Source organism: Phascolarctobacterium succinatutens (genome assembly GCF_958453765.1).
Lineage (GTDB): Bacteria > Bacillota > Negativicutes > Acidaminococcales > Acidaminococcaceae > Phascolarctobacterium_A > Phascolarctobacterium_A succinatutens_B.
Genome location: NZ_CAUDZA010000020.1, coordinates 1 through 41,995, shown reverse-complemented (window position 1 = coordinate 41,995; position 41,995 = coordinate 1). Strand labels below are relative to the sequence as shown.

Annotated in this window: 44 protein-coding genes and 5 tRNA genes; 31 read left to right on the top strand and 18 right to left on the bottom strand. The window is 46.5% G+C overall.

Translation table 11 applies throughout. The features are described 5' to 3' along the window. Window positions 1-134: 134 nt before the first annotated feature. The 6 genes from Q7Q81_RS08260 to Q7Q81_RS08235 all read left to right on the top strand — a co-directional run bounded on the left by Q7Q81_RS08260 (window position 135) and on the right by Q7Q81_RS08235 (window position 5,130). A complete protein-coding gene (locus Q7Q81_RS08260) occupies window positions 135-839 on the top strand; it encodes a hypothetical protein (protein ID WP_298880547.1) in 705 nt (234 codons plus the stop codon). Between the two features lie 41 nt (window positions 840-880). Then, window positions 881-1,366: a PepSY domain-containing protein gene (locus tag Q7Q81_RS08255; protein WP_304222168.1), complete on the top strand. Its 486-nt coding sequence runs from the start codon at window positions 881-883 to the stop codon at window positions 1,364-1,366. A 164-nt stretch (window positions 1,367-1,530) separates the two neighbouring features. Further along, on the top strand, window positions 1,531-2,637 hold the full coding sequence (ychF, locus tag Q7Q81_RS08250; RefSeq protein WP_304275200.1) for a redox-regulated ATPase YchF: 1,107 nt from the start codon (window positions 1,531-1,533) through the stop codon (window positions 2,635-2,637). A 175-nt stretch (window positions 2,638-2,812) separates the two neighbouring features. Continuing rightward, entirely contained in the window at window positions 2,813-3,574 is a 762-nt protein-coding gene (locus Q7Q81_RS08245) for a ParA family protein (protein WP_021719853.1), read from the top strand. Then, complete coding sequence (locus tag Q7Q81_RS08240) at window positions 3,567-4,559, top strand: ParB/RepB/Spo0J family partition protein (RefSeq protein ID WP_293692750.1); 993 nt, start codon at window positions 3,567-3,569, stop codon at window positions 4,557-4,559. The genes Q7Q81_RS08245 and Q7Q81_RS08240 overlap by 8 nt, the downstream gene beginning before the upstream one ends. 94 nt (window positions 4,560-4,653) lie before the next feature. Beyond that, entirely contained in the window at window positions 4,654-5,130 is a 477-nt protein-coding gene (locus tag Q7Q81_RS08235; protein WP_304275197.1) for a DUF4446 family protein, read from the top strand. Between the two features lie 75 nt (window positions 5,131-5,205). Here Q7Q81_RS08235 and Q7Q81_RS08230 read toward each other — a convergent pair whose 3' ends face one another. Beyond that, window positions 5,206-5,619: a hypothetical protein gene (locus Q7Q81_RS08230; RefSeq protein WP_021719850.1), complete on the bottom strand. Its 414-nt coding sequence runs from the start codon at window positions 5,617-5,619 to the stop codon at window positions 5,206-5,208. A gap of 365 nt (window positions 5,620-5,984) precedes the next feature. Between Q7Q81_RS08230 and Q7Q81_RS08225 the strand changes: the two genes are divergently transcribed. From Q7Q81_RS08225 to Q7Q81_RS08185, 9 genes are all read left to right on the top strand, one after another. Further along, entirely contained in the window at window positions 5,985-7,157 is a 1,173-nt protein-coding gene (locus tag Q7Q81_RS08225; protein WP_304075653.1) for an ABC transporter substrate-binding protein, read from the top strand. A gap of 161 nt (window positions 7,158-7,318) precedes the next feature. Beyond that, window positions 7,319-8,494, top strand: coding sequence for an ABC transporter substrate-binding protein (locus Q7Q81_RS08220; RefSeq protein ID WP_299824291.1), 1,176 nt, complete (start codon window positions 7,319-7,321; stop codon window positions 8,492-8,494). Window positions 8,495-8,619: 125 nt separating this feature from the next. Next, entirely contained in the window at window positions 8,620-9,510 is an 891-nt protein-coding gene (locus Q7Q81_RS08215; protein ID WP_021719847.1) for a branched-chain amino acid ABC transporter permease, read from the top strand. Between the two features lie 11 nt (window positions 9,511-9,521). Continuing rightward, complete coding sequence (locus Q7Q81_RS08210) at window positions 9,522-10,481, top strand: branched-chain amino acid ABC transporter permease (RefSeq protein ID WP_009145530.1); 960 nt, start codon at window positions 9,522-9,524, stop codon at window positions 10,479-10,481. After that, window positions 10,456-11,229 (top strand): ABC transporter ATP-binding protein, encoded by a 774-nt coding sequence (locus Q7Q81_RS08205; protein ID WP_303680565.1) that lies wholly within the window; start codon window positions 10,456-10,458, stop codon window positions 11,227-11,229. The genes Q7Q81_RS08210 and Q7Q81_RS08205 overlap by 26 nt, the downstream gene beginning before the upstream one ends. After that, the gene (locus Q7Q81_RS08200) at window positions 11,229-11,933 is read left to right on the top strand and encodes an ABC transporter ATP-binding protein (RefSeq protein WP_009145532.1); all 705 of its coding nucleotides are present in this window, start codon (window positions 11,229-11,231) and stop codon (window positions 11,931-11,933) included. The genes Q7Q81_RS08205 and Q7Q81_RS08200 overlap by 1 nt, the downstream gene beginning before the upstream one ends. Window positions 11,934-12,037: 104 nt before the next feature. Then, a complete protein-coding gene (locus tag Q7Q81_RS08195) occupies window positions 12,038-12,697 on the top strand; it encodes a CBS domain-containing protein (protein ID WP_009145533.1) in 660 nt (219 codons plus the stop codon). After that, the gene (locus Q7Q81_RS08190; protein ID WP_009145534.1) at window positions 12,697-12,903 is read left to right on the top strand and encodes a DUF951 domain-containing protein; all 207 of its coding nucleotides are present in this window, start codon (window positions 12,697-12,699) and stop codon (window positions 12,901-12,903) included. Before Q7Q81_RS08195 ends, Q7Q81_RS08190 begins: the two co-directional genes overlap by 1 nt. A gap of 206 nt (window positions 12,904-13,109) precedes the next feature. Continuing rightward, complete coding sequence (locus tag Q7Q81_RS08185) at window positions 13,110-14,339, top strand: ATP-binding protein (protein ID WP_304275193.1); 1,230 nt, start codon at window positions 13,110-13,112, stop codon at window positions 14,337-14,339. A 225-nt stretch (window positions 14,340-14,564) separates the two neighbouring features. Here Q7Q81_RS08185 and Q7Q81_RS08180 read toward each other — a convergent pair whose 3' ends face one another. Beyond that, the gene (locus Q7Q81_RS08180; RefSeq protein WP_304275191.1) at window positions 14,565-15,737 is read right to left on the bottom strand and encodes an MFS transporter; all 1,173 of its coding nucleotides are present in this window, start codon (window positions 15,735-15,737) and stop codon (window positions 14,565-14,567) included. A gap of 413 nt (window positions 15,738-16,150) precedes the next feature. Between Q7Q81_RS08180 and Q7Q81_RS08175 the strand changes: the two genes are divergently transcribed. Beyond that, a complete protein-coding gene (locus Q7Q81_RS08175) occupies window positions 16,151-17,647 on the top strand; it encodes a flotillin family protein (RefSeq protein WP_367279478.1) in 1,497 nt (498 codons plus the stop codon). 69 nt (window positions 17,648-17,716) lie between these two features. Then, on the top strand, window positions 17,717-18,145 hold the full coding sequence (locus tag Q7Q81_RS08170) for a DUF523 domain-containing protein (RefSeq protein WP_304275188.1): 429 nt from the start codon (window positions 17,717-17,719) through the stop codon (window positions 18,143-18,145). Window positions 18,146-18,227: 82 nt separating this feature from the next. Here the strand turns inward: Q7Q81_RS08170 and bioF are convergent, their stop codons facing one another. From bioF to Q7Q81_RS08145, 5 genes are all read right to left on the bottom strand, one after another. After that, entirely contained in the window at window positions 18,228-20,129 is a 1,902-nt protein-coding gene (gene bioF / locus Q7Q81_RS08165) for an 8-amino-7-oxononanoate synthase (RefSeq protein WP_304275185.1), read from the bottom strand. A gap of 210 nt (window positions 20,130-20,339) precedes the next feature. Beyond that, entirely contained in the window at window positions 20,340-20,825 is a 486-nt protein-coding gene (locus Q7Q81_RS08160) for a hypothetical protein (RefSeq protein ID WP_304275183.1), read from the bottom strand. An 11-nt stretch (window positions 20,826-20,836) separates the two neighbouring features. Beyond that, entirely contained in the window at window positions 20,837-22,192 is a 1,356-nt protein-coding gene (bioA, locus tag Q7Q81_RS08155) for an adenosylmethionine--8-amino-7-oxononanoate transaminase (protein ID WP_304275180.1), read from the bottom strand. A 168-nt stretch (window positions 22,193-22,360) separates the two neighbouring features. Further along, window positions 22,361-23,044 (bottom strand): dethiobiotin synthase, encoded by a 684-nt coding sequence (bioD, locus tag Q7Q81_RS08150; protein ID WP_304275178.1) that lies wholly within the window; start codon window positions 23,042-23,044, stop codon window positions 22,361-22,363. A gap of 230 nt (window positions 23,045-23,274) precedes the next feature. After that, window positions 23,275-23,490, bottom strand: a complete 216-nt coding sequence (locus Q7Q81_RS08145) for a tautomerase family protein (protein ID WP_021719834.1) — start codon at window positions 23,488-23,490, stop codon at window positions 23,275-23,277. A gap of 323 nt (window positions 23,491-23,813) precedes the next feature. Here Q7Q81_RS08145 and Q7Q81_RS08140 point away from each other — a divergent pair, with 323 nt between their 5' ends. From Q7Q81_RS08140 to Q7Q81_RS08115, 6 genes are all read left to right on the top strand, one after another. Next, the gene (locus Q7Q81_RS08140; protein WP_304275174.1) at window positions 23,814-24,662 is read left to right on the top strand and encodes a Rossmann-like and DUF2520 domain-containing protein; all 849 of its coding nucleotides are present in this window, start codon (window positions 23,814-23,816) and stop codon (window positions 24,660-24,662) included. After that, window positions 24,655-25,494 (top strand): 3-methyl-2-oxobutanoate hydroxymethyltransferase, encoded by an 840-nt coding sequence (gene panB / locus Q7Q81_RS08135; RefSeq protein WP_304275171.1) that lies wholly within the window; start codon window positions 24,655-24,657, stop codon window positions 25,492-25,494. Before Q7Q81_RS08140 ends, panB begins: the two co-directional genes overlap by 8 nt. Before the next feature lie 31 nt (window positions 25,495-25,525). Next, on the top strand, window positions 25,526-26,380 hold the full coding sequence (gene panC, locus Q7Q81_RS08130) for a pantoate--beta-alanine ligase (protein ID WP_210685319.1): 855 nt from the start codon (window positions 25,526-25,528) through the stop codon (window positions 26,378-26,380). Window position 26,381: 1 nt separating this feature from the next. Further along, on the top strand, window positions 26,382-26,765 hold the full coding sequence (gene panD, locus Q7Q81_RS08125; RefSeq protein WP_009145844.1) for an aspartate 1-decarboxylase: 384 nt from the start codon (window positions 26,382-26,384) through the stop codon (window positions 26,763-26,765). A gap of 250 nt (window positions 26,766-27,015) precedes the next feature. Next, the gene (locus tag Q7Q81_RS08120) at window positions 27,016-28,245 is read left to right on the top strand and encodes an ATP-binding protein (RefSeq protein ID WP_293808465.1); all 1,230 of its coding nucleotides are present in this window, start codon (window positions 27,016-27,018) and stop codon (window positions 28,243-28,245) included. 19 nt (window positions 28,246-28,264) lie between these two features. Then, window positions 28,265-28,654 (top strand): VOC family protein, encoded by a 390-nt coding sequence (locus Q7Q81_RS08115; RefSeq protein ID WP_293823120.1) that lies wholly within the window; start codon window positions 28,265-28,267, stop codon window positions 28,652-28,654. 51 nt (window positions 28,655-28,705) lie between these two features. Here Q7Q81_RS08115 and Q7Q81_RS08110 read toward each other — a convergent pair whose 3' ends face one another. Then, window positions 28,706-29,095: a winged helix-turn-helix transcriptional regulator gene (locus tag Q7Q81_RS08110; RefSeq protein ID WP_293722559.1), complete on the bottom strand. Its 390-nt coding sequence runs from the start codon at window positions 29,093-29,095 to the stop codon at window positions 28,706-28,708. A gap of 220 nt (window positions 29,096-29,315) precedes the next feature. On the opposite strand from Q7Q81_RS08110, the gene Q7Q81_RS08105 reads away from it, so the two are divergent. Then, window positions 29,316-31,577: a heavy metal translocating P-type ATPase gene (locus Q7Q81_RS08105; protein ID WP_304275169.1), complete on the top strand. Its 2,262-nt coding sequence runs from the start codon at window positions 29,316-29,318 to the stop codon at window positions 31,575-31,577. 19 nt (window positions 31,578-31,596) lie between these two features. Continuing rightward, the gene (locus Q7Q81_RS08100; protein ID WP_293695366.1) at window positions 31,597-31,803 is read left to right on the top strand and encodes a heavy-metal-associated domain-containing protein; all 207 of its coding nucleotides are present in this window, start codon (window positions 31,597-31,599) and stop codon (window positions 31,801-31,803) included. Window positions 31,804-31,877: 74 nt separating this feature from the next. On the opposite strand, the gene Q7Q81_RS08095 is transcribed toward Q7Q81_RS08100, so the two are convergent. The 6 genes from Q7Q81_RS08095 to Q7Q81_RS08070 form a co-directional block, all read right to left on the bottom strand. Next, window positions 31,878-32,084, bottom strand: a complete 207-nt coding sequence (locus Q7Q81_RS08095; protein WP_009145849.1) for a hypothetical protein — start codon at window positions 32,082-32,084, stop codon at window positions 31,878-31,880. A 96-nt stretch (window positions 32,085-32,180) separates the two neighbouring features. Further along, window positions 32,181-32,256 (bottom strand) — tRNA-Phe (locus tag Q7Q81_RS08090). Between the two features lie 5 nt (window positions 32,257-32,261). Then, window positions 32,262-32,338: transfer RNA gene (locus Q7Q81_RS08085), tRNA-Asp, on the bottom strand. A gap of 32 nt (window positions 32,339-32,370) precedes the next feature. After that, window positions 32,371-32,446, bottom strand: a tRNA-Val gene (locus Q7Q81_RS08080). A 6-nt stretch (window positions 32,447-32,452) separates the two neighbouring features. Then, a tRNA-Glu gene (locus tag Q7Q81_RS08075) sits at window positions 32,453-32,527 on the bottom strand. Window positions 32,528-32,532: 5 nt separating this feature from the next. Next, window positions 32,533-32,608: transfer RNA gene (locus Q7Q81_RS08070), tRNA-Lys, on the bottom strand. Between the two features lie 173 nt (window positions 32,609-32,781). Between Q7Q81_RS08070 and Q7Q81_RS08065 the strand changes: the two genes are divergently transcribed. The 3 genes from Q7Q81_RS08065 to Q7Q81_RS08055 all read left to right on the top strand — a co-directional run bounded on the left by Q7Q81_RS08065 (window position 32,782) and on the right by Q7Q81_RS08055 (window position 36,507). Then, a complete protein-coding gene (locus Q7Q81_RS08065; RefSeq protein WP_293823116.1) occupies window positions 32,782-33,654 on the top strand; it encodes an NAD(P)/FAD-dependent oxidoreductase in 873 nt (290 codons plus the stop codon). Window positions 33,655-33,732: 78 nt separating this feature from the next. Beyond that, window positions 33,733-35,013: a serine--tRNA ligase gene (gene serS, locus Q7Q81_RS08060; RefSeq protein WP_293808455.1), complete on the top strand. Its 1,281-nt coding sequence runs from the start codon at window positions 33,733-33,735 to the stop codon at window positions 35,011-35,013. 288 nt (window positions 35,014-35,301) lie between these two features. Continuing rightward, a complete protein-coding gene (locus Q7Q81_RS08055; protein ID WP_304275165.1) occupies window positions 35,302-36,507 on the top strand; it encodes a type III PLP-dependent enzyme in 1,206 nt (401 codons plus the stop codon). A gap of 167 nt (window positions 36,508-36,674) precedes the next feature. Here Q7Q81_RS08055 and Q7Q81_RS08050 read toward each other — a convergent pair whose 3' ends face one another. Next, window positions 36,675-37,166: a prolyl-tRNA synthetase associated domain-containing protein gene (locus Q7Q81_RS08050; protein WP_304275162.1), complete on the bottom strand. Its 492-nt coding sequence runs from the start codon at window positions 37,164-37,166 to the stop codon at window positions 36,675-36,677. Between the two features lie 144 nt (window positions 37,167-37,310). On the opposite strand from Q7Q81_RS08050, the gene Q7Q81_RS08045 reads away from it, so the two are divergent. Beyond that, window positions 37,311-38,312, top strand: a complete 1,002-nt coding sequence (locus Q7Q81_RS08045; RefSeq protein WP_304275159.1) for an extracellular solute-binding protein — start codon at window positions 37,311-37,313, stop codon at window positions 38,310-38,312. A 40-nt stretch (window positions 38,313-38,352) separates the two neighbouring features. Here Q7Q81_RS08045 and Q7Q81_RS08040 read toward each other — a convergent pair whose 3' ends face one another. Genes Q7Q81_RS08040 through thiW form a run of 3 tightly spaced genes read right to left on the bottom strand, consistent with a single transcriptional unit; the run spans window position 38,353 to window position 39,482 of the window. Beyond that, window positions 38,353-38,685 (bottom strand): ArsR/SmtB family transcription factor, encoded by a 333-nt coding sequence (locus Q7Q81_RS08040; RefSeq protein ID WP_293808446.1) that lies wholly within the window; start codon window positions 38,683-38,685, stop codon window positions 38,353-38,355. Between the two features lie 13 nt (window positions 38,686-38,698). After that, window positions 38,699-38,989: a hypothetical protein gene (locus Q7Q81_RS08035; protein WP_293823097.1), complete on the bottom strand. Its 291-nt coding sequence runs from the start codon at window positions 38,987-38,989 to the stop codon at window positions 38,699-38,701. A gap of 1 nt (window position 38,990) precedes the next feature. Next, window positions 38,991-39,482: an energy coupling factor transporter S component ThiW gene (gene thiW / locus Q7Q81_RS08030; RefSeq protein ID WP_304094971.1), complete on the bottom strand. Its 492-nt coding sequence runs from the start codon at window positions 39,480-39,482 to the stop codon at window positions 38,991-38,993. Between the two features lie 152 nt (window positions 39,483-39,634). On the opposite strand from thiW, the gene Q7Q81_RS08025 reads away from it, so the two are divergent. Continuing rightward, the gene (locus Q7Q81_RS08025) at window positions 39,635-40,777 is read left to right on the top strand and encodes a CaiB/BaiF CoA transferase family protein (protein WP_304275157.1); all 1,143 of its coding nucleotides are present in this window, start codon (window positions 39,635-39,637) and stop codon (window positions 40,775-40,777) included. A 41-nt stretch (window positions 40,778-40,818) separates the two neighbouring features. Further along, window positions 40,819-41,898 carry a M48 family metallopeptidase gene (locus Q7Q81_RS08020; RefSeq protein WP_293692996.1) on the top strand — a complete coding sequence of 360 codons (1,080 nt, stop codon included), beginning with the start codon at window positions 40,819-40,821 and terminating at the stop codon, window positions 41,896-41,898. The last annotated feature ends 97 nt before the right edge of the window (window positions 41,899-41,995 follow it).

The following is a 41,995-nucleotide window of genomic DNA, read 5'->3' as shown; positions in this document are numbered from 1 at the left end:
GTTGGGGTATTGACTTAATCCAAGTCAATACCCCAACACTTATTATAGAACCAAAAATCACAAAAAATTTACTTATTTACGCAGGCATTAACATGATATAATATTAGTAGTACTATACATACGAGGTGAATTGCATGAAAACATCTTTGAGAACCTTATTTTTGACTTTTGTTTTTACGATGCTTTGCACAGCAATGGCTTTTGCCTATAATCCCGGTCAGCGTACCATCCATCTGTTGGGTGAAACCTTGAACAGTGACAAGCATCCTGTACATCTGGTTGTAACCCAGACGATTGATATGCGTGAGGTGCTGACGCCTGAAGCCTATGCCAAGCTGCCGACTGCACAGCAAAAGCGCACCAACCGTACGGAATATAATGAAGCCAATGGCATTAACGCCGAGCGCATCACTACTACCGATGGTGACGGCAAGGTAATCAAGGATACCGTTTCCTTTGTGAAGAACGGTTATTGGTACACTATTGACTATCTCAATAAAAATTATGACAGAGTTCCTGAGCTGCCGGGCATGAGCATGCCCTTTGCCGAAACCCTGATCAGCTGGTTCAATGTACGTCCACAGGGTGGTAATGATGCAGTTACCGGCTATGATTATGACAAGATGACCAAGGGCACCAACAGCCTGAATTTCTATTATGCAAAGGATACAGCTGACTGGAAGGGCTACGAAGTAAGTTATCTGCCTATCTTTAAGGTGCTTGAGGTTTCCAATACCGTGGATGAGGCAACTGCCTTTGCTCTGCCGCCTGCAGATTTCAAGGCTGTGGCAAATCCTTCTATGCGTGCTTACGCTAACAGACTTTTGGAAAGACAGTAAGTCTGGTAAGCTGATTATATTTTTTCAAAGGGGGAATACCAATGTTTAAAAAATTATTAGTTTTGCTTTCTATGCTGGCTGCGCTGGCAATGAGCGCAGTAGCTTTTGCTGCACCTGCTAAAAGCCATCAGCAGATGGTTATTGATGCTGCACGTGCCGAGGTTCCTGCTGCTGCTGTATTTTATGGCTACAAGGAAGAAGACGGCGAAGCTGTTCTGAACTTCCGCGATAATGATAATTATCTGGAATACGAGGTAGAGGTTATTCTGGCAACTACCAAAGTTAAGGAAGTAGAAATTAAAGGCAGCAATATTGCCGGCAGCACGATGATGGTAAAAACTCCTGAGGATATCAGACAAATCGTTCTGGAAGCATATCCCGATGCAAGAAATATTGTTATCAAAACCGAAAAAGAAGGCAACAATGTACATTATGATGTAGAGTTCATTACTGCAAGATATAAAGTAGAAGCTGACATGAACCCGGTAACCGGTGCATTTGCCAAGAGAGAGCTGGAATATTTCTAAGCTTTTGCTGAATTTTTAGAGGCAGTCTGCGGACTGTCTCTTTTTTATCCTGCGGAAGAGTGCCATTTTGCGTCAAAACATTGCATATCAAAGCATATTATTGTAAAATATATTAGATACAGAGTTTTTAACGCACTAAATATATATGACGAGGAGCGATTTACGTGAGTACAAATTTAGAAGTCGGTATCGTTGGCCTGCCTAACGTAGGCAAAAGTACCCTATTTAATGCTATTACCAAAGCTGGCGCAGAAGCAGCAAACTATCCCTTCTGCACAATCGAACCTAATGTAGGCGTTGTTGATGTGCCTGATAAACGCTTAGATGTTCTGAGCGATATGTTTAAATCCAAAAAGATTGTTCCGGCAGCTATGCGCTTTGTAGATATTGCCGGTCTGGTAAAGGGCGCAAGCAAGGGCGAAGGCCTGGGCAATAAGTTCCTGTCCCACATCCGTGAGGTAGACGCTGTTGCCGAGGTTGTACGCTGCTTTGAGGATGGCAACATCACCCACGTTGAGGGCAGCATTGATCCTCTGCGTGATATTGATATCATCAACACCGAGCTGTGCCTGGCTGATATGGAAACTGTTGAAAAACGTCAGGAGCGCCTGGTTAAGCTGGCAAAAACCGGCGATAAAAAGGTTAAGCTGGAGCAGGCTATAATGGAAAAGGTTATGGCCGGCCTGTCTGATGGTGTGCCGGCACGCCGCCTGGGCCTGAGCGAGGAAGAGCAGGAATTCCTGGGCGAGCTGCATCTGCTGACCATGAAACCGGTTCTGTACATTACCAATGTTGCCGAGGGCGAGGTTGCCGATCCGTCCGGTAATGAGCATGTACAGGCTGTAAAGAAATATGCTGAGGAAGAAAATGCTGAGGTTATCGTTGTTTCCGCTAAGATGGAAAGCGAAGTTGCCGAGCTTCCGGAAGAAGAGGCTAAGGAATATCTGGAAATGGCAGGCCTGGAGGAAACCGGTCTGGACCGCCTGATTAAAGCAGGCTTCAAGCTGCTTGGCCTGATGACCTTCCTGACTGCGGGCGAAATGGAATCCCGTGCCTGGACTATTAAGCTGAACACTAAGGCTCCGCAGGCAGCAGGCAAAATCCATACTGACTTTGAGCGTGGCTTTATCCGTGCGGAAATCGTTTCCTTTGATGATCTGGTAGCCTGCGGCAGCAAGGCTGCAGCACGTGAAAAAGGCCTGGTTCGCCTGGAGGGCAAGGATTACGTTATGCAGGATGGCGACGTTGTTGAGTTCCGCTTCAACGTATAATTTATAACAGTGTAATATGCAACCTGAGCGCAGCAAGCGAAAGCGAGCTGCGCTTTTTGATGTCAGGATGTGCTGCAGCAGCGTACAAAATTAAATAAACAAAAATTCTTTTCCCATGAGCACGTAAAGTGTGATAAAATAAAATAGATATACTATGACTACGAGGTGAAGCAAATTGGTAAAGGTAATTGCTATTGCCAACCAGAAGGGTGGTGTTGGCAAGACTACTACGGCGGTAAATCTGGCTGCATGCCTGGCGGCGTTGGAACGCAAGGTACTTTTGATTGACAGTGATCCGCAGGGAAATGCTACCAGCGGCTTTGGCTTTGATAAACGTGATATTAAGCAATGCATTTATGATGCGATTATCAGTGAAGTACCCATGCAGGATGTAATTAAGCACACAGCCTATAAAGGACTGGACCTGGTGCCTGCTACTATCCAGCTTGCCGGTGCGGAAATAGAGCTTGTTTCGCTGATGAACCGTGAAGGACGTTTGAAAAACTCTCTGGAAAGAGTAAAGCATAATTATGATTACGTTATCATTGATTGTCCGCCGTCACTGGGCCTGCTGACAATCAACGGCCTGACTGCTGCCAGCTCGGTGATGATTCCTATTCAGTGCGAATTTTATGCACTGGAGGGTGTTACTATGCTGATGAACACGATTCAGCTGGTACAGCGTAACCTGAATCCGGCTTTGAAGCTGGAGGGTGTGCTGATGACTATGTATGACAGCAGAACGAATCTGTCGCAGGATGTTGTGAATGAGGTGCAGAAGTACTTCAAGACCAAGATGTACCAGACGATTATCCCGCGTAACGTGCGCTTGAGTGAAGCACCTAGCCACGGACAGCCGGTTATCGACTATGACAGCAAATCTAAAGGTGCGCAGGTGTATATGGACTTTGCGCGTGAGGTGATTGAGGATGAGTAAGAAGGGCGGCTTAGGCAAAGGCCTGGGCGCAATTTTCGGCGAAAATACCAGTCCTGCCGTAGAAAAGGCGCAGGAGCCTGCAAGTGCTGCACAGGAGCTGCTTATTAAAAATATCGCAGCGAATCCGTATCAGCCGCGCTGCAACTTTGATGAAGAAAAGCTGCAGGAGCTGGCTGCTTCTATTAAGGAGTTTGGCGTTGTTCAGCCGGTAGTGGTGCGCAAAAAGGGCAGAAGCTACGAGCTGGTGGCAGGCGAACGCCGTCTGCGTGCCGCAGGCTTAGCCGGACTTACCAAGGTGCCTGCTATCGTTAAGGATTATGACGATGCCAAGATGATGGAAATCGCGCTGATTGAAAATATTCAGCGCCATGACCTGAACCCGATTGAAGAAGCGCAGGGCTTGCGCCGCCTGATGCAGGAATTTAAGCTGACGCAGGAGCAGACTGCCGAAAAGGTAGGCCGCAGCCGCAGTGCCGTGACTAATATTCTGCGCCTTCTGAACCTGCCGGAGCAGGTTCAGAAGCAAATTATTAATGGCGTGCTGACGATGGGCCAGGCTAAGCAGCTTTTGGGACTGCCGAAGCCGGAGCAGATGTGCGAGGTGGCGGAAGCGATTATTGCCAATGGCTGGAGCTCACGTATGACCGAAGAGGTTGTGCGTAAACTGAAGGAAGGCAAGAAGCTGAAGATTGTCCGTGAGCTTATTGAGGAAGAAGCTAAAAATAAGGATAATAAGGAAAAGAAACCTAAGCGTGAGCCTACCGAGAATGATATTTTCTGCCATGACTTTGAACAGCGTCTGGTAGAGTTTTTGGGTACTAAGGTTAAGGTTGTGCCTAAGCTGGATGAGCAGGGACGCCAGGGTGGTACTATTCACATTGAATATTATTCTGCTGAGGACCTGGAGCGCATCTATGAGGTACTGCAGCAGGGACGCCATGAGGAAAAACCGCTTAACGGCGAGCCTAAGCGTCTGAATGTGTGATTTCAGAAGGTTTTTACAGTAAAAAATATGAAAAAAGCCGGGCTTATAAGCGCCGGCCGATTAGATAATCTTTGGTATGAGGGGGCTTTTATTGATGGAACAGGCCAATCTTTTGGTTAATACACATTCGGCAGCAATTATTATTGTGCTGCTGCTTATTGTGTTGGTTGCGTTGGGTATGTGCTTCAGTCTGCAGGGCAGATTGAATAAGCTGCAAAAAAAATATGACTTCTTTACTCAGGGCAAGGAAGCAAACATTGACGTTGTGCTGACAGACACGCTGCAGGAGCTACGTGCGGTGCGGAATGAGCTGGCAGTTTTGCAGGACGAGCATCAGAAGCTGCATACACAGGTGCAGAACTGTCTGCAGAATGTTAAGATTGTGCGTTACGATGCCTTTGACGCTATGGGCGGCGAAATGAGTTATTCTTTGCTGCTTACGGATGCTAATAATAAGGGTATTATTCTTACCAGCATTTACGGCAGAGAAGAAAGCCGCTGCTTTGCCAAGGATATTGATAACGGTAAGTCCAGCTATCCGCTGGCAGAGGAAGAGCAAAGACTCTTGTAATTTAAATAGTGATAGTGTAAGAAAATCCCGACAGGTTGCTGTCGGGATTTTTAGTTTCTATTTTAAATTATGTCTTTATGCACCTTCGAATAGCCTCAGCAGAATAAACATACTCTCGCCGAAGCAGAGGTAGCGCACCCAGGTGCGGGGATAGACAAAGCCTTCCTCGTCCTCGTCATAGGCACCGCTGATACGGGCGTGAATAGCGAGCGATTCCAGTGCTGCAATCACAAGCAGCAGAAAACCTGGAGTCCAGGTATTGTCGTGCAGCATCAGCCAGATGCAGTATAACAGGAAGAATACATCCAGCAGAAAGTAAATTATAAAGGTGGTGGCACTGCCGTCGATAATAATGACCTGCTTGCGGCCGGGGTTGGCACGGCGCTCATCTAAGATTCGGGAAAAGCGTTGCAGCAGATAGGCGATTCTGCGGGAATGAATGAAATGAAACATGCGCACGCACAAGAAAAATAAAGCAATAAAGTTCATAAATACCTCTCGTTCTATAAATAGTCTTGCCTGTATTTGTAAAGCAAGTAATTCTTATGCATTATATTATACACTATCTGCAGGCAGAGTGCTATAAAGGCAGCAAGAATACACAAAAGCTACAAAGTTTATTTGGAAGATACAAAAATACTAAAACAGCAAACGCAAAAATTGAAAACATAAAAAATGTATCAGTTTATGTGTAAAAATATCATGTATACAATGAACATGAAAAAATTCGTTGACAAAAGTGTAATACAACAGCTATAATTGGTTACATAAAGTTGCTGGGATAGTGGTTGAATCTGAGAACACTCCCGGTACTGTGTCTTATATTTTATTTTTAAGGGAAAGAAGGACTCAAAATGAAAAAATGGAAGAAATTAGCATCTGCAGCTATGGCTGCTATGATGTGCGCCGCATTGCTCACTGGCTGTGGCGGAGAAAAGAAACAAGCTGATACCGGAGATACTATTAAGGTTGGCGCAGCATTCGAATTAACCGGTAATGTTGCTAACTATGGTAAATCTATTAACGAGGGTTTTAAGCTGGCTGTAGACGAGCTTAATAAAAACGGCGGCGTGAACGGTAAAAAAATCAGCGTAGTTGAAAGCGATAACAAATCCGAGCCGGCTGAATCCGGTAATGCTGTAACTAAGCTGATTACCCAAGATAAAGTAGTTGCTGTTGTCGGACCTGCAACCAGCGGTTGCGTAAACGCTGCAACTCCTATTACTACTGCAAATAAGATTCCTCAAATTGCTCCGGCTGCTACCGCACCGAGCATTACCGTAGAAAACGGCAAGGTAAAGGATTTCGTATTCCGTGCCTGCTTTATCGACCCGTTCCAAGGTCAGGTAATGGCAGTATTTGCCGATAAAACTCTGAAGGTTAAAAACGTAGCTATTTTCTACGATTCCTCCAGTGACTATTCCAAAGGCTTAGCAGAGGTATTCCAAAAAACCTTGGAAGGCAAAGGCGGTAAAATTGTTGCTAAGGAAGCTTTCCTGGCTAAAGATGTTGACTTCAAATCTGCTCTGACTAAACTTAAAGCATCCAATCCGGAAGCAATTTACGTTCCCGGTTACTATGAAGAAGTTTCCAAGATTATCAAACAAGCTCGCGAAATCGGCATTACCTGCCCGATGCTGGGCTCCGATGGCTGGGAAAGCCCGAAACTTGCTGAAATCGCCGGTAAAGATGCTCTGAAGGGCTGCTACTATGTAAGTGCCTTCAATGCTAAAGACGAAGACAAATCTGTTCAGGACTTCATCAAGAAATTCAAAGAGAAATATCAAAAAGATCCCGATATCTTCGCAATGCAGGGCTACAATGCAGGCCTGATTCTGGCAGATGCTCTGAAACGTGCAGGCACCACTGATGGCACTAAGCTGGCTAAAGCAATTGCTGAAACCAAAGACCTGCCGGTTGCAAGCGGCAAGCTCACCTTTGATGCTAACCACAACCCGGTAATGCCTGCTCTGATTATCGGTCTGGAATCCGGTACTCCGACTCTGGTTGAAAAAATCAGCCTGTAATTGCTAACAAAAAAATAAACATAAAAAATTCTACAAGTAAATATCAGAAAGCATAACAAGACTTCTATTCCATGGATTATTTATTAAGTTAGACCGGGCGCGTCTAATCGATGCGCCCTCTATAAAAATATTTTTTATTTATTTCTGAGGGGGAATAAACCATGAAAAGAGTAACAAAATTGTTATCTGTACTAGCAGCCGGCGCTATGTTTATGAGCGCGCTGACCGGTTGCGGAGGTGGCTCTAAAGGAGCTGACGGCGATACCATTAAGGTAGGCGGCTTGCTGGAAATGACCGGCGGCAGCGCATCCTTCGGTATTTCCGGTAAAAACGGCATCGACCTGGCACTGAAAAAAATAAATGAAAAAGGTGTGCTGGGCGGCAAAAAACTTTCTTTAGTTGTTGCTGATACCAAATCTGAAGCCTCTGAAGCAACTAACGGTATGCAAAAGCTGATTTCTCAGGATAAGGTTGTAGCAGTAATCGGTCCTAACCAATCCTCTGCTGTAATCGCATCCGGTGCAATCAATAACGGTGCTAAGGTTGTAGATATTACACCTATGGGCACTAACCCGGACGTTACTGTTGATCCTAAAACTAAACAGGTTAAACCCTACAGCTTCCGTACCTGCTTTATTGATCCGTTCCAGGGTACTGTAATGGCAAGCTTTGCTTCTAATGAACTTAAAGTGAAGAGGGCTGCTATCTATATCGATAATACAAGTGACTATGCTAAAGGTCTGGCACAGTTCTTCAAAGAGAACTTTGTTAAAAACGGCGGTCAGGTTGTAATTGAAGAAGCTTATCTGCAAAAAGATACCGACTTCAAATCTACTTTGACCAAAATCAAAGCTGCAAAACCTGATTTCATCTACATCCCCGGTTATTACCAAGAGGTTGGCCTGATTGTTAAACAAGCTCGTGAGATGGGCATCAACGTTCCTATGGCAGGCGGCGACGGCTGGGATAGCGCTAAGCTTCCTGAAATTGCCGGCAAAGCTGCTCTGGAAAACACCTTCTTCTCCAGCCTGTATTCTCCGGACGATACCTCTGATCTGAACAAAGACTTCGTAGCTGAATACAAAAAAGCTTACAACACCAACCCGGATGTATTTGCAGCATTGGCATATGATTCCACTCTGCTGGTTGCTAAAGCAATCGAAGACGCAGGCAGTGCCGATCCGGCTAAAATTGCTGAAGCAATGGCTAAGATTAAAGGCTTCAAGGGTGTATCCGGTGAAGTAACCTTTAACGAAGAGCACAACCCGATCAAGAGTGCTGTAATTATCGAACATAAAGATGGCAAACAAACCTTTAAAACTAAAGTTAATCCCTGATAGTTTACATTAGTAGTTAATCTGATTAAATCAACGAGGCTGTTGTTTTGCGTAGCAACAGCCTTTTCCTTTAAGTAAGCGTGTCCCGCTTACACAAATCTTTGAAATCTCTAGGGAGGTAAATTATGGAGACTTTTATCCATCAGTTTTTTCAGCAGCTGATAAATGGTGTATCTCTCGGCAGTATCTACGCATTGATCGCCTTGGGTTATACCATGATCTACGGCATCATTAAGCTGATAAACTTTGCTCATGGCGATATTTATATGTTGGGTGCCTATTTTGGCTTCTTCGCTACTACCCAATTAGGCTTGCCGTTCATTCCGGCAATTCTTTTCTCGATGGCAGGCGCTGCTATCGCAGGTATTATTATTGAACGTGTTGCATACCGCCCCATGCGTAATGCACCGCGTATCGCAATTTTGATTACTGCAATCGGCGTATCCTTCTTCCTAGAATACAGCATGATTCTGCTGGTTTCTCCGCAGCCGAGAACCTTCCCCGCTGTATTCGGCGCTACAGTATATCACCTTGGACCACTGGTTGCTAACAGTCAGCAGATTGTTATCCTGTTGAGCGCTATTATCCTGATGGCAGTTCTTACCTACATCGTAAATAAAACAAAAGCCGGCAAGGCTATGCGTGCTGTATCCTATGATGCTGACGCTGCAAGGCTGATGGGCATCAACATTGACCGTGTAATTTCCACTACCTTTGCGCTTGGCAGTGCTTTGGCAGCAGCAGGCGGCGTGCTGGTAGGTGTTTACTATAACTCTATTGACCCGCTGATGGGCATGATGCCCGGTCTTAAAGCCTTCGTTGCCGCAGTTCTCGGCGGTATCGGTATTATCCCCGGTGCTATGATCGGCGGTATTATCCTGGGCGTTGTAGAAGCAATGGTCAGCGGCTTTATTTCCTCTACCTTCCGTGATGCGGCAGCATTCGGTATTTTGATTATCATCTTACTTTATAAACCTTCCGGCTTATTAGGCAAGAATGTTCGTGAGAAAGTCTGAGGTGACATGGTATGAATGCAATTAGAAAATTTGATTTAAAAGCCATTGTTGCCTGCGTTATCGTTTTTGGTATCGTACAAGGTCTGCTCTTTGGCGAAATCATCGGTCCCTTCTGGGAGCTGAACATTATCCTTATCTGCATCAACATTATTCTTGCAGTCAGCTTAAACCTGATTAACGGTTATACCGGTCAGTTCTCTATCGGTCATGCCGGCTTTATGGCAGTCGGTGCTTATACCAGTGCTATTATGACGGTTAAGCTGGGTATGCCCTTTGAGGCAGGTCTGGTTGTAGCAACCTTGGCTGCCGGCCTGTTAGGCTTTTTGATTGGCCTGCCGACGCTGCGTCTTGATGGTGACTATCTGGCAATCGCAACCTTGGGCTTAGGCGAAATTATCCGTATCTGCATCCTGAACATTGATTATGTCGGCGGTGCTTCCGGTTTGATGGGCATTCCCCGTATGACCAATTTCGCGTATACCTTCTGGATTATGATAGCAATCATCTTCTTTATCAAAAACTTTAAAAACTCTTCCTATGGCCGTTGCTGCCTGGCAATCCGTGAAAACGAAATTGCGGCAGATACCATGGGTATCAACACTACTAAATATAAAGTAATGGCTTTCACCTTCGGTGCTGCTTTTGCCGGTACTGCAGGCGCACTTTTCAGCCACTACTTCTTCCTGGCGCATCCTGCGTCCTTCACCTTCATGCGTTCCTTTGATATTCTGACCATGGTTGTTTTGGGCGGTCTTGGCTCTATGACCGGTGCTATTACCGGTGCAACACTGTTGACCTTCATTTCCGCTTACTTGTCAGATTACCCGGAATGGCGTATGATTATCTATTCTGTTACCATGATTATCCTGATGCTGTATCGTCCGCAAGGCTTGTTTGGCAGCAAGGAATTGAGCTTGAAAATGTTTAAATTAGGAGGTAAGGACAATGGCAGAACTGCTGAAGGTAGATAATGTATCCATGGTTTTCGGCGGCCTGCGTGCCGTTTCCAATCTTTCCATGCATATCGACGAGGGAGAACTGATTGGCCTTATCGGTCCTAACGGCGCCGGCAAGACAACAGCCTTCAACATGATTACCGGTGTATATACACCGACAGAAGGCAAGGTATATTTTAACGGTCAGCAAAGCAGCGGTAAAAAATCTTACCAGGTTACGCAGATGGGCATGGCGCGTACATTCCAGAATATCCGTCTGTTCTCTGAGCTGAGCGTTATCGACAATGTAAAAATTGCTTATAATATGCACGTAACCTATAATCTGGCTGATGCTATCGTCCGTGATGGCAAATATCTCAGCGAAGAAGAATTCATTACACAAAAGGCTCTTGATTTGCTGAAAATCTTCCATCTGGAAGAAGAAGCACATGAGGTAGCCAAAAACCTGCCTTATGGCAAGCAACGTCGTCTGGAAATTGCGCGTGCTTTGGCTACCGAACCGAAGCTGCTGCTGCTGGACGAGCCTGCTGCCGGCATGAACCCGCAGGAAACCAAAGAGCTGATGGAAATGATTCGCTGGATTCGTAAGGAATTCAATCTTTCCATCCTGCTGATTGAGCATGATATGGGCTTGGTAATGGGTGTCTGCGAGCGTATTTACGTACTGGAATACGGCATGAAGATTGCCGAAGGTACTCCGGAAGAAATCAAACACAACAAGCGCGTTATTGAAGCATACTTGGGCGAGGAGGTTATCAACTGATGTTAACTGTTGAAGATATCAATGTATATTATGGCGCGATTCACGCTATCAAAGGTATCAGCCTCGATGTTCCAGATGGTGAAATCGTAGCGCTGATTGGTTCAAATGGTGCCGGTAAATCTACCACATTGCGCACCATTTCCGGTCTGATGAAACCGAAGACCGGTAAAATCTTATATGAAGGTCATGATATTGCCGGTGTACCGGCGCATAAAATTGTCGGCATGGGCTTGTGTCAGGTTCCTGAGGGCCGTCATGTTTTTGCCAATATGACTGTTCTGGAAAACCTGGAGTTGGGCGCTTATCTGCGTAAGGATAAGGATGGAATTGCCAAGGACATGGATGATGTCTTTAAAAAATTCCCGCGTCTGTTGGAACGTAAGGACCAGCTTTCCGGTACGCTTTCCGGTGGCGAGCAGCAGATGCTGGCTATGGGCCGTGCGCTGATGAGCCGTCCGAAGCTGCTGCTGTTGGACGAGCCTTCTATGGGTCTTGCCCCCTTGCTTGTAAAGGAAATTTTTAATATAATAAAGGAAATCAACGAGAGCGGTACTACCGTTCTGTTGGTTGAACAGAACGCTAATATGGCGTTGTCCATCGCTGATAAGGCATACGTTCTGGAAACAGGACGTATTACTCTGAGCGGTACAGCTAAGGAGCTGGCAAGCAGCGAGGCTGTTCGCAAAGCATATCTCGGCGGCTGATTAATATATAAATATAAATGCGTCGGGTTGCTTTATAGTTGCCTTAAAGTGAAATGATTATATTAAAATGATTGTGTTCTATAGTCAAAGGAGGTAAAACTCATATGTTAGTAAAAGATATTATGACTGAACCTGTTGTTACCATACGTGAGGATCAATCCATTTTGGAAGCACGCGAAATTATGCGTGGCAAAAGACTTATCAGCCTGCCGGTTGTAGATGATATGCAACGCGTACGCGGCATTATTACCAGTGATGATATCGGCAAAGCTTCTCCCAGTGACAGCAGCACCCTTTCCCGTTATGAGGCTAATTATCTGCTGGGACGTCTGAAGGTTAAAGACGTTATGAAACGTAGCGTTATCAGCGTTGAGGCAGATGATACTATCGAATATGTTGCCTACAAGCTGTATAAATACAAAGTTAACGCTCTGCCGGTTGTTAACCAAGAGAATAAGCTTTGCGGTATCGTTTCCCGCAGTGATATCTTCCGTTCTATCGTAGAAATTATGGGCATGAACCGCAACTGCCTGCGTATTACTATCGAAGCACCTGATAAGGTTGGTGTTGTTGCGGAAATTTCCAACATTATGAAGGAAGACGGCATTAATATTATTTCTCTGGTTACGAAGCAAAATGGTGATGGTACTGCTGAAGTTACCATTCGTGCCGCTCTCAATAATAATGGTATGGATATCATTGAGCAAATCCGTGAAGCCGGCTATGAGGTCAGCGACGTAATGACTTTGGACGGTATTGAATAATGCTTTCCGGTAAGGATGTTAATGTAGGCGATATCGTCAAAATGAAAAAAGCTCATCCCTGTGGCAGTGATGAGTGGGAAATTACCCGTACGGGTATGGACTTTGGTATGAAATGCTGCGGCTGCGGGCATTTTGTGATGCTGGCGCGTACCAAGTTCGAAAAGGCTGCTAAGGCGGTTGTGAAAAGCGCTGCAGCAGAAAAGTAAATAAACAGATAAAGAGAACGCTCTCTTGCTATCGGTGGGTAGTAGGGGAGCGTTTTTAGGTGCGCTGATAGGGGATTAACTAAAATTTTCTGACTTCTACGTCTGAAACTCTATAAAAATACAAAGTTTCCGACTTGCAAGTCTGGAATTTTGACGTTTTAGCCGAGATAAGCTATAATATAAGTAGAAAGATAGGAGGTGCGCTGATGGAAAAGCTTATTGAACGTCCGAATTACTTGAATCAGTTAATTGAAAATAAAGATGTTGATCTGGTTAAGGTGGTTACAGGTATTCGTCGCTGCGGCAAATCGTCTTTGATGACTTTGTTTCACAATTACCTGGTTGCTAATGGTGTTGAGGAACAGCAGATTATACATATGAATCTGGAATCCTTGAAATATAGGCATCTGCAGGATTATCTGGCCTTTTATGATTTTGTTAGTGAAAAAATTTCTGAAAATAAAAGAGCTTATTTGCTTTTCGATGAAGTGCAGTCAGTTAGGCATTGGGAGAAGGCGATTGAATCATTCAGACTGGATTATGATGTTGATATCTATATTACCGGCTCGAATGCTTATCTGCTATCTAGTGAGCTTTCTACTTTGTTATCAGGACGATATGTAGAAATACGTATGCTGCCATTATCCTTTAAGGAGTTTTTGTGCTTTTACAAATTTCAAGAGAAGGTATCGTTAGATGAACAATTTCAAGAATATCTCAAATATGGTGGAATGCCAATTTTAAGGGAATATAATTTTAACGAGGTTCGTATGAATCAGGCGTTAGAGGGTATTTATTCTACAATTATTTTGCGAGATATTTTGCAGCGTAATACAGGCGTAGAACAGCTTACATTGGAAAAGGTTGTACGTTTTTTGTGTTCTAATATTGGCAGTATAACATCACCTAATAATATCGGTAATATTTTGTCGCATGAAGGTGACTTGCAGAATCCTAAAGGAAAAAATATTGCGGGTAAGACAATCGAAAAATATATAAGTCTTTTACAAAATGCCTTCTTTACGTATGCAGTAGGCAGGTATGATATTAAAGGGAAACAGCTGCTAAAAACATTAGGCAAGAACTATCTTTGTGATATGGGTTTTCGTAATATGCTTTTAGGTTATCGTGATGCGGATAGAGGACATATTCTGGAGAATATTGTTTTTTTAGAATTGCTTAGAAGAGATTACCATGTTTATATTGGGAAGGTAGGCGATACGGAAATAGATTTTGTTGCAGAAAAGCCTACGCAAAAGCTTTATATTCAGGTAACAGAAAGCATTGTTGCACCAGAAACTCGTGCGCGTGAGCTGCGACCTTTGCAGATGGTAGGCGATAATTACGAGAAATTACTCTTATCTATGGATAAAAGCTTTATTCAGTCTTATGATGGCATAAAAGCAGTCAATATAATTGACTGGCTATTGGCATAAGCCTCTCAAATTTTCCGACTTTTATGTCCGAAACACGTTGAAAACACAAAGTTTCCGACTTATACGTCCAAAACTCTCTAAAAACACAAAGTTTCCGACTTGCGAGTTTGAAACTTAATGAATCCGCCAAGTTTTAGGAAAATAATTCCCAAAACTTTTGCAATCAAAAACGAGCAGGCTTTAGTGTTGGTACTAAAACCGGCTCATTTTGATATATGACGCATTTTACATTTTCAGCTTGCAGAAAACGGACTTGGCAATTCCTGCTTCAATGACAAGCAATAAGGCAACCAGTTCAAACACCGCGCTGATATTGATACAGTGGGCGACAAAGCCTAAAAGTGCGGGACCTAGAATAACACCTGTATAACCTAAACTGGTTACGGAAGTTACCGCAGCGCTGATAGGCATGTCCTTTTGGTATTTCAAAAGTGAATAAAACACAGGGACAATGTTGGCACAACCAAGGCCGATGAGAATGAAGGCGAAGGCATTGAGATACAGGTTATCTAAAATAACTACGAGCGCAAAGCCTGCTGCCGTGACGATGCTGCCGCCGATAACAGCTTTTTGTTCGCCTAAAAATTGTACAGTTTTATCGCCTAAAAGACGCATGATGAGCATAGCAACGGAAAAGATAGCGTAACCTGTGCCTGCCAACGCTATATCCATATTTTTCACTTCGGTGAGCAGTACGCCGCTCCAATCCATAACTGCACCTTCAACAAGGAAGGAAATGCAGGCGAGAATGCCTAAAACGATAACAATGCCGCGTGGGATAGCAAAGGCCTTTTCGCCGCCGGGGCTTTTATAATCCAGTAAGTGGCGGCCGAAAACTGCCAGCAACGCTAAAACAATAGCACAGTGCAGTGTGGCGATGAGCGTTACGTTTAAGCCTGAAGATGCCAGTACGCTGAAAAGACCTGCGCTGGCAAAGCAGCCGATACTCCAAAAGGCATGCATACCGCTAAGCAGTCTGCGGCCGGCAAGCTTTTCCACAATAACGGCATTGGTGTTCATGCTGACATCCGTTGCGCCCATGACTGCCCCAAAGAATGCAAGCGCAATGGCATAGCTCCAGATGTTTGGCAGGCAAGAAAGCAGCACGGAAATTAGTGCCATCAGCGTTGCACCTGTGATGACGACTTTTTTGCAGCCAAAGCGTTGTACGAGTGCGCCGGCTAAAGGCATAAAGATAAAAGCGCTGATACCGATGCACAGAAGCAAAAGGCCAAGTACATCCGCTTCAAGGTTCAGGCGTGCTTTGACCATAGGAATCATCGGTGCCCAGGTGGAAATGACGAAGCCTGGCAGGAAAAAGGCTACGCGCGCTGCATTGATTTCTTTGTTGCCGACAGAAATATTTTGTAAAGTATTTTCGGGTTTGTTGATTTGCATTGTTAAAAACTCCTTTCGTTACATAAGTAGCTATGAGAGCTTTTATGGGTTGAATGTTGCCATAATTTATCTAAAAAAGCGGGATGAAATTCGTTTGAATCCTATCCCACTTCAATAGCTTGAGCGCTACAATTCCTCTGATAAATTATGATGATTTTACCACGAGCATATTTTGTTGTCAACGTAAGGTATTTAATTGTTGACATAGAACATATTTTGATGTGTTTGTGAATTGTTGCTCTACCTAACTTAGCAAGACCGCAAAGCTTTGAAGAAGCTTCCCAAAACTTTTTTGATTGTTGGATTAAATGCTGTAAAAAGGTTATCCTGTTTTTGTCACAGACTTTTAAAGCATTGTGCTAATGTTCAAAATGCAACAAATAATTTCCTTGTCTTTCATGATTGCCTATGCTATGATTTACTTAAAGCGTTTAGATGATAAAGGGGGAATTATTTTGACTTACGGAATTGTTTTTCTCGTTATTATTTTTCTGGTTTTATTTATTATTGCGGCTAAGACCTGTTATGTAAAGGCACCGCCAAACGTGGCTTATATCATTTCCGGTATTACGAAGAATCCGCGTATCCTTATCGGTATCGGCGGCTTTAAAATTCCGTTGCTGGAGCGAGTGGATATGCTGTATCTGGGGCAGATGTCCGTTGATATCAAAACCAGCCAAAGCGTTCCGACCAATGACTTTATCAACGTTAAGGTTGATGCGGTTGCCAAGATTATTGTTGATAAGGAAAACGGTATTTATCTGGCAGCGCGCAACTTTTTAAATATGGAGCCGGCGGATATTACGCGCAGCCTGCAGGATTCTCTTGAAGGTAATATGCGTGAAATTATCGGTACGCTGGATTTGAAGAAGATTAACGTTGACCGTGATTCCTTCTCTGATGAAGTGCTGAAAAAGGCTGCCAAGGACATGGAAAAGCTGGGTATCAGCATTCTGAGCTGTAACATTCAGAACGTAGTTGACGATAACGGTCTGATTGTTGATTTGGGCGCAGATAATACGGCGAAAATCCGCAAGGATGCATCTATCAGCAAGGCTGTTGCCGAGCGTGATGTGGCTATTGCCGAGGCTGCGGCCAAGAAAGAGGCTAATGATGCACAGGTGCATGCTGATTTAGCGATTGCACAGCGTCAGAATGAGCTTTCTATTGCCAAGAGCGAACTGAAGCGTACTGCCGATATTAAAAAGGCAGAGGCAGATGCTGCTTATGCAATTCAACAGCAGGAGCAGCAAAAGTCTATTGAGGTGGCAACTGTAAACGCACAGATTGCTAAGGCTGAGCGCGAAGCTGACCTGAAAAAGCAGGAGGTACTGGTTAAAGAGCAAATCCTGGCTGCTACTATTCAGAAGCAGGCGGATGCCGACAAGTACAGAGTCGAACAGGATGCTTTGGCTGAACAGGCTAAGAGGCAGCGTGAAGCAGAGGCGCAAAGATATGCTATGGAGCAGGAGGCTGCCGCTATTAAAGCCAAGGGCGATGCGGAGGCTTATGCTATCAGAGTAAAGGGTGAAGCAGAGGCCGCTGCGATTAAGGCAAAGGGCGAAGCAGAGGCTGCTGCTATGGATAAGAAGGCCGAGGCTATGAAGAAATATGGTCAGGCTGCAATGGCTCAGATGGCGATTGAGGTTCTGCCGCAGGTTGCTAAAGAGGTTGCTGCTCCGCTCAGTAAGGTGGACAAGATTACGCTTTACGGTGAAGGCGGTATGGGCAGTCTTTCCGGCAATGTTCCTTCCGTAATGGCGAAGGTTTTCGATACGGTGAAGAGTGCTACCGGCATTGACCTGCAGGAGATTGCTAAGGGTGAAACCTACGATGCTAAGGTCAATAAGAACATCAGCATTGACGGCAAGCTGCCGGAAATTCCTGTAGAAATCAGTAAGGAAGAATAAACATGAAAATAAGCTGTTAGCATCAGGTATGTTAGCAGCTTATTTTTACAGTAACGGAGGAATGTTTCTTTGAAGATTCTCGTGAGTGCCTGCTTATTAGGCGAAAACTGTAAATATAACGGCGGTAATAACTTAAATCAAAGCGTATTGGATTTTATCGAAGGTCATGAGGTTATCGGCGTTTGTCCGGAGCAATTGGGTGGACTTTCTACGCCACGCTTACCGGCAGAAATTGTTGACGGTGTTGTGACGAACAAGGAAGGCGTCAGCGTGGATGCAGAGTTTCGCAAGGGAGCGCAGACAGCGTTGGCAGTTGCTTTGGAGAAAAAGGTGGATTTGGCAATCCTGCAGTCGCGCAGTCCCAGCTGTGGTGTAAAGGAAATTTATGACGGTAGCTTCAGCGGTAAGAAGATAAAAGGGCAGGGCGTGTTCGCCAAGTTACTTTCTGCACGTGGAATTAAGGTGCTTGATGCCGAGGATGTGGCTGAGCATAAATAACAGTGCCTGAAAAAGTTGGTTTATAAAAATTAAAAGGCAAGGTCTTAGGAGGTTTGTTTCCTAGGCCTTGCCTTTTTGTGCGTTATTTTTTATACTTTCTGATTGCTGCACCAATCAGCTTCGCTGTCTGCGACAGCTCCGCTTCGGTATGCGTTGCCATGAGGGCAACGCGCAGGCGCGCAGTACCCTTTGCTACCGTCGGGTAGCGGATGGCGGGGGCGAGCACGCCGCTTGCCAGCAGCTCATCTGCAACCTGCAGAGCGGACTTCTCATCGCCAATGATAATAGGAATGATGGCGGTGGGTGAGTAAGCTTCTACGCCTTCGGTATGCAGAGCGTTTAAGAAAAACTCAACGTTATGCTGCAGCTTTTGCGCACGTTGCGGTTCTTCCTCCAGCACTTCTGTAGCTCGCAGCGCAGCGGCGAGCGTTGCAGGAGTTTGGGAGGTGGCAAAGATAAAGCTGCGTGCTTTGTTCTTGAGATATTCGATAATTACCTTGCTGGCGCAGGCGTAACCGCCTTCCGCGCCAAGTGCTTTGCTGAGCGTACCCATGAGAATATCCGGGCGGACGCTATTGCCGAAATGCTCAACGGTACCGTGACCGGTTTTGCCGATAACGCCGGTGGCATGTGCTTCGTCAATCATCGTGAGCAGATGATACTTTTGGCCGAGTGCGACGAGAGCAGGCAGGTCGACGATATCACCGTCCATGCTGAAAACCGCGTCACTGACAATCAATCCTCTGCTGCAGGGAGTAGCTAGGATTTTCGCTTCCAGGTCCTGCATATCATTGTGATTATAGACAACGATGCGCGCTTTGGAAAGACGTGCGCCGTCGATGATGCTGGCGTGGTTATATTCGTCGCTGAAGATAACGCTTTCGCTGTTGCAAAGGGCGGAAATAATGCCGACGTTGGCCATGTAACCTGTGTTGAAGACCAGTGCTGCTTCTGTACCCTTGAACTGTGCCAGCTTGCTTTCGAGTGCTTCGTGCAGTGCGGTATTGCCGGTAGTAAGACGGCTGCCGCCACTGCCTGCGCCCCATTGAAGCGCAGCTTCGGCAGCGGCTTGCTTAACGCGGGCATCTGCTGCTAAATCAAGATAGCTGTTGGAGGCGAGCATCAAAACCTTGCGTCCCTGCATTTCAACGTATTTACTTTGCTCGCTGTCCATGGTGCGCAAAGAGCGGTAAAGATTCTGTTCTTTAAGCTGTTTTAATTCGTCAGCAAAAATCTGCTCCGGATTTGGATTAGCAGGCTTTTCAACGGGCAGTCCGCGTACAAGCACACGTTGTTTTTCCAGGTAATAGATAGCATCTTCGGCTTTAGCCTTGGTGCTGTCAAAAATAAAAACTCGACCACCGTGCGGATTGCCCATTTCCTTCATCGGCATGAGGCGTACATAACCATGCTTTAAGGATGCAAGGTAGCCGACGAGGTAATCGGGATCATCGGAAAGGCACAGCTCGGCGATGATGCCGGGGGCGTTAACAACCTTAGTGGCCAGTACGATGGCCTCGCGGAAGTGGTTTTTGCTGCTGCAGTTGCTCGCCGCGCCTTCGGCATCCATATAGGTTACGCGGATGCCTCGCTCATGGTCGGGTTCAAGTCTGGATTTTGTGGCGACGTCATAGAGAACTGCACCGCGCATAGGATGGTTGTGACGCAGAAGGTCGATTAATGCATCTGCCTTGGCTTTTAGTCCCAGCTCGCAGAGCATTTCCTTCATGATTTTATAGGTTTCTTCTACCGTGTCGGCAGGACGTTTGCTGACGGGCAGAGCGTCGAGGTATTGCAGCTTTTCCGGTGCGACCTCTTCCATTTTGACGTTGATGAAGTCTGCTCGGCCAAGGCCGTGGTGCAGAGCGCGTTCGGTAAGGGCGCTGACAGCGTTGCTGATATCGGGTTGCAGGATAATGCGTTCTGCGCCGCTGACATGTAAATCACCTTTGGATGCGCGCATTTTGATGCTGTATAAAGGCATAGGGAATCTCCTTTGTGTTTTGAATTCTGTGTTTGGCAAAATTAGCTGATGAAAAGCCTCTCCTTGGGGAGAGGTGGCATCGCTTAGCGATGACGGAGAGGGGTGTGCAAAACTTCACGTTATTCTTTAGCGCAAAGAATACAGACCCCTCTCAGTCGCCCTGACGGGCGCCAGCTCTCCCTAAGGAGAGCCTCTTTTTGCTGTTATTTATCAGCCTTTGAGCAAAGCAACCTTGGTAAGTAGCTGTTTTGCGGGCTTATAAAATGCACCGGCGGCAACTGCGGTAAAAATCATACCAGGGAAGGCTGCGGCGGTGAGTACCATCCAGTTTACACCGGTAACCTGCCACAGTACGAGGCGGGCAGCGAAGGTTCCGAGCGGTCCGCTGACAACAACGGTAAGCAGGTTGGTTCCGAGCAGGGCCATGGTGCCACCGGCAACAACGCGGAATACCATCTGTACAAGCACGTTGATGATGTTGTGCATTCCGAGCATCATACCGAGCATACTTGCAAGGATACCTGCGATAATGTAGCGTTTAAAGCCGAAGCAGGCGCAGATGAGTACGGCGATTGGTGCAGATAACTGGAATTCGCCACCGGCAATTGGCGAAGGGATTTTAAAAGAACCTGAAATCAGAATCAAGACACCTAATAAAGCGATAGTAGTCAGCTCTTTCATACTCAAATCTTTCATTTATTCGCTCCTTATTTTAAAACCTCATCCATGGATTGTTTAGCCAGTGCTATAGCCTTATCCAGATCTTTATTTTCGATATTCAGCGGCGGGTTGAAGTAGATGACGTTGCCCAAAGGACGCAGCAGCAGGCCGTGGGTAAGTGCTTTTTTGTAAATTTCGTAGCCTATACGCAGGTCGCCGTCGAAGCCGATTTTCTTATCCTTATCGGTAACAAGCTCCATAGCGTTAATCAGGCCGATGTGACGGATTTCGCCGATGTTTTTATGAGCGCCGAAGGTATCCATGAGTGCATTATGGAAGTAGGTTGCTTTTTCGGCAGCATGCTCAAGAATTTTTTCTTCCTTCATAATCTTGAGTACAGCGAGGGCGGTTGCGCAACCGATAGGGTTGCCGGCATAGGTGTGGCTGTGCATGAATTGCTTGCCTTTGTTGTAATCATCATAGAAAGCATCATAAATTTTATCGGTGGTGCAGACAATAGCCATCGGCAGGTAACCGCCGGTGAGTGCTTTACTGATGGTCATGATATCTGGGGTGATACCGGCATGGTTGCAGGCGAACATTTTGCCTGTTCTGCCGAAGCCGGTAGCAATTTCGTCGGCAATCAAAAGTACGCCGTATTCATCACAGAGCTTACGCAGTTTTTGCAAGTAGAGAGGCGGATAGATACGCATGCCTGCGCAGCCTTGTACGATAGGCTCAACGATGATAGCAGCGGTTTCATTGGCATACTTAGCAAATGCTTCTTCTGCAAATTTGAAGCATTCGCATTGGCAGTGCTCGCGGTCTTTAGCAAACGGGCAGCGGTAGCAGTCAGGTGCCTTTACATGGATGTTGTTCATCATCATGGGTTTATACATTTGTGCGAACAGGTCCATGCTGCCTACGGACAGAGCGCCGATGGTTTCGCCGTGATAGCCTTCGCTGAGGCACATGAAGCGCTGTTTTTCCGGATGACCGGTCTGCAGCTGATATTGGAAAGCAATCTTCAGTGCGATTTCTACGGAAGAGGAGCCGTTATCGGCAAAGTTGAATTTGTTCAAGCCTTTGGGGAGAACTTCGGTAAGCTCTTCGCAAAGCTTGATAGCAGGCTCGTGGGTGAAGTTAACGAAGATAACGTGCTCTAATTGTTCAATCTGCTCTTTGATGGCAGCGTTGATTTTGGGATTGCAGTGACCTAAGAGGTTGCACCACCAGCTGCTGATGATGTCGAGATATTCGGTGCCGTCGGCTGCGTAAAGGTAGGGGCCTTTAGCGTGGTCAACGATGATAGGACGTAAGGTTTCGTAGTCCTTCATTTGGGAACAGGGATGCCAGATGTGGGCTAAATCTCTTTTTTGTAAATCTGCTACTCTATCATTCATTTTTTCTTCCTCCTGAGTTTTGTGTCATTATTGTTTATTCCCCCTTCCGCCTCACGTTGTTCGCCACCTTCCCCGTAGGGGCAGGCAAGAGCGTGTAATTGAGACTTTCTTGGGTCCCCATTGGGGGAACTGTCGAGCTTTAGCGAGACTAAAGGGGGCTGTTAATTTTTATTTATATAATCCTTTAAGTACTTCTACATCAATATCCAGTTCACTGGCGTTCGGCGGTACGCAGGCAAGTACGGGGACCGCTGTAATTTCTTCCATCATACGCTTGTTGTCGGCTTGCATGAAGTTGCTGCCGTCGTAGTTGTTGAGGATGATGCCGCGGACGGGAATGTTTTTCTGTTTGAGGTAGGAGATGGTCAGTACGCAGTTATTGATGGAACCGAGCGCTGCGTTGGAGATTACCAGTACACCTAAATCAAGCTTTTTGATGATGTCCTCGAGCAGGATATGCTCTTCATCCCAACGGATGGGGCAGATGATGCCGCCGCTGCCTTCCATGGTAACGTAATCATATTTGGCGAGAGATGCCTGATAGTCAGCCTCAATCTTTTCCATTTCTACGGGATTGCCTTCGCGCAGTGCTGCCAGATGCGGGGAAACTGCTTCCTTATAAATGTAGGAAACAAGGTTTTCCGGTTTTTCCGGGATGTTGGCGGTTTTAGCAACAAAGGCTGCGTCACCCGGCAGCCAGGTGCCGTCAGGCTGTTCTTCAGCGCCGCTCAGTGCTGCTTTGTAATAGCCTGCGTTGATGCCTGCATCGCTTAAGCGTTTAACAAGCAGGCCGGTAACATATGTTTTACCGATATCTGTTCCGATTGCTGTAATGAAAAGACCTTTACTCATAATTTTCACCTTCGTAATGTATTTTGGTTAACTTAAGATTCTATGTGGTTAACTTTACTATAGCTTAAGTATACGCTGTGGAAATTTTAATGTCAACCTAGCAAAATAGTATGGTTAACCATGAGGGCTGAGCATAAAAAAAGACTGACAGCTATATTTTGTGGTTATAGCTGTCAATCTATGCTTATCTTGTGGTTAACGATGTTAATATTAAAATAGGTAGAAGAAATTTATTTTTTGGCTGCCGCATTTTTACGGATTTCGGTTACAGGGATGCCGCCGATGCCCCAGTTATCTGTATCAACCTCGTCGATGGTGACAACAGTGGTAGATTTGTTTTTGCCTAGAACGTCGTGCAGAAGATTGGTTGCGCCTTCGATGAGAGCGCGCTTCTGCTCGGGTGTAACGTTACCTTCTTTGGTGATTTTGATGTTTACATAGGGCATGCTGATGACCTCCTTGCATTTTTCTTTCATTATAGCATATTTTGCTTGCAAACTGCGCGTTTCTATGCTATTATAAGTGCGGTAAAATTTACTGATGCACAGTAGCATTTAGGATGAGCTGGAGCAGTTAACAGTAAAGCTTACTTCTGAAAAATTTTAAGTCAATACTCGCTTGGATCTATAAGACCGGGACGAAGACGCAAACAGGCTAACTATGCGCATTCCGTACCGGAATGCGCTTTTTTATATGCTTCGGCACAAATAAGCAATTCCGTAGCCTTGAATTTGCACAGCGTCTCCTGTGGTCAGAAGGGAGGGCAATCTTGAAGGTTGGTATTATTGGCGGTGGGCGTGTCGGCAGCCGTTTGGCTGCAAGCCTGCGTGAAGCAGGCTTGCTGGCCGGCATTACGGCTGCATCCGAGCAGCACAGCGCACAGCTGGCACAGCAGTTTGGCGTACCGGTGACGGATAACGCAAAGCTGTGGCAGGCAGCGGACGTGCTCTTGCTTATCGTACCGGATCGTTTAATTGGTATGGTAGCAGAGGAGCTGGCGCAAAGCGTGATACCTGCAGCTAAGGTTGTGCTGCATGTGAGCGGCAGTGTGGGACTGGAGCCGTTGGCTCCGCTTACGCAGTTGGGAGCACACGTAGGCAGCCTGCATCCGCTGCAGAGCTTTGCCGGCGGCAATACACAGCTTGCAGGTGTGTATATGGCGTTGGACGGTGACAGCGAAGCGCAGGACGCAGGCAAAAAGCTCGTAGAGCTTTTTGGCGGTAAAGCGTTCAGCGTACCGGCTGAAGAACGTGCGGCCTATCATGCGGCAGCGTGCATCTGCTCTAATTACGCTGTAGCGGTGGAGGCTATGGCGGCGCAGCTGATGGCGCGCTGGACCGGCAGCAATGAAGCTGCCTGGGAGGCGCTGCTGCCCCTGTTTAAAGGTACGGCGGCTAATTTGCAGGCTACGCAAAATCCTGCGGCGGTTCTTACAGGACCTATTGCCCGCGGTGATGTCAGCACGGTAGCAAAACATCTTGCTGCCTTACCGGCAGCTGTAATTCCTGCCTATTGCTCTCTGGGTCTGGCAACAACCTCGCTGGCCCTTGCTAATGGCACTATTGACGAAAATGCAGCTGATGAGCTGAGAAATTTGCTTGGAGGATATTATGGCTAACAAACAAGTAACAGTCGCAACGATTAAGGAAATGAAGCAAAATGGCGAACCTATCACGATGATAACCGCTTACGACGTAGCAATGTCCCGCAACGTGAACGAAGCAGGCGTAGATATGATTCTTGTAGGTGATTCCCTGGGTAACGTAATTTTAGGATATAATTCCACAGTCCCAGTAACGATGGATGAAATGATTCATCACACCAAGGCTGTTATGCGTGGCAACAGCACTGCTTTAGTAGTTGGCGATATGCCGTTTATGAGCTATCAGGCAAGCATTGTTGACGCAATGTATAATGCGGCACGCTTCCTGAAGGAAACAGGCTGCACTGCAGTTAAGCTGGAGGGCGGCTCTGAGGTAGTACCTCTCGTAGAGCGCTTGACTCAGGCCGGCATTCCGGTATGTGCTCATATCGGTCTGACTCCGCAATCTGTAAATCAGCTGGGCGGCTTCAAGGTACAGGGCAAGGATATTGCTGCTGCACAAAAAATGATTGATGATGCCAAGGCTTTGGAGGCTGCAGGTGCTTTTGCCTGCGTGCTGGAATGCGTTCCGGCAGCACTGGCTGCTAAGGTAACCGCTGAGCTGAAAACTATGGCTACCATCGGTATCGGTGCCGGCAACGGCTGCGACGGTCAGGTGCTCGTATGCAATGATTTGCTGGGTGTTTCCACCGGTTTCTGTCCGAAATTTGTTAAGAAGTATGCTAATCTGCATGATACAACCGTAGAAGCAGTAAAGGAATATATTGCTGATGTTAAGGCAAGAACCTTCCCTGCTCCGGAGCATACCTTTAAGATTGACGATGCTGTTTTAGAAAAATTATATTAATACTTTCATAAATAAAGTGAGGTAATTCAAAATGAAATTAGTACATACAGTTGCAGAGCTGCGAGAAGAGGTTGCAGCAGCTAAAGCTCAGGGTTTGACCATCGGTTTGGTGCCTACTATGGGCGCTTTGCATGAAGGCCATGCATCCCTGATTAAAGCAGCTAACATGGAAAATGACTTTGTTGTAGTCAGCGTTTTCGTAAACCCGACTCAATTCGGTCCTAACGAAGATCTGGACGCTTATCCGCGTACTTTGGAAGCAGACTGCAAGCTGGCAGAAAGCATGGGCGCTAACGTAGTTTTCGCTCCGGCTCCGAAGGAAATGTATCCGAGCGAGGATGCAACCTGGGTTGAAGTAACCGGTGAGATTACCAAGGTTCTTTGCGGCCGTACCCGTCCAATTCACTTCCGCGGCGTAACTACCGTTGTTACCAAGCTGTTCAACCTGGCACAACCGGACCGTGCTTACTTCGGCCAGAAGGACGCACAACAGGTTGAGGTTCTGAAGCGTATGGTAAAAGACCTGTTCTTCAATATTCAGCTGCGCATTATGCCGATTGTCCGCGAAGCTGACGGTTTGGCAAAGAGCTCCCGCAATACCTATCTGAATGAAGCAGAGCGCAAAGCAGCTCTGGTACTGAGCCGTAGCCTGAAGGCTGCTAAGGAGCAGTACGAAGCAGGTGAGCGTGACGCTGCTAAGATTACTGCGGCTGTTACCGCTTCCATTAAAGAAGAGCCTATGTCTGATATTGATTATGTTGAAATTTATGCACTGCCGGAACTGAAACCTGTAGCAGCTCCGATGGCAGGCAGCAACCTGCTGGCTGTAGCTGTTAAATTCGGCACCACCCGTCTGATTGATAATGTAGTTTTGGAGGAGAAATAATATGCTTTATACTATGCACCATGGCAAAATTCATCGCGCTACCGTAACCCAGGCAAACCTGGAATATATGGGCAGCATTACTATCGACAGCGAGCTGCTGGAGCTGTCCGGTATTCTTCCGGGCGAGCGTGTACAAATCGTTGACAACAACAACGGTAACCGTCTGGAAACCTATGTTATCGCCGGTGAGCGTGGCAGCGGTGTTATCTGCCTGAACGGTGCTGCTGCACGTAAGGTTTTGGTTGGTGATACTGTTATCATCATCGCTTACAGCCTCATGACCGAGGAAGAAGCTAAAACCTATGTGCCGAAGGTTGTAATGGTTGACGAAAACAACCATCCGATCAACGTTCGCGGTACTGAAAAGGAAGCAGAAATCGGCTGATTTTAAGTATTATAAGAGCACGTTGCGGCTTGCGCTTGGCGCAGGCTGCAGCGTGCTTTTTGTATTATTTATTTTGTTTTAAAACCATTTGCAAGATGTGTGTGAATAAAATATTTCGGCTGTTTTAAAGTAGAAACGCAAAAAGTTCGGCTAAATCGTAAGGATGATTATTGTTTAGCCGATATTCTGCTTGCTTTTAGGTATTATATGGGATATACTTTGCATAGAATACAAGGAAAGGATGATGACTATGGCTTATATTAATCGAGCAATGGAGGCGACATTTAAAAGAATGGCGCAGGAATTTTCTGTTGTCCTATTGACCGGTCCCAGGCAGGTTGGCAAAACAACTATGTTAAAAAGACTGGCTGAGGCAGAGGATGTAAATCGCGAATATGTTACACTTGATGATATTACAGAACGCGAGATGGCGAAAAACGATCCTAAACTGTTTTTGCAGCTGCATAAGCCACCGGTATTCATTGATGAGGTGCAATATGCACCGGAGCTTTTTCCTTATATTAAGATTTATGTTGATGAGCATCAGCAGGCAGGAGATTTTTGGCTGACAGGTTCACAGATTTTTAAATTGATGGATGGTGTGCAGGAATCCTTGGCGGGGCGTGTTTGCTTGCTGCACATGTCACCTTTATCGCAGGCAGAGGCATGTGGCTGTACGTCTGAACCGTTTACAGTTGATTTTGAGCGCTTGTTAATGCGTAGCAAAGCTGTTTCTCCTGCAAGCATACAGGAGGTTTTTGAGCGGATCTGGCGTGGTGGTATGCCTGCCATTGTTAGTGGAGTAAAAAAAGAACAGGCGGCAGTTTATAGCAGCTATATTTCCACCTATATTGACAGGGATGTCAAGGAGATTGCGGATAGAGTTGATTCTTTTAAATTCTTGAACTTTGTCACTGTTGTTGCGGCGCTTACTAGCCAGATGGTGAATTATAAAACTATAGCTGATGCAGTAGAAATCAGTGTGCCTACTGTGAAAAACTGGCTGAACATTTTAGAGCGCTTGGGAATTATTTTTTACCTGCATCCATACAGTAATAATTTGCTGAAGCGTATGGTGACAAAGCCGAAGCTATATTTTTATGACAGCGGTTTAGTTGCCTATCTCACGAAGTGGACAGACAGTGAGACATTGATGAATGGCGCAATGAGTGGGGCAATTTTAGAAAACTTTGTTGTGTCTGAGATTGTGAAAAGCTATCAAAATGCAGGTTTAGAGCCGTTTATTTATTATTACCGTGATAAGGATAATAAGGAGATTGATATTGTTCTTGAACGCAATGGTACATTGTATCCGCTCGAAGTAAAGAAAACCATGATGCCGGACAAACGTTGGACGAATGTTTTTGGTGTGCTGGATAAGACCAGCTTAAAGCGTGGGACAGGTGGAATTTTGTGCCTGAGTGATAAGTTTACGGCATTTGACAGAGATAATTTGATAATTCCTGTTTGGGAGATTTAGATTAAAGCAGGTGATTTTCATGCGTATAACTGGTTTAGACCATATTGTTATCACAACAGCCAACATTGATAAATGCATAGCATTTTATGCAGGCGTTTTAGGTTTGCGTCATGAGTTGAAAAATGGCAAGCATGCTTTTTACTTTGGTGTGCAGAAGATTAATATTCACTGCAGACCGGCAGAATTTTTGCCGGCAGCGCAGCATCCTACATACGGCAGTCAGGATATCTGCCTGCTTGCTGACAGGGATATCTGCACAATTAAAGCAGAAATAGAAGCCAAGGGCTATCCGATTGAGGAAGGTGTTGTGGCGCGTCAAGGTGCCCTTGGAGCAATGCAAAGCATTTATCTGCGGGATGCGGATGGCAATTTGATTGAAATTGCAGTTTATGAAAAGAACAGCAAATAAAAAACTTCGGTAGAACGCTAAATATAATCGTTCTACCGAAGTTTTTCGTTTCTATTCGCTTTTGTCGTGGCAGCAGCAATGTTCTGCTTCCACAGGCTTCATGGAGCATTCTGGGCAGATGCCTTCACCCTTTAAAAGCTTGCTGCCCCAGGCATACATGGCCTGCAGGATGGGGAAAAGGCTTTCGCCCCGCGGCGTCAGGCTATACTCAACCTTAGGCGGTACGACGGCGTACACCTTGCGCGCAATCAAGCCGTCACCTTCCAGCTCGCGTAATTGCTGAGTGAGCATTTTGGGTGTTGCTTCGGGGACGAGGCGGCGCAGCTCGTTGAAGCGCAAAATTTTTCCGGACAGGTGCCATAGAAGCAAGGCCTTATATTTGCCGCCGATAAGCTGCAGCGTGGCGGCAACGGGACAGTTGACGTTAATAGTATCTTTCATTTGGAGTTTCCTTTCTGCAAAGAGCAAGGTGATTAAGATATAATGATGCTATGAAAAAATCATATGTCTGCCTTGTGCATCAAAATTTATATATCTTTACAGTATCTTTTTACATACTATCTACCTAAATAGTGCGTTCTTGAAATAAAGATAGCGTTTGCTATAATAATAGCAGACAAAAAATTTTATGTCAAACAGATAGCAAGCGAAAGGAGTCACGATGAAAAAACAGTTACTTGATATAACGGGCATGAGCTGCAGTGCCTGCTCGTCACGCATAGAAAAGGTTGTCAACAGGATGCAGGGCGTGGAGCAGATGAGTGTTAATCTGCTGAAAAATAATGCGCACGTTACCTTTGATGAAAGCGTTGTAGATGAAAAGGAGATTATTGCCCGCATTGAAAAGCTGGGCTTCGGTGCAAGTGTGCATGCCGCAGGAGCTGCCGCTGCGCCTGTGCCGCAGCAGGATACGGTGGCGCAGGAGATGGCGGAGATGAAGCAGCGTCTTATCGGCTCGCTGATTTTTGCCGGTCTTGTTTTTTATCAGCATATGGGGCGCATGTGGGGCTGGCCGTTGCCAAGCTTTATTCTGGGGCAGGAAAACGAGCTGATTAATGCTTTGCTACAGATGCTGTGGTGTATTCCGGTACTCTTTATCGACCGCAAGTATTTTATCCATGGTGTGCGTAATCTTTTAAGCGGTGCGCCTAACATGGATTCCCTGATTGCCGTAGGCAGCGGTGCATCGTTTATTTATGGTTTGTATTCCGTATTTGGCATGGCGTATGCCTTTGGCCATAACCGTCTTGATTTGCTGCCAGGCTTTGTCGATGCTTTATATTTTGAAGCGAGTGCCGTTATTTTGGCGCTTGTAACCTTAGGCAAGTTTATGGAGGCGCGGGCGAAGAGCCACACCTCTGATGCGATTAAGGCGCTGATGAAGCTTACGCCGAAGACGGCGCTTGTCGAACGTCACGGTCTGCAGGGAGAAATTCCTGTAGAGGAGGTAGTTACAGGCGATGTGCTGATTGTAAAAAGCGGTGCGTCCGTGCCTGTGGACGGTAAAATTATTGAGGGCAGCGCTGCCTTGGACGAAAGTGCGTTGACCGGTGAAAGCTTGCCGGTCGATAAAACAATCGGTGACAAGGTTATCGGCGGCACAGTCAACAGAAGCGGTTACTTTAAGATGGAAGCGACTGCGATTGGCGCTGATACCGCTTTAGCGAAGATTATTGCGCTGGTGGATGAGGCAACATCTTCTAAAGCGCCTATTGCCAAGCTGGCTGATAAGGTGAGCAGCTATTTTGTGCCTGCCGTTATAGGCATTGCCGTGCTTGCGGCGGTTGTCTGGCTGGCGCTCGGCGCAAGCTGGCATTTTGCGCTGACGATTGCCATTTCAGTGCTCGTCATTTCCTGTCCCTGTGCTTTGGGGTTGGCAACGCCGACGGCAATTATGGTAGGTACAGGGCGCGGAGCAAAGAGCGGCATTCTGATTAAATCAGCAACCGCTTTGGAAACGGCGCATAAGGTTGATACCGTTATCTTAGACAAAACAGGTACCATTACGGCAGGCAAGCCGGTGGTGACAGATATTTTGCCTGTAAAGGTTACGGAAAATGAATTGCTGGCCTTTGCCGCAGGCTTGGAAAAGCTTTCAGAGCATCCGTTAGGTGAAGCGATTGTTGCTGCTGCTGAAGAAAAGCAGCTTGCTTTGCCGGAAGCAGTCAATTATAAGCAAATACCCGGGCAAGGTGTTACGGGAGAAATCGCCGGCGCAGAATGCGCTGCCGGTAATCTGAAGCTGCTGCAGGCGCTGAATGTTGAGAAAAGCGCATTGATGGAGCATCATGAAAAGATGGCATCACAGGGTAAAACACCGTTATACTTTGTGCGTGCAGGCGAACTTTTAGGTTGCATTGCTGTTGCGGATACCGTAAAGCCGACAAGCAGGGAGGCTATTGGCAGGCTGCAGGCGATGGGTATGCGTGTGCTGATGGTGACCGGTGATAACCGGGCGACGGCGGAGGCGATTCGTGCGCAGGTTGGCGTTGATGAGGCTGTTGCTCAGGTGCTGCCGCAGGATAAGGAAGCGGTAGTACGCAAACTGCAGCAGGAAGGCCATATTGTCGCTATGGTAGGCGACGGCATCAATGATGCACCGGCGCTGGCGCGTGCCGATGTAGGTATCGCTATCGGTGCCGGCACTGATATTGCTATTGAAGCCGCTGATATGGTTTTGATTAAAAGCGATTTGCTTGATGTGGCAAAAGCTATCCGCTTAAGCCGCGGTGTAATGACCAATATCAAGGAAAATCTTTTCTGGGCCTTTATTTATAATGCTGTCGGTATTCCGTTTGCCGCAGGTGTGTTTTATACAGCCTTCGGCTGGCTGCTGAACCCGCTGATTGCAGCGGCGGCGATGAGCTGCAGCAGTGTTTCCGTTGTTACTAACGCACTAAGACTGCGTTTTATAAAATTGTAATTGCAAAGGAGATTTTATTATGACTAAAACTATTGCTATCGAAGGTATGCACTGCCAGCATTGTGTTGGCGCTGTTAAGGAAGCATTGGCTGCTGTTGCCGGTGTAACAAGTGTTGTCGTTTCTTTGGAAAACAATAATGCGGTTGTTGAGGGTGCAGGCCTGGATGACGCAGTTTTGCAGGCTGCTGTTGAAGATACCGGCTTTGATGTAACCGGCATCAACTGAAAATGAGCACAAAAAAACGCCGCGTAAAGCGGTGTTTAAGCTTGTAAAAAGGTCGCTGCGCAGCGGCCTTTTTCTTATGCAAATATTTCTGCTATAGCAGGCGGAAGCATATCAAGTGCGCTTGCTGTCATAAATGCGGCAGCAATGGCCACGACGATAAAAGCAGCAGCGTGCGGATAATCCTTTTTGCGCACGGAAGAGAAGATGGCACGCAGGGATAAAAGCAGAATCAGACCCCAGATGTAGGGACCGGTTACTTCATGGAAAAATTTTTCAAACATGATAACACTCCTTGCTGGCTAAAAAAATGTGTTTAAGCAGATATAGATATACATATAATAAAAAAACACCCGCAATAGCAGGTGCTGTTTTTGGATTGGTGCCTCAGCACAGAATCGAACTGTGGACACAAGGATTTTCAGTCCTTTGCTCTACCAACTGAGCTACCGAGGCATGATTGGCGACCCGGATGGGACTCGAACCCACGACCTCCGCCGTGACAGGGCGGCATTCTAACCAACTGAACCACCGGGCCATTACAATATTGAGGCAAAATGGGCAAAAAAATGGTGGGCGCTAACGGGATCGAACCGCTGACATTCTGCTTGTAAGGCAGACGCTCTCCCAGCTGAGCTAAGCGCCCGTAATTTGGTGACCGGTGGGGGAATCGAACCCCCGATACCGCCGTGAAAGGGCGGTGTCTTAACCGCTTGACCAACCGGCCAAATGTGGTGACCCATGTAGGCCTCGAACCTACGACACCCTGATTAAGAGTCAGGTGCTCTACCAACTGAGCTAATGGGCCGTGGTCACGTTACTTGATTATAATACTCTATATGCAGGAAAATGTCAAGCACTTTTTTCAAAAAAACTTAAAAAATCTCCGGAAGCATAAAAACATTTGACTATGCATCTAGAAAAGCATACAATTAAAGTGTTATAGTAGGTCCTAAATTTTTTTGTACGGAGGATAGACTTATGGATTACGATATTGCCGTTATTGGTGGTGGTCCTGCCGGCGTATCTGCAGCGATTACTGCAGCCAGCAAGGGACGTAAGGTTGTTCTGTTTGAAGCCCACGGCTTCAGCCCCCGTCTGCGTAGTGTAGCGCAGATTACAGATTACATGGGTATCCCGGATATTTCCGGTACTGCGCTTATGGATATTTTTGTAAATCATCTCAAGCAGATGGAAGTAGATATCATTGAGGCCAAAATTATTTCTTTGCGCGAGGTAGGCGAAGGCTTTATGCTGGGTACTCCGCATGGTGAATATTCTGCGGATTCCGTAGTACTGGCAACAGGTATTTCCCGCTCTACGCTTTTCCCGGGTGAAAAAGAATTTTTGGGCAAGGGTGTAAGCTACTGCGCTGTTGTTGATGCTGATAAATATAAGGGCAAGTCCGTGGCTGCTATTGCTACAGTACCTGATGCTCTGGAAGAGGTTGAATATCTGGCAGACCAGTGCGAGCATGTATTCTTCTTCCCGCTGTATTCCGGTTTTGTTCCGCCCAAAAAGAAAAATATTACTGTAGTGCTGGATAAGCCGACAGAAATTACCGGTACCGACAAGGTTACCGGCTTGCGTGCAGGCGATGATTTTTACAGCGTTAAGGCTGCTTTTGTTTTCCGCGCCAGCGATCCGCTCAACAGCTTCCTGCCGGGATTGGAAATCCGCGGACGCAGCATTTATGTTGATGATCAGGCGCAAACAAATATTGAAGGCGTATTTGCCGGCGGTGACTGCACAGGTCAGCCGTGGCAGGTAAACCGTGCTGCCGGTCAGGGACAAAAGGCTGCTCTTTCCGCCATCCGCTATCTTGCACGTCGCGATGAGGGAATTGACTATTAAAAATTGCAGTAAAATCTTTTATCCCAACGGGATTTATGCTACAATATAAGTTATGATAAATTATTTGGAGGCTAGATTATGTTAGATTTAAAATTCGTCCGCGAAAATCCGAAGCTGGTCGAAGAGGCTGTAAAAAGCCGTAATGGCAGCCTTGATTTGACTGAATTCCTGGAATTGGATAAAAAACGTCGTGAAATTACCCAACAGGTAGAAGCACTGAAGAAAGAACGCAATACTGCATCTCAGGAGATTGGCAAGCTGAAAAAAGCCGGTCAGGATGCTGCTGAGCAGATGGCTGCAGTTCGTGCTCTCGGCGATAAAATTGCTGCAGATGACAAGGAACTGAAAGAGATTGAAGAAAAAATCAAAAGCATTCTGCTGACTATTCCTAACGTTCCCGCTGAAGATGTTCCCGTAGGCAAGGATGATACCTGCAACCCGGTTATCCGCACTTGGGGCGAACCGACTAAGTTTGATTTTGAACCTAAGGCTCACTGGGATATCGGTGAAAACCTGGGCATTCTGGATTTCGAACGTGGCGTTAAGGTTAGCGGTGCACGTTATGTATTCTATCGTGGCATGGGCTCTCGTCTGGAGCGTGCCGTTATCAACTTCTTCCTGGATGTACACACCAGAAAGCATGGTTATACCGAATTCTTCCCGCCGTTCATCGTTAATGGTGCAAGCATGCAGGGCACCGGCCAACTGCCGAAGTTTGCCGAGGATATGTACAAGCTGGAAAACGGCGATATGTACCTGATTCCGACCGCAGAGGTTCCTGTAACCAACTATCATCGCGATGATATTCTGACCGGCGATGAGCTGCCGCTGAAATATACCGCATACAGCGCTTGCTTCCGTGCAGAGGCCGGTGCTGCAGGCCGTGATACCCGTGGTCTGATCCGTATGCATCAGTTCAATAAGGTTGAGCTGGTTAAATTCACTAAACCGGAAGAATCCTGGGCTGAGCTGGATAAGCTGACTAATGATGCTGAGGAAGTTCTGCAATTACTGGGCCTGCCGTACCATGTTGTACGTCTGTGCACCGGTGACCTGGGCTTTAGCTCTGCTACCACCTATGACCTCGAAGTATGGCTGCCGGCAGCAAACTGCTACCGCGAAATTTCTTCCTGCTCCAACTTCCTGGACTTCCAGGCACGCCGTGCTAACATCCGCTTCCGTCGTGATGCAAAATCCAAACCGGAATTTGTACACACCCTTAACGGCAGTGGTGTAGCTGTTGGCCGTACCGTTGCCGCTATTCTGGAAAACTATCAGCAGGCTGATGGCAGCGTAGTTGTTCCTGAGGTTCTGCGTCCTTACATGGGCTGCGATGTAATTCCCGCTCCGAAAAAATAAGCTGCGCAGATTCAGCTGAATAAAAAAAGCGTTGAAATGTCATTTAACCGACATTTCAACGCTTTTTGTTTTGTCTGCTGTATTCAGTAACTTTTTGCTAGTTTAAAATATTTTATGGCGAAATTCTCTGTATTTTACAGTTAAAAATGTGCTAATCCGTGATTATTGGAAAATTTTTCCGTTCTCCTTGAAAAAAATCAATTTTTTGCCGTTTTCCTATTGTACTTTCAAATTATTGTGGTACAATCATAGAAGAAAAAATAAATGCAATAGCAAGGGGAGAGTGTTATGAGTAATAAAAAACATTTCCAAATAAGCCAACAGGCTGCAGAAAAATTAGCGGTACGTTTCGGTACGCCGCTGTTAGTGCTTTCTCTTGAGGAAATCAAAAAGAACTACAAGGTTTTAAAAAAATATATGCCGCGTGTCAAAATTCATTACGCGATTAAGGCTAATCCGCATCCGGAAATTTTGCGGGTGATGGCAGATATGGGCTCCTGCTTTGACGTAGCAAGCGACGGAGAAATCCGCACTCTGCATGATATGGGTGTGGATGGCGGCCGTCTGATTTACGCTAATCCGGTAAAGACGGGCATAGGCTTGGAGGCCTGCCGCAGCTGTGGCGTACGCAAGATGACCTTTGACAGCGCCAGTGAAATAGATAAAATAAAAAAACAGTGCCCGGATGCGACTGTACTGCTCAGACTGCGTATCGACAATTCTTCGGCACATGTTGATTTGAATAAAAAATTCGGTGCTGCACGTGAAAATGCGTTGGCTTTGATGCAGCAGGCTAAGGAAGCAGGCTTGGATATGGCAGGCGTTGCTTTTCATGTAGGCAGCCAGACTGTCAGCGCTGACCCCTATCTGCATGCGCTGGATATTGCGCGTGAGCTGTTTGAGGAGGCTGAAGCAGCAGGTCTGAAGCTGCGAATTCTGGATATCGGCGGCGGCTTCCCTATTCCTGAACCGAAGGTTAAATTCAACCTGCCGGAAATACTGCGCCAAATCAATGCGCGTCTGGATGAAGATTTTGCCGATGCCGAAATCTGGGCCGAACCGGGCCGTTATATCTGCGGTACGGCGGTAAATCTGATTACCAGCGTCATCGGTGTTACCGAGCGCGGCGGTCAGCCATGGTACTTCCTCGATGAAGGCCTGTACGGAACCTTCTCCGGTGTGCTCTTTGACCAGTGGGATTTTAAGCTCATCAGCTTCCGTGAGGGTGATGAAAAGGTGGCAGCGACGTTTGCAGGACCGAGCTGCGATTCCCTGGATATTATGTTCCGCGGACGCCTGACAGTGCCGCTGCAGGTTGGCGATTTACTGCTGGTTCCCAGCTGCGGTGCCTATACCTCTGCCAGCGCAACTACCTTTAACGGCTTCAGCAAGGCTAAGTTTGTTATCTGGGAACGCGTAAAGGCTGAGGTTGAGCCTGTTGCCGCTGTCGGACGTGTTGAGATGAATCAGTCTGTGGCGCAGGCTGTAAAATAAAAATAGAATTTTTACCGCATCAGCGTTTAACGTTGGTGCGGTTTTTGTTTTAGGGAAAAACGTGACAGATTAGGTGTGAAAAGTACGGAAAAACGTGACAAGATCAGGATTTTTTAGACGCAGCGAGGGAAGTCTTAACGCTCATTTTACGCAAGTATGCTTGTTTCTTACAGCTCTACCAGCTTCACTTCTACCTGTAGTTCAGACAACAATGCCAGCAAATCGCCAAAGGCAAGCCAGACGGTGGCGGTGTTATCGTTCGGATGAATACCGATGATGGCGGATGGCGGTAAGTTTTTGCTGCTGACGAAGATAACGCTTTTGCTTGTATCGTTCAACAGGCCGAAGGGAGAAACTAAGCCTGACTGCAGTCCTAAATATTTTTCCAGACGCTCTGCCGAAACGAAGCTGAGGCGGGAGCTTGCAAGCTTTACTGCAAGCTCTTTGAGATCAACAGGAGTAGCTGCGGGAACGGTCAGAAGAAAGTGCTGCTTACCGTTGCTGTTGCGTAAAAATAAATTTTTGCAGATAACGGCATCAGCAGGTATTTTCAGTGTGTCTGATTCCTCCATAGAATAAACAGGCCTGTGCTCTGTATAGGAGAATTGTATATTCTTGCTGTTTAAAAGAGCATAGATACTATTTTTGTCAAAACTCATAGGTAATCTCCTCACGGAAAGTTTTGTATGTTGATGTATTCCATTATAAAGCAGTATGTGCTTTATGACAACCTGCGTACTTTCTAAATATGGAGAAAGCTCGGCGTTCATGCTATAATAATAGCAAAGCGAAAGGCGGAAAAGATGATGCGAAAAGTTATAATATATATTTTGACGCTGCTGGCTTTGCTGGCAACGGGCTGTGGCAGTGAGCAGCCGCAGCCTAAGGAGCTGCAACTCTGCAGCAGTATGGGCACCAAGCTGACGGAGGTTATTGCCGACAGCTACAGCAAGGCTGCAGGTGTAAAAGTAAATATAAGCTATCTGCCCGGAGGCACACAGCAGGAACGCTTGGATTACCTGCGTAAGCACAGGTTTGATGTCTGGCTGGGCGGTACGAGTGAGGAATACTTCATGGCGGATGAGCAGCATATTCTGCAGCCTTATATTGCCAAGGAATCCTACAAGGTGCCGGCAGAGCTGCGTAACCGTACAGGACAATGGACAAGCTTGTATCTGAGCTACATTGCTTTGCTGAGCAATAAAAACAATCTGCATGCCTACGGTCTGTATGCTCCGGAAACCTGGGATGAGCTTTTGGCACCGCAGCTTAAGGATGAGCTGGCGATTGCCGACTTTGATCTTGGCGGAGCAAGCTTCGGCATGATTACAAGCATCTGGCAGATGCGCGGCAAGGAGCAGGCTATGGCTTATGCAGCCAAGCTTAATGCGCAGCAGCCGGTGTATACCAAGGGCTTCGGCGAGGCGGTAGACCTTGTGTATATCGGTAAAAAAACCGTTGCTATAGTGCCTTTGGATTATGCTTTGCAGATGGAAGCACGTCACCGCCACCTGTTTGCGACAGTGGTGAAGGATGCCAACCGTACGATGCTTACCGGTGCAGCGATTATGCGCAGCGCAGAGCATCCCGATCAGGCGCGTGCCTTCTTAGACTATCTGATGAGTGACGCGGGCGTAGAGCTGTTGCCTGCTAACGGGTATCATTATATGTGGCATGTAAAAAAATATCCCTATAATGACGGCCGTAGGGAGCTTATAGGTAATGTTCGCGTGCCGGTAGATGATTTAAGCTGGACCTCGGTCTATAAGAGTGAGATTATCCGTCAATGGAGAGGTGCGCTTTAAAGGCATAAAAAAATTGGCGCTTTTACAGCGCCAATCAGCATTATAAAACCTTATGCTTTACATGGTCCAGTGCTTGGTCAAAAAGACTGAGCACATGGCTGTCATCCAGAGAATAAATAACCTCTTTGCCGTCCTTGGTAAATTTTACCAGGTTGGTGGCACGCAGCAGACGCAGCTGATGCGAAATAGCGGAATGAGTCATACCAAGGGCATCGGCAATACAGGTAACGCACATTTCCTCGTGTGCTAACAGGGAGAGAATGCGGATACGTGTGGGATCGCTGAGAACTTTAAAAATATCTGCCATAGGCTGGATATATTTTTCGTCATCTTTGCCGGGGAGAGGCAAGGCATGATTGTGGATGTGTGTCATTTTTTCACCTACTTTACTTTTTATTGTTTAAGCGCAGACCTTTATTGAAAAAGAATGCGAGTACTGCGTAATAAAAGAAGCCTCCGGTAGGAGTCTTGCTGATAAACCACGTCGGAAAAAGGAAAAAGCTTACACTGAGAAAGAGCAGCTGCGGCAAGCAGCTGAAAAGACAGCTGATACCTTCCTCCTGCCATTTGCTTTTAATGTGCAGCGCACTGAAAACGCTGTAGCGTGAGGCAAAGGCTCCGAAGCAGATGCCGCTGAAGGCATAGAGAAGGAAGTTGACAATTTCACCGAAGTCCATCTTACTTACCTTCTTTGCTGCTAAGCTGTTTAAAGAAACCGGTTTTGAGCAGTAGGCAGGCAATAATGCTGCCGCCGATGGTGCTTACCAAAAACGGCGGGATAAAGAACCAGGCTACGGCCTTGCTGCCTAAAAGCAGAGTAGCCATAATCCAGGCAACGAAGCCTCCGATGATGCCGGTGCCGAAAATTTCACCGGCCATAGCTGCCGGCAAGGTTTTGTAACGGTTGTAGGCCAGTCCTGCGAGGGCTGCACCAATCATACTGCCGGGGAAAGCCAGCAGCGAGCCTGTGCCAAGCATGTTGCGCAGACAGGCAATGATGAAGCCTATAGCAACGGCGTAATCAGGTCCTAAGAGAACCGCACCCATAACATTGATGGCATGCTGCACAGGGAAGCATTTGGAAACACCTGCAGGAATATAAATTAAATGTGCGCTCAGTGTGCCGATGGCAATCAGAAGCGCTGCTGATGTCAGCTTGCGGGTTTGCATATAAAAACCTCCATATGAAAGTTGTGTATGGCTAACAATGATATAACTATATTATAGCATTTAAATAGGTGTTTTGTGAACATATCTGAATAAATTCATAAGAAAATTTTTCAGAATATAAAAGCTTATTAAGCAGAACAGGAGTGATAAATTTGGCTTTGTTAGAAGGTATTAAGGTTATTGATTTTTCCAAGTGGTTGCCGGGACAATATTGCGGTATGCTGTTAGGTGATTATGGTGCGGATGTTGTCAAGATTGAAGATTTGCAGGGTGATGCGACGCGTCGCTTTTGGCCTGAAAAAACTAAAGGTATGAGCTATTGGCATCTGATGCTGAACCGCAATAAGCGAGGCGTTGCCTTGAATCTTAAAAAGGACGGCGGCCGTGATTTGCTGCTAAAGCTGCTGCAGAAGGCCGATGTTTTTCTGGAGGGCTTCCGTCCGGGATATCTGGCGCGTTATGGACTGGATTATGCAAGCGTGCACAAAATCAATCCGCGTCTGGTGTACTGCTCGATTACCGGCTTCGGCCAGGAATCGCATAAGCCGGCGCATGATCTGAATGTTGTGGGGCTGGCAGGCTTAAATAATCTTGATGATGTCGGCAGAGCCTGTGTATCCGAAGTGCAGGTGAGCGCTGTAGGCAGTGGTTTGAATGCCTTGAGTGCGATTTCTATGGCGTTGCTGGCGCGCGAGCGTACAGGAAAAGGCCAGTGGCTGGATGTTAATTTGTACGCTACGGCACTGTCTATGCAGGTGACGGGCATCAGCGCTTTGTGGGGCTGCAAAGAAACCGGTGAAAAGCCTTTTGGCCGTATAGCGCATTACTATAATATTTATCGTACCGCAGATGGCAGATATCTGACAGTTGGTACTATCGAGCCTAAGTTTTGGCAGCGCTTTTGCGATTTGATTGAATGTCCGGAGCTGGAAAAACGCCAATATGATTTTGCTCATGAAGAGGAGCTGCAGCAGCTGGTGGCTGCTAAAATTGCAGCTAAAACCCAACAGCAATGGTTGGATTTAATCGGTAGCGCAGAATTTTGCGTAACGCCTGTGTGCAGCCTGGAGGAAGCGTTGGACAGTGAGCTGACGGCGCAGGAGCATATCCTGCAGGAAGCAGACAGTGATCTTGGCAAATTGCAGTATATCGGCGGTCCGGTGAAGTTCAGTGAGGATGCAAGCAGCATCCGCATGAGAGCACCTAAGCTCGGCGAACATACGCTGGATATTTTGCAGGAACTGGGATATAATGATAATGAAATCAGCGCTTTACATGAAGAGGGCGCAATCTAGGATTTTTTGATTGTAGTGTGTTTATGAAGCAGGAGGCCAATATGAGGAAAATATTAAAGCTTTTTATGACATTTGTTTTTGCCTGCTGCCTGTTTGTAGGCGTTAATCCTGCAGAAGCAGGTTTAATCAGCAGAGAGCAGGAAATTGAAATGGGCCAGCAGACAGCTAAGCAGCTGGAGGCTCAATACGGCGTGTCGCAGGATGCTGCGCTGCAGGAAAGAGTTAACCGCATCGGACAAAGACTGGCAAAGGTTTGCGGACGTGATGATATCACTTTTTCCTTCAAGGTGCTTAACAACAATGAGGTCAATGCCTTGGCCTGCCCCGGCGGCTTTGTTTATGTGTATAAGGGACTGATTGACTACATGCCGACAGACATGGAGCTGGCCGGTGTTCTTGGCCATGAGGTGGGACACGTAGCCAAGAAACACACAGTAAATGCGATTGAAAAGCAGATGTGGACCTCGCTGATTCTGATAGCTGCTACCCGCGGACAGGGCATGGGACTTGTGCAGGCAGCGCAGCAGGCGTTGTTTGCCGGCTACAGCCGTACAGATGAGCGCGGTGCCGATAAGGAAGGCGTAAAAAACAGTATCGCAGCAGGCTATAACCCTTACAGCATGCTGATTACCGTGTGGAAGCTGGACGATTTGTCCAAGCAGGGCGGCGGTGCGAAATACGGCCTGTTCAGCAGCCATCCCGAGCCGGAGGAACGCGTAAAACGTGTTATGAAGCAGCTTAAGGAATATAACATTCATCCCGATGTTGTTGTTAAAGACGATGACCATGCGACTGTTACCGAGGGTAACTGGAGCTTTAACGTAAGTCAGAGTATCGGTAATACCAAGGGTAAATATCGTGCCTATATGCTCGCAGGCGGCTTGTGGAACGTGCGTCAGCGCGGACCTGTAAACCCCAACCATTTTGTGGTTTATGACAACGGCAGTACGGCAGATATCTATTATGACGATATCCAGGTTTTCCGTCTGTATACTCAGGATGCAGGTGCCTTTGGCAGTGCCGGCGCTTATGCCGCAGCTTGCGTTGATATGCTGCGTGATTGGGCGCAGATAGCCAATGCTAATGATGCTAAAGCTAAGAGCAGCACCAAAAAGAAATAAGCAGATTTAGGCAATAAATAAAGCCATACCCTGCTAAGCAATTTGAACCGACCCCCTAAAGTTAGACCTAAAAATCTAATTTTAGGAGGTCGGTTTT

Excerpts from the sequence above, each read along its gene's own strand:
- Q7Q81_RS08260 (WP_298880547.1), top strand. The coding sequence starts at position 135 with ATGAAAACATCTTTGAGAACCTTATTTTTGACTTTTGTTTTTACGATG.
- Q7Q81_RS08255 (WP_304222168.1), top strand. The coding sequence starts at position 881 with ATGTTTAAAAAATTATTAGTTTTGCTTTCTATGCTGGCTGCGCTGGCA.
- Q7Q81_RS08240 (WP_293692750.1), top strand. The coding sequence starts at position 3,567 with ATGAGTAAGAAGGGCGGCTTAGGCAAAGGCCTGGGCGCAATTTTCGGC.
- Q7Q81_RS08235 (WP_304275197.1), top strand. The coding sequence starts at position 4,654 with ATGGAACAGGCCAATCTTTTGGTTAATACACATTCGGCAGCAATTATT.
- Q7Q81_RS08230 (WP_021719850.1), bottom strand. The coding sequence starts at position 5,619 with ATGAACTTTATTGCTTTATTTTTCTTGTGCGTGCGCATGTTTCATTTC.
- Q7Q81_RS08225 (WP_304075653.1), top strand. The coding sequence starts at position 5,985 with ATGAAAAAATGGAAGAAATTAGCATCTGCAGCTATGGCTGCTATGATG.
- Q7Q81_RS08220 (WP_299824291.1), top strand. The coding sequence starts at position 7,319 with ATGAAAAGAGTAACAAAATTGTTATCTGTACTAGCAGCCGGCGCTATG.
- Q7Q81_RS08215 (WP_021719847.1), top strand. The coding sequence starts at position 8,620 with ATGGAGACTTTTATCCATCAGTTTTTTCAGCAGCTGATAAATGGTGTA.
- Q7Q81_RS08210 (WP_009145530.1), top strand. The coding sequence starts at position 9,522 with ATGAATGCAATTAGAAAATTTGATTTAAAAGCCATTGTTGCCTGCGTT.
- Q7Q81_RS08205 (WP_303680565.1), top strand. The coding sequence starts at position 10,456 with ATGGCAGAACTGCTGAAGGTAGATAATGTATCCATGGTTTTCGGCGGC.
- Q7Q81_RS08200 (WP_009145532.1), top strand. The coding sequence starts at position 11,229 with ATGTTAACTGTTGAAGATATCAATGTATATTATGGCGCGATTCACGCT.
- Q7Q81_RS08195 (WP_009145533.1), top strand. The coding sequence starts at position 12,038 with ATGTTAGTAAAAGATATTATGACTGAACCTGTTGTTACCATACGTGAG.
- Q7Q81_RS08190 (WP_009145534.1), top strand. The coding sequence starts at position 12,697 with ATGCTTTCCGGTAAGGATGTTAATGTAGGCGATATCGTCAAAATGAAA.
- Q7Q81_RS08185 (WP_304275193.1), top strand. The coding sequence starts at position 13,110 with ATGGAAAAGCTTATTGAACGTCCGAATTACTTGAATCAGTTAATTGAA.
- Q7Q81_RS08180 (WP_304275191.1), bottom strand. The coding sequence starts at position 15,737 with ATGCAAATCAACAAACCCGAAAATACTTTACAAAATATTTCTGTCGGC.
- Q7Q81_RS08175 (WP_367279478.1), top strand. The coding sequence starts at position 16,151 with ATGATTTACTTAAAGCGTTTAGATGATAAAGGGGGAATTATTTTGACT.
- bioF (WP_304275185.1), bottom strand. The coding sequence starts at position 20,129 with ATGCCTTTATACAGCATCAAAATGCGCGCATCCAAAGGTGATTTACAT.
- Q7Q81_RS08160 (WP_304275183.1), bottom strand. The coding sequence starts at position 20,825 with ATGAAAGATTTGAGTATGAAAGAGCTGACTACTATCGCTTTATTAGGT.
- bioA (WP_304275180.1), bottom strand. The coding sequence starts at position 22,192 with ATGAATGATAGAGTAGCAGATTTACAAAAAAGAGATTTAGCCCACATC.
- bioD (WP_304275178.1), bottom strand. The coding sequence starts at position 23,044 with ATGAGTAAAGGTCTTTTCATTACAGCAATCGGAACAGATATCGGTAAA.
- Q7Q81_RS08145 (WP_021719834.1), bottom strand. The coding sequence starts at position 23,490 with ATGCCCTATGTAAACATCAAAATCACCAAAGAAGGTAACGTTACACCC.
- panB (WP_304275171.1), top strand. The coding sequence starts at position 24,655 with ATGGCTAACAAACAAGTAACAGTCGCAACGATTAAGGAAATGAAGCAA.
- panC (WP_210685319.1), top strand. The coding sequence starts at position 25,526 with ATGAAATTAGTACATACAGTTGCAGAGCTGCGAGAAGAGGTTGCAGCA.
- panD (WP_009145844.1), top strand. The coding sequence starts at position 26,382 with ATGCTTTATACTATGCACCATGGCAAAATTCATCGCGCTACCGTAACC.
- Q7Q81_RS08120 (WP_293808465.1), top strand. The coding sequence starts at position 27,016 with ATGGCTTATATTAATCGAGCAATGGAGGCGACATTTAAAAGAATGGCG.
- Q7Q81_RS08115 (WP_293823120.1), top strand. The coding sequence starts at position 28,265 with ATGCGTATAACTGGTTTAGACCATATTGTTATCACAACAGCCAACATT.
- Q7Q81_RS08110 (WP_293722559.1), bottom strand. The coding sequence starts at position 29,095 with ATGAAAGATACTATTAACGTCAACTGTCCCGTTGCCGCCACGCTGCAG.
- Q7Q81_RS08105 (WP_304275169.1), top strand. The coding sequence starts at position 29,316 with ATGAAAAAACAGTTACTTGATATAACGGGCATGAGCTGCAGTGCCTGC.
- Q7Q81_RS08100 (WP_293695366.1), top strand. The coding sequence starts at position 31,597 with ATGACTAAAACTATTGCTATCGAAGGTATGCACTGCCAGCATTGTGTT.
- Q7Q81_RS08095 (WP_009145849.1), bottom strand. The coding sequence starts at position 32,084 with ATGTTTGAAAAATTTTTCCATGAAGTAACCGGTCCCTACATCTGGGGT.
- Q7Q81_RS08065 (WP_293823116.1), top strand. The coding sequence starts at position 32,782 with ATGGATTACGATATTGCCGTTATTGGTGGTGGTCCTGCCGGCGTATCT.
- serS (WP_293808455.1), top strand. The coding sequence starts at position 33,733 with ATGTTAGATTTAAAATTCGTCCGCGAAAATCCGAAGCTGGTCGAAGAG.
- Q7Q81_RS08055 (WP_304275165.1), top strand. The coding sequence starts at position 35,302 with ATGAGTAATAAAAAACATTTCCAAATAAGCCAACAGGCTGCAGAAAAA.
- Q7Q81_RS08050 (WP_304275162.1), bottom strand. The coding sequence starts at position 37,166 with ATGAGTTTTGACAAAAATAGTATCTATGCTCTTTTAAACAGCAAGAAT.
- Q7Q81_RS08045 (WP_304275159.1), top strand. The coding sequence starts at position 37,311 with ATGATGCGAAAAGTTATAATATATATTTTGACGCTGCTGGCTTTGCTG.
- Q7Q81_RS08040 (WP_293808446.1), bottom strand. The coding sequence starts at position 38,685 with ATGACACACATCCACAATCATGCCTTGCCTCTCCCCGGCAAAGATGAC.
- Q7Q81_RS08035 (WP_293823097.1), bottom strand. The coding sequence starts at position 38,989 with ATGGACTTCGGTGAAATTGTCAACTTCCTTCTCTATGCCTTCAGCGGC.
- thiW (WP_304094971.1), bottom strand. The coding sequence starts at position 39,482 with ATGCAAACCCGCAAGCTGACATCAGCAGCGCTTCTGATTGCCATCGGC.
- Q7Q81_RS08020 (WP_293692996.1), top strand. The coding sequence starts at position 40,819 with ATGAGGAAAATATTAAAGCTTTTTATGACATTTGTTTTTGCCTGCTGC.